The 57,671-nt window shown below is 59.9% G+C and carries 44 protein-coding genes (2 of these 44 cut by a window edge); 22 read left to right on the top strand and 22 right to left on the bottom strand.

The annotated features are described in order from the left end of the window. Positions 1-1,004, bottom strand: the 5' portion of a protein-coding gene (pmbA, locus tag BWR59_RS11040; protein WP_081565673.1) for a metalloprotease PmbA. It extends 343 nt beyond the left edge of the window; the window shows 1,004 of its 1,347 coding nt (coding positions 1-1,004); its start codon is at positions 1,002-1,004; its stop codon lies beyond the left edge, outside the window. 107 nt (positions 1,005-1,111) lie between these two features. Here pmbA and yjgA point away from each other — a divergent pair, with 107 nt between their 5' ends. Further along, positions 1,112-1,633 (top strand): ribosome biogenesis factor YjgA, encoded by a 522-nt coding sequence (gene yjgA / locus BWR59_RS11035; RefSeq protein ID WP_074755982.1) that lies wholly within the window; start codon positions 1,112-1,114, stop codon positions 1,631-1,633. A 44-nt stretch (positions 1,634-1,677) separates the two neighbouring features. Here yjgA and tldD read toward each other — a convergent pair whose 3' ends face one another. The 8 genes from tldD to mreB form a co-directional block, all read right to left on the bottom strand. Then, the gene (tldD, locus tag BWR59_RS11030) at positions 1,678-3,117 is read right to left on the bottom strand and encodes a metalloprotease TldD (protein WP_081565672.1); all 1,440 of its coding nucleotides are present in this window, start codon (positions 3,115-3,117) and stop codon (positions 1,678-1,680) included. A gap of 2 nt (positions 3,118-3,119) precedes the next feature. After that, positions 3,120-3,971, bottom strand: coding sequence for a carbon-nitrogen hydrolase family protein (locus BWR59_RS11025; protein WP_081565671.1), 852 nt, complete (start codon positions 3,969-3,971; stop codon positions 3,120-3,122). Positions 3,972-4,113: 142 nt separating this feature from the next. Further along, on the bottom strand, positions 4,114-7,929 hold the full coding sequence (locus tag BWR59_RS11020; protein ID WP_081565670.1) for a YhdP family protein: 3,816 nt from the start codon (positions 7,927-7,929) through the stop codon (positions 4,114-4,116). A gap of 194 nt (positions 7,930-8,123) precedes the next feature. Next, the gene (gene rng / locus BWR59_RS11015; protein WP_081565669.1) at positions 8,124-9,581 is read right to left on the bottom strand and encodes a ribonuclease G; all 1,458 of its coding nucleotides are present in this window, start codon (positions 9,579-9,581) and stop codon (positions 8,124-8,126) included. Then, positions 9,578-10,189: a nucleoside triphosphate pyrophosphatase gene (locus tag BWR59_RS11010; RefSeq protein WP_081565668.1), complete on the bottom strand. Its 612-nt coding sequence runs from the start codon at positions 10,187-10,189 to the stop codon at positions 9,578-9,580. The genes rng and BWR59_RS11010 overlap by 4 nt, the downstream gene beginning before the upstream one ends. 126 nt (positions 10,190-10,315) lie before the next feature. Next, positions 10,316-10,807 (bottom strand): rod shape-determining protein MreD, encoded by a 492-nt coding sequence (gene mreD / locus BWR59_RS11005; RefSeq protein ID WP_037012599.1) that lies wholly within the window; start codon positions 10,805-10,807, stop codon positions 10,316-10,318. Next, positions 10,807-11,973: a rod shape-determining protein MreC gene (mreC, locus tag BWR59_RS11000; protein WP_081565667.1), complete on the bottom strand. Its 1,167-nt coding sequence runs from the start codon at positions 11,971-11,973 to the stop codon at positions 10,807-10,809. The genes mreD and mreC overlap by 1 nt, the downstream gene beginning before the upstream one ends. A gap of 189 nt (positions 11,974-12,162) precedes the next feature. After that, complete coding sequence (gene mreB / locus BWR59_RS10995; protein WP_020292894.1) at positions 12,163-13,200, bottom strand: rod shape-determining protein MreB; 1,038 nt, start codon at positions 13,198-13,200, stop codon at positions 12,163-12,165. Between the two features lie 207 nt (positions 13,201-13,407). Here mreB and gatC point away from each other — a divergent pair, with 207 nt between their 5' ends. From gatC to BWR59_RS10970, 5 genes are all read left to right on the top strand, one after another. After that, positions 13,408-13,695, top strand: a complete 288-nt coding sequence (gene gatC / locus BWR59_RS10990) for an Asp-tRNA(Asn)/Glu-tRNA(Gln) amidotransferase subunit GatC (protein ID WP_081565666.1) — start codon at positions 13,408-13,410, stop codon at positions 13,693-13,695. Between the two features lie 15 nt (positions 13,696-13,710). Continuing rightward, complete coding sequence (gatA, locus tag BWR59_RS10985; RefSeq protein ID WP_081565665.1) at positions 13,711-15,162, top strand: Asp-tRNA(Asn)/Glu-tRNA(Gln) amidotransferase subunit GatA; 1,452 nt, start codon at positions 13,711-13,713, stop codon at positions 15,160-15,162. A gap of 11 nt (positions 15,163-15,173) precedes the next feature. Next, the gene (gene gatB / locus BWR59_RS10980; protein ID WP_081565664.1) at positions 15,174-16,619 is read left to right on the top strand and encodes an Asp-tRNA(Asn)/Glu-tRNA(Gln) amidotransferase subunit GatB; all 1,446 of its coding nucleotides are present in this window, start codon (positions 15,174-15,176) and stop codon (positions 16,617-16,619) included. Between the two features lie 162 nt (positions 16,620-16,781). Then, complete coding sequence (locus BWR59_RS10975) at positions 16,782-17,156, top strand: septal ring lytic transglycosylase RlpA family protein (protein WP_081565663.1); 375 nt, start codon at positions 16,782-16,784, stop codon at positions 17,154-17,156. Between the two features lie 53 nt (positions 17,157-17,209). Next, on the top strand, positions 17,210-18,262 hold the full coding sequence (locus tag BWR59_RS10970) for a calcium/sodium antiporter (protein WP_081565662.1): 1,053 nt from the start codon (positions 17,210-17,212) through the stop codon (positions 18,260-18,262). 77 nt (positions 18,263-18,339) lie between these two features. Here the strand turns inward: BWR59_RS10970 and BWR59_RS10965 are convergent, their stop codons facing one another. From BWR59_RS10965 to ptsP, 5 genes are all read right to left on the bottom strand, one after another. After that, a complete protein-coding gene (locus BWR59_RS10965; protein WP_081565661.1) occupies positions 18,340-19,281 on the bottom strand; it encodes an AEC family transporter in 942 nt (313 codons plus the stop codon). Positions 19,282-19,485: 204 nt separating this feature from the next. Continuing rightward, entirely contained in the window at positions 19,486-21,048 is a 1,563-nt protein-coding gene (locus tag BWR59_RS10960) for an alkaline phosphatase D family protein (protein ID WP_081565660.1), read from the bottom strand. 85 nt (positions 21,049-21,133) lie between these two features. After that, a complete protein-coding gene (locus tag BWR59_RS10955) occupies positions 21,134-22,870 on the bottom strand; it encodes a PTS fructose-like transporter subunit IIB (protein ID WP_081565659.1) in 1,737 nt (578 codons plus the stop codon). 32 nt (positions 22,871-22,902) lie between these two features. Next, the gene (pfkB, locus tag BWR59_RS10950; protein ID WP_081565658.1) at positions 22,903-23,841 is read right to left on the bottom strand and encodes a 1-phosphofructokinase; all 939 of its coding nucleotides are present in this window, start codon (positions 23,839-23,841) and stop codon (positions 22,903-22,905) included. Next, positions 23,841-26,702 carry a phosphoenolpyruvate--protein phosphotransferase gene (gene ptsP / locus BWR59_RS10945; protein ID WP_081565657.1) on the bottom strand — a complete coding sequence of 954 codons (2,862 nt, stop codon included), beginning with the start codon at positions 26,700-26,702 and terminating at the stop codon, positions 23,841-23,843. Before ptsP ends, pfkB begins: the two co-directional genes overlap by 1 nt. A 332-nt stretch (positions 26,703-27,034) precedes the next feature. On the opposite strand from ptsP, the gene cra reads away from it, so the two are divergent. From cra to BWR59_RS10915, 6 genes are all read left to right on the top strand, one after another. Continuing rightward, complete coding sequence (gene cra, locus BWR59_RS10940) at positions 27,035-28,030, top strand: catabolite repressor/activator (RefSeq protein WP_081565656.1); 996 nt, start codon at positions 27,035-27,037, stop codon at positions 28,028-28,030. Beyond that, entirely contained in the window at positions 28,027-28,812 is a 786-nt protein-coding gene (locus BWR59_RS10935) for a TatD family hydrolase (protein WP_081565655.1), read from the top strand. Before cra ends, BWR59_RS10935 begins: the two co-directional genes overlap by 4 nt. A gap of 95 nt (positions 28,813-28,907) precedes the next feature. Next, a complete protein-coding gene (locus tag BWR59_RS10930) occupies positions 28,908-29,336 on the top strand; it encodes a low affinity iron permease family protein (protein ID WP_081565654.1) in 429 nt (142 codons plus the stop codon). Between the two features lie 103 nt (positions 29,337-29,439). Continuing rightward, on the top strand, positions 29,440-29,823 hold the full coding sequence (locus BWR59_RS10925) for a Rho termination factor N-terminal domain-containing protein (RefSeq protein ID WP_081565653.1): 384 nt from the start codon (positions 29,440-29,442) through the stop codon (positions 29,821-29,823). A gap of 139 nt (positions 29,824-29,962) precedes the next feature. Beyond that, complete coding sequence (locus BWR59_RS10920) at positions 29,963-31,084, top strand: DUF3182 family protein (RefSeq protein WP_081565652.1); 1,122 nt, start codon at positions 29,963-29,965, stop codon at positions 31,082-31,084. Next, positions 31,068-31,838, top strand: coding sequence for an alpha/beta fold hydrolase (locus BWR59_RS10915; protein ID WP_081565651.1), 771 nt, complete (start codon positions 31,068-31,070; stop codon positions 31,836-31,838). The genes BWR59_RS10920 and BWR59_RS10915 overlap by 17 nt, the downstream gene beginning before the upstream one ends. Before the next feature lie 1,882 nt (positions 31,839-33,720). Here the strand turns inward: BWR59_RS10915 and BWR59_RS10910 are convergent. Next, a complete protein-coding gene (locus BWR59_RS10910) occupies positions 33,721-34,941 on the bottom strand; it encodes a zinc-dependent alcohol dehydrogenase (RefSeq protein WP_081565650.1) in 1,221 nt (406 codons plus the stop codon). Positions 34,942-35,240: 299 nt separating this feature from the next. On the opposite strand from BWR59_RS10910, the gene BWR59_RS10905 reads away from it, so the two are divergent. Continuing rightward, positions 35,241-36,245, top strand: a complete 1,005-nt coding sequence (locus BWR59_RS10905; RefSeq protein WP_178111224.1) for a 2-dehydropantoate 2-reductase — start codon at positions 35,241-35,243, stop codon at positions 36,243-36,245. Positions 36,246-36,312: 67 nt separating this feature from the next. On the opposite strand, the gene garD is transcribed toward BWR59_RS10905, so the two are convergent. From garD to kdgD, 3 genes are all read right to left on the bottom strand, one after another. Continuing rightward, entirely contained in the window at positions 36,313-37,866 is a 1,554-nt protein-coding gene (gene garD / locus BWR59_RS10900) for a galactarate dehydratase (RefSeq protein WP_081565649.1), read from the bottom strand. An 11-nt stretch (positions 37,867-37,877) separates the two neighbouring features. Continuing rightward, the gene (locus BWR59_RS10895; protein WP_081565648.1) at positions 37,878-39,251 is read right to left on the bottom strand and encodes an MFS transporter; all 1,374 of its coding nucleotides are present in this window, start codon (positions 39,249-39,251) and stop codon (positions 37,878-37,880) included. A gap of 248 nt (positions 39,252-39,499) precedes the next feature. Then, complete coding sequence (kdgD, locus tag BWR59_RS10890; RefSeq protein WP_081565647.1) at positions 39,500-40,411, bottom strand: 5-dehydro-4-deoxyglucarate dehydratase; 912 nt, start codon at positions 40,409-40,411, stop codon at positions 39,500-39,502. A 444-nt stretch (positions 40,412-40,855) separates the two neighbouring features. Between kdgD and BWR59_RS10885 the strand changes: the two genes are divergently transcribed. The 3 genes from BWR59_RS10885 to BWR59_RS10875 all read left to right on the top strand — a co-directional run bounded on the left by BWR59_RS10885 (position 40,856) and on the right by BWR59_RS10875 (position 42,897). After that, complete coding sequence (locus BWR59_RS10885; RefSeq protein ID WP_081565646.1) at positions 40,856-41,356, top strand: type VI secretion system tube protein Hcp; 501 nt, start codon at positions 40,856-40,858, stop codon at positions 41,354-41,356. Positions 41,357-41,382: 26 nt separating this feature from the next. Then, positions 41,383-41,919 (top strand): DUF2778 domain-containing protein, encoded by a 537-nt coding sequence (locus BWR59_RS10880; RefSeq protein WP_081565645.1) that lies wholly within the window; start codon positions 41,383-41,385, stop codon positions 41,917-41,919. A gap of 663 nt (positions 41,920-42,582) precedes the next feature. Next, positions 42,583-42,897 carry a hypothetical protein gene (locus tag BWR59_RS10875; RefSeq protein ID WP_081565644.1) on the top strand — a complete coding sequence of 105 codons (315 nt, stop codon included), beginning with the start codon at positions 42,583-42,585 and terminating at the stop codon, positions 42,895-42,897. Positions 42,898-42,933: 36 nt separating this feature from the next. Here the strand turns inward: BWR59_RS10875 and BWR59_RS10870 are convergent, their stop codons facing one another. The 4 genes from BWR59_RS10870 to BWR59_RS10855 form a co-directional block, all read right to left on the bottom strand. Next, positions 42,934-43,683, bottom strand: coding sequence for a FadR/GntR family transcriptional regulator (locus tag BWR59_RS10870; RefSeq protein WP_081566020.1), 750 nt, complete (start codon positions 43,681-43,683; stop codon positions 42,934-42,936). Between the two features lie 129 nt (positions 43,684-43,812). Beyond that, a complete protein-coding gene (locus BWR59_RS10865; protein WP_081565643.1) occupies positions 43,813-45,549 on the bottom strand; it encodes an ABC transporter ATP-binding protein/permease in 1,737 nt (578 codons plus the stop codon). A 99-nt stretch (positions 45,550-45,648) separates the two neighbouring features. Then, complete coding sequence (locus BWR59_RS10860; protein ID WP_074756039.1) at positions 45,649-46,209, bottom strand: response regulator transcription factor; 561 nt, start codon at positions 46,207-46,209, stop codon at positions 45,649-45,651. Further along, positions 46,206-47,465: an ATP-binding protein gene (locus tag BWR59_RS10855; protein WP_081565642.1), complete on the bottom strand. Its 1,260-nt coding sequence runs from the start codon at positions 47,463-47,465 to the stop codon at positions 46,206-46,208. The genes BWR59_RS10860 and BWR59_RS10855 overlap by 4 nt, the downstream gene beginning before the upstream one ends. A 235-nt stretch (positions 47,466-47,700) precedes the next feature. Between BWR59_RS10855 and BWR59_RS10850 the strand changes: the two genes are divergently transcribed. From BWR59_RS10850 to BWR59_RS10825, 6 genes are all read left to right on the top strand, one after another. After that, the gene (locus BWR59_RS10850; protein WP_081565641.1) at positions 47,701-48,435 is read left to right on the top strand and encodes an SIMPL domain-containing protein; all 735 of its coding nucleotides are present in this window, start codon (positions 47,701-47,703) and stop codon (positions 48,433-48,435) included. 259 nt (positions 48,436-48,694) lie between these two features. After that, the gene (locus tag BWR59_RS10845; RefSeq protein ID WP_168184477.1) at positions 48,695-50,824 is read left to right on the top strand and encodes an HET-C-related protein; all 2,130 of its coding nucleotides are present in this window, start codon (positions 48,695-48,697) and stop codon (positions 50,822-50,824) included. A 129-nt stretch (positions 50,825-50,953) separates the two neighbouring features. Next, complete coding sequence (locus BWR59_RS10840; RefSeq protein ID WP_081565639.1) at positions 50,954-52,561, top strand: ABC transporter substrate-binding protein; 1,608 nt, start codon at positions 50,954-50,956, stop codon at positions 52,559-52,561. Positions 52,562-52,845: 284 nt separating this feature from the next. Then, positions 52,846-54,474, top strand: coding sequence for an ABC transporter substrate-binding protein (locus BWR59_RS10835; RefSeq protein WP_081565638.1), 1,629 nt, complete (start codon positions 52,846-52,848; stop codon positions 54,472-54,474). Between the two features lie 338 nt (positions 54,475-54,812). Further along, positions 54,813-56,414 (top strand): ABC transporter substrate-binding protein, encoded by a 1,602-nt coding sequence (locus BWR59_RS10830; RefSeq protein WP_081565637.1) that lies wholly within the window; start codon positions 54,813-54,815, stop codon positions 56,412-56,414. A 155-nt stretch (positions 56,415-56,569) separates the two neighbouring features. Next, positions 56,570-57,671, top strand: the 5' portion of a protein-coding gene (locus BWR59_RS10825; protein ID WP_081565636.1) for an OprD family porin. The gene runs 281 nt beyond the window's last position; 1,102 of the gene's 1,383 nt are visible here — the first part of the coding sequence; it begins with the start codon at positions 56,570-56,572; the stop codon falls past the right edge of the window.

Raw genomic sequence — 57,671 nt, 5'->3', positions numbered from 1 at the left:
AGCTTGCGGCCCGAGTAGGTGCTGAGGATGTACGAGACCAGATCGCCGTTTTCGACGAACGGCTTGGCGTAGGTCGCCAGGCCGTCACCGTCGAACGCCGAACTGCCCATGGCGCGCATCAGGTGAGGACGCTCGTCGATGGTCATCCATTCCGGGAACAGACGCTGACCGATTGCGCCTTCGAGGAAGGACGACTTGCGGTACAGGTTGCCACCGGAAATCGCGCCCAGGAAGCTGCCGAACAGGCCGCCCGCCAGCTCCGCCGAAAACAGCACAGGGACTTCGCAGGTTGGCACCGGGCGTGCGCCCAAACGGCTCGCGGCACGCTCGGCGGCTTTCTGGCCGATGAGCCTGGCGTCCATCAGCAGGTCGCCCTGACGATTGACGTCGTACCAGTAATCGCGCTGCATCTGGCCGTCTTTCTCGGCAATCATCACGCAGCTCAGGCTATGCCGGGTCGAAGCGTAACCGCCGATGAAACCATGGCTGTTGCCATACACCCGGCAGCCCTGATGCACATTCAGCGTGGTGCCATCGGCGTTCTTGATCAGGCTGTTAGCGTCGAATGCAGCAGCCTCACAGATCAGCGCCTTCTCAATGGCCTGCTCGGGCGTGATGTCCCAAGGGTGGAACAGATCGAAATCCGGTTGTTCCTTCGCCATCAACGCGGCGTCGGCAAGGCCCGAGCTTTCGTCTTCGGAGGTGTGTTTGGCGATGGCCAGCGCGGCAGCGACGGTCTCGCGGATCGCGTCAGGGCCACTGGCCGAGGTGCTGGCCGAACCCTTGCGGTGGCCGACGTACAAAGTGATGCCAAAGCCCTGGTCACGGTTGAATTCGACGGTCTCGACTTCGCGCTGACGAACCGACGTCGATAGCCCCTGCTCCAGCGACACAGCGACTTCACAGGCGGTCGCGCCCTGGCGCCTGGCTTCGGCGACGATCTGCTCGACCTGCTGTTGCAGTGCCGGCAAGGCCTGCGGGCCGACGCTTTCTGATGCACTCATGACTTTCTCCATCAAATTCCGGTTCTGGCACTGACCAAGTGCCCACTGGGCCGGACAATTGGCCCCTGACTGGTTATCATGGCGGCGTTTATTTGCGGACGGCCCCCATGGTTGATTCTTACGACGACTCCTTCGACGGAGAGAAAAGCAAAACCCAGATCAAAAAAGAGCTGCACGCTCTGGTGGATCTGGGCGAACGCTTGACGACATTCAAGCCCGATGTGCTGGCCAAGCTGCCTTTGACCGACGAATTGCGTCGGGCGCTGGCCGATGCTCCAAAGCACACCGCGCACATCGCGCGCAAACGCCACATCTCATTCATTGGCAGGCTGATGCGCGATCAGAACCTGGATGAAATCCTGGTCCTGCTCGATCAGCTCGATGCCTCCACGCGCCAATACAACGAGCGCTTTCACAATCTGGAACGCTGGCGCGACCGCCTGGTGACCGGTACTGACGACGTGCTCGAACAGTTCGTCAACGAATACCCGGAAGCCGACCGTCAGCAACTGCGTTCGCTGATCCGTCAGGCTCAGCACGAGGCCAAGCAGAACAAGGCCCCGACCGCGACCCGCAAAATCTTCAAATACATCCGCGAACTGGACGAAACCAAGCGCGGACTGCGTTAAACCTTGCGCCGAGTGAGCGACTCACTCGGCGCAGCCTCCTCTCTTCAGCCGCCTGTGCCGCCTACGGTGATCGCATCGATCTTCAGCGTTGGCTGGCCGACGCCCACCGGTACCGATTGCCCATCCTTGCCGCACGTACCCACGCCGCTGTCCAGCGACAGATCGTTGCCGACCATCGACACCCGGCTCATGCACTCAGGACCGTTGCCGATCAAGGTTGCGCCTTTGACCGGGGCAGTGATTTTGCCGTCTTCGATCAAATAGGCTTCGCTGGTGGAGAACACGAACTTGCCGCTGGTGATGTCGACCTGACCGCCGCCGAGGTTGGCGCAGTAGATACCCTTCTTCACCGACTTGATGATTTCTTCCGGATCGCTCTCGCCGCCCAACATGTAAGTGTTGGTCATGCGTGGCATCGGCAGGTGCGCGTAAGATTCGCGACGACCGTTACCGGTGCGGGCAACCCCCATCAGACGCGCGTTGAGCTTGTCCTGCATGTAGCCCTTGAGCACACCGTTCTCGATCAGCGTGGTGCATTCCGTCTGGACGCCTTCGTCGTCGACGCTCAACGAGCCACGGCGACCGGCCAGGGTGCCGTCATCAACGATGGTGCAGAGTTTGGAGGCAACCATTTCGCCCATGCGACCACTGTAGGCCGAGCTGCCTTTACGGTTGAAATCGCCTTCCAGACCATGGCCGACCGCTTCGTGCAGCAACACGCCGGACCAGCCGGAACCAAGCACCACCGGTAGCGTGCCAGCCGGAGCCGGAATCGCCTCCAGGTTGACCAGCGCCTGACGCAGCGCTTCGCGGGCATAGCCCATGGCGCGGTCTTCGGCGAGGAAATAACGGTAATCGGTACGTCCGCCGCCACCATGGCCGCCACGCTCGCGACGGCCGTTCTGCTCGACGATGACGCTGACGTTGAAGCGCACCAGGGGGCGTACATCGGCTGCCAGGCCACCATCGGTGGAAGCCACCAGAATGCGTTCCCAGACACCGGCCATGCTCACGGTGACTTGCTGAATACGAGGGTCGAGCGCACGGGTCGCGATGTCGATACGCTTTAGAAGCTCGACTTTTTCGGCGCGGGTCATGACTTCCAGCGGGTTGTCCGGCGCATAAAGCTGGGCGACGTCTTGGGTAGTGAACGCCTGAACACGGCCGTTCTGGCCTGCGCGGGAAATGGAGCGCGCAGCGCGAGCGGCTTGAGCCAGGGCTTCCGGGGTGATGGCATTGCTGTAGGCAAAACCGGTTTTCTCACCCGATTGCGCACGCACGCCGACACCTTGGTCGAGGTTGAAGCTGCCTTCCTTGACGATGCCGTCTTCCAGAGCCCAGGACTCGGAAATCTGGCCCTGAAAGTACAGGTCGGCCGCGTCGATCCCGGGACCGGCAAGCTCCCCCAGCACCGATTGCAGGCTGTCGATGCTCAGGCCGCCTGGCGCCAGTAGGTGTTCGCTGACAGAGGACAAGTCGCTCATATTCACTCCGGGGTGTTGGCAGGCCGCAAGGCGTCCTGCGAAAAAAATCGCCGGTGACTGGATACCGGCATCCGCGCCCGTATGGACGCTTGCTCTTCACTGTCTCGTTCGGCCAGCAGCACGGCTTCACCCTGTGCCTGCTCGGCCAGCACGCGGCCCCATGGATCTATGATCGCCGCGTGTCCAAATGTTTCCCTTGGCCCTGGATGAACCCCGCCCTGCGCGGCTGCCAGCACGTAGCACTGGGTTTCGATGGCGCGCGCGCGCAGCAGGATTTCCCAGTGCGCCGCGCCGGTCACGGCGGTAAAGGCCGACGGCGCGGTAATCAACTCGGCGCCTGCTTCACGCAGGGCTGTGTATAACTCGGGAAAGCGCAGGTCGTAACACACGGTCAGACCCAGCTTTCCCACCGGTGTATCGGCAACCACCACGTTGCCGCCGTGGGCGTAGTCGTCAGACTCACGATAGCGTCCGCGAGCATCGGCGACGTCGACATCGAACAGGTGCAGCTTGTCGTAACGCGCGACCTGTTGGCCCTGATCGTCGACCAACAGCGAGCACGCCGTGACTTTGCCCTCCGGCCGACCCTCAGGCGGCAGCGGCAATGTCCCGGCGACAATCCATAACTTGAGGTCGCGGGCGGCGAGTTTCAACCATGGCAGGATCGGACCTTCGCTCATTGCCTCTGCGCGACCGATGGCGGCGATGTCCCGCCGGCCCATGGCGGCGAAGTTTTCCGGCAGCACAGCAAGCTTTGCACCCGCTGCAGCGGCCTGCTCAAGCAGCTTGCGCGCCTGGGCAAGATTGCCCTCGACGTCGCTCTGGCTGACCATCTGAATCACTGCGAAGGACATGAGTGCTCCTTGATCGATAGAACTGCACTGTACTCCAAGCGCCGCAGCCCGACTTACCGACAATGCTGAAATCTCTGACGCTGCCGCCGGCAAGCCGGACTGCACAGAGGCATCGCCTGCCAGATAATCGGACCCGCGATTCTTATTGCGGCTTCTCGAATGGCTTGTCGAAGGTGATTTTAGGCTCTTTCCAGGGGCCTTCGACCTTGTATTGCACACTGGCGAAACGAGCCACGCGGTCACCCAGGAGTTTGTCGACCAGGAACAACGCGCCGCCGATGGCCGGAGCGCCGACGATCAACGCGGCAATCGGCAGGTTGTTGGTCACGGGCAAGGTCACCAACAGCTTGGCGTCGACACGATCGCGGACCATGTCCAGGGTGCCATTGAGCTCGAGATTGCTCGACGGACCGATCAGGGTGATCGGATCGCGGGTGACGTAAACGCCATCGCTGGCCACCAGCAGTCCCTTGACCTTGTCATAGCTCAGCCCTTTGCCCAGCAGGTCGGAGAAGTCCAGACGCAGACGCCGGCCAATGGAGTTGAAGTTGAGCAGGCCGAACACCCGCAGCGCCTGCGCGCCACCTTCGACTTCGACGAACTGGCCGTTTTTCAGCGTAGCGTCGAGGCTGCCGGAATAGCGCTTGAGGCCAACCCACGCCGGTGAGCCTGGCCAACGACCGTCGACGTTAAGCTCGAACTCCTGACTGGTGACGGTCGGCGCGAACCCCCAGGCCTGCAGCACGTCAGCCAGGTTCTTGCCGGCCACCTGGCCTTTGATCCAGCTGTTGGTCGCACCCGGTGTGCCCTCCCAGCCGCCACTGCCCTGCAGCAACATGCCTTTGAGCCCCATGCTCATGTCCGACATCTGAATCCCGTTCGGCGTCGAGCGCACCTTGAGCGACCAGGCTCCGACCAATTGATCGCCCTGGAACAGCTGGGTGATCTTGATGTTCATCGCCGGAATGTTGCGCGGATCGACGTCCGCCAGCGGGTCCGGCGCGTTTTCGACCACTGCCGCGTTCGGGTCTGGCGCGGGCAGTTTCACGAACAGCAGATTGATGTCGGCGGGCGTGGCCTTGTTGTCCGGCAACGTGGCCGTGCCCTTGATCTTCGAGCTGTCCAGCGCAAGGCCCCAACTGGCATCGCTGCGCTTGAGCTGCACGCTGGCAGACTCCAGCGTCGTGCCCATGGCAGTGAGCTTGCCGATCTGCAGATCGACGCCGCTCAGCAGTTGTTTGGCGCTCCCACCCGGATCATTACCGGCGTAGCGCTCAACCATCGACTGCCAGGGCGCGATGTCCAGCTCGGACAGTGAGCCACGCACACGCAAGCCCTTGGCTTCGGGAACGATAGCGCCGCCTTGGCCAAGGAACAGCTCGCCACGGCCATCCGCGAACTTGCCCGGTGGAGAGGCAAACGCAAAGTTGGCCAGATTGCCGTAGCCGACGGTGATACGACGCTCAGGCCCTTGCAGGTTCATTCGGAAATCCGTGTCGCGTGTCTCGTCGGCGGTCTTGCCAAACGGCGCGGGCAAGTCGACGTTCAAACCTTTGAGGCTGGAATTGATCCGCAGTTGGTTGTCGCCATTGGCGAGCGAAACTTCCAGTTGATACGGCAGATCACCCGACACCGGCAACGGCTGAGTCACGCCCAGCCAGTCGGTGAGGCGCTTGGTCGCAATCTGGCTTGAAGCAGAGATTCGCGTCACCGGAGCACCGGGCTTGCCCTCGGCGAAGATCTCGGCGGTCAACGGTTTGTCGAATGCCACGGCCTTGATGTTCTTGCCACTCAACCCTTTGGCGATGTCGAACCGGAAGTTGCCCTTGAGCTGGGTCAGATCCAACACCGGGTCCGGCAGCCGCAGTCGCGCACCGTCGGTATTGAAGTCCACCGCGACCTTCGGCTCCTGGCCCTTGACCAGCGGAACGTCGAGATTGATATGGCCCTGGAGCGGCCCTTCGGCCTGCCAACCGGTGAAGGTCTGAGCGGTGCCGATGGGCGCCTCCTGCAGAATCTTCATGCCATCCTGCAGACTGCCGTTGAAGTCGCCGTCGACCAGCAGATGGCTGGATTGCCCGGGCGGCGTGTGGGGAACATCGACCGCCACATTGCTGACCTGCGTTCCCAGCAACTGGCCTTTGCTGGCACGAACCCGCACGCCGCTGTTTTCGACGAAAACGTTGCCGTCGACGCCGGTGAGTTGCGGCCAGCCCGGCTGGAATGCCAGATTGGCGTTCTGCACCTTGAAGAACAGCGTGATGACCCGTGCCACATCCGGCGCGTCGTGGTTGATCGAGCCCTGATACTGGAAAAAACCTTCCTTGACGTTGCCGCTCAAAACCGCCGTGCGCAGCCATTGATCGACGCCCGGATTGAGCACCGCCGGCAAGTATTTCGACGTGTATTTGCCATCGCCATCGACCATGCCCACGCGCAGGTCCATGTAGTCTTCCTGATCGTGGTTGAAATGCAGGCGAATGAGAAAATCCGCAGCGATCTTGCCTTCATCGCCAAGTACCTTGATGTACGGCGCTATCAGCGTGAAGCCTTGATCGTCCAGCGCGTAAGTCAGGCGCGCCTCAGCGTGGTTGTAATGCCAGGCATTCTTGAAGATCGGGTCCAGGTGCAGCATGAAGTCGTCGGTGTTCAGACGTAGTTCGCCCTGCCCCAGATCGCCGCTGATGGCGCCGCTGACGTTTCCGGCGGCTGGCGCGCCGTGGTAGGCGTCGAAACCGAGCTTGTCGACGTTGGCCGCGAAGCTCAAACGCTTGGGACCTTCGGCCTGCGGGCGATAGTCGAGCAGCAAATTGCGTACGCCACCGGTGAAGTTCAGGTGATCGAGGACCACCATCAGCTTGTCGGGCAATGGGGCAAGTGAGTCCAGCAATGGGGTGACCGGCGTCAGGTCAATGCGGTCGGCCTGCACATGCCACAGCTCTTCGCTGTCTGACGTGGCCGCCGTCTGTTTCAGCTGGATGCGGCTTTCCCAGCGCTTGCTGGCAATGTCCATGCCCAGTGAGTCAAGGGCCACGGTGAAGCCTGTTTCATCGCGCTGAAACCAGGCGTTGAGTGCCAGGTTGTCGATCTTCGAGGATTTGCGATCGGCGTAGGCGCCCTTGAACTGCGGGGCGTTGAGCCGCGCGACGGCAGTCTGCAGATTGCCCTTGCCCCACGTCAGCCAGAACTCGCCGCCAGCCTTGAGGTTGTTGATCTTCCAGTCGCGGGTCAGGCTCTTCGGCAGCCACTTGGACCAGTCGCTCTGCGGCAGGCTCAGATAGGTCTCGGCCTCACCCTCACGCCAGGCGCTGGCGCGTATTTTCGAGCGCACGTTGAGCGAAAGCGGCTGGCCGTCAGGCAGGGTCACGCGCGCATCCAGACGCTGGTGAACGCTGCCGGTCTTGAGGGTCATGCTGACGTAGGTCAGTGTCAGCGGCGCCTGATCGTAGGGTTGCAAGGTGATCTGGCTGTCGAACAGCGACAACTGCGAGATCATCTGCATTTGCTTGAGGGTCTGTTCGGGGTCGAAAGGCTTGTCGTCCTGCACTGGCAGGCCCTGAAGCGCCCAGTGGCCGTCCTTGTCCTCCTTCAGGCCCAGTTGCAGACCATCGAGTTCAAGCCGGGCTATGCGTACCTGACGGGCCTTGATGCTGGCCCAAAGGTCCGGCACGGCACGCACGTGATCGAGGCGGACAGAATTGGCACCCTGCCCGACCATTACGTCCCGCGCGACGAAGATCGGTGAAAAACCGCTCCAGCTGCCTTCGAGCCGTCCCACACTGACAGGCATCCCGACAGCGGCCTCGGCCTTGGCTTCGACGTCGGCGCGATACTCGGCCACCATCGGCACCAGCTCCCGGCCCACGCTGACGTACAAGGCCACCAGCACCACAATCAGCGCGCACAAGCTCAAGCCCCAGCGTGTCAGGGCCGCGAAGAAACGCGTCAGACGCTCCATGTCACGCAGCCTCCATTCCGAGAGTCTATAAATGGCGACCGGCTCAAGCGTGCAGCTGGGGTCAGATCCGGGAAGTGCTCATTCGCCACGCATAGTTCTCTTTGAAGGGCATCCTTGCCGTCGGCCCGCTGCCGGGCTTGATCTGCCGGGCTCAACAGCCAGGCGATGCTCTGCACCGCGGCCCTTGAGCACACTCAGAGCAGCACAACGTCGTATTGTTCCTGGGAGTACATGGTTTCGACCTGAAAACGAATGGTCCGACCGATGAACACCTCAAGCTCCGCCACGTTACCCGACTCTTCATCGAGCAGGCGATCAACCACTTTCTGGTTCGCCAGCACCCTGTACCCCAAGGCCTGATAGGCGCGAGCTTCGCGCAAAATCTCGCGAAAGATCTCATAGCATATGGTTTCAGGGGTTTTCAGCTTGCCGCGGCCCTGACAACTGCTGCACGGCTCGCACAGCACCTGCTCAAGGCTTTCACGGGTGCGCTTGCGGGTCATCTGCACCAGACCCAGCTCGGTGATGCCGATGATGTTGGTCTTGGCGTGGTCGCGCTCCAGCTGCTTCTCCAACGTGCGCAGCACCTGACGCTGATGCTCGCCATCCTCCATGTCGATGAAATCGATGATGATGATCCCGCCGATGTTGCGCAGGCGCAGCTGGCGGGCGATGGCGGTCGCGGCTTCAAGGTTGGTCTTGAAGATGGTTTCTTCGAGGTTGCGATGGCCGACGAACGCCCCGGTGTTGACGTCGATGGTGGTCATCGCTTCCGCCGGATCGATCACCAGGTAGCCACCGGATTTCAACGGCACCTTGCGATCCAGTGCTCTCTGGATTTCGTCTTCGACGCCGTACAGGTCGAAAATCGGCCGTTCGCCTGGGTAGTGCTCCAGGCGGTCGGCGATTTCCGGCATCAACTCGGCCACGAACTGAGTAGTCTTCTGGAAGGTTTCCCGCGAATCGATGCGAATCTTCTCAATGCGCGGGCTGACCAGATCGCGCAGGGTGCGCAGCGCCAGGCCAAGGTCTTCGTAGATCACGCTGGCCGGGCTGATGGTCTTGATCTGCTCGCCAATCTGGTCCCACAAGCGCCGCAGGTAGCGGATGTCCATCATGATTTCATCGGCCCCGGCGCCCTCGGCAGCCGTGCGCAGGATGAAACCGCCCTTCTCCTTGATCCCCTCCTTGGCAACACAATCGCTGACCACCTGCTTGAGGCGCTCGCGCTCGGCTTCGTCTTCGATTTTCAGGGAAATACCGACATGCGCCGTGCGCGGCATGTACACCAGATAGCGCGACGGAATGGACAGTTGAGTGGTGAGGCGCGCGCCTTTGCTGCCGATCGGGTCCTTGGTGACCTGCACGACGAGGCTCTGGCCTTCATGCACCAGCGAGCTGATGGTTTCAACTGCCGGGCCCTCACGCATCGAGATTTCCGAAGCATGAATGAATGCCGCGCGATCCAGACCAATGTCGATGAACGCTGCCTGCATGCCAGGCAGCACGCGCACCACTTTGCCCTTGTAGATGTTGCCGACGATCCCGCGACGCTGGGTGCGTTCGACGTGAACCTCCTGCAAAACCCCGTTCTCGACGACGGCCACGCGCGACTCCATCGGCGTGATGTTGATCAGAATCTCTTCACTCATGGCTTCTCACCTTCCAGGCATTGCCAACAGGGTATGCCGAAACGCTGAAGTATTTCTGCGGTTTCGCATAACGGCAGCCCCACCACCGCGGAATAGCTGCCCGCAAGGTTTTCCACGAAGACGGCGCCAAGACCCTGAATCCCGTAGCTGCCCGCTTTATCGCACGGCTCGCCACTGGCCCAGTAGGCACGGGCTTCTTCGGTTGTAATCGCACGGAAACGCACCTGGCTGCTCACCACCCGGGTTTCGCAGTGCTTTTCGTCGACCACGGCGATGGCTGTCAGGACTTCATGTTCGCGATTCGACAAGGCGGCGAGCATCGCCAGCGCGTCGGCTTCATCGACAGGCTTGCCGAGAATGCGCCCCTCGAGAACCACGGCGGTATCGGCGCCAAGTACGCAGGCGGTGGAGTAAGCGGGATCATTGGCGAGCTGCAGCAGGCCGGCGTCTGCCTTGCCCCGAGCCAGACGCTCGACGTACGCGGCTGGGGTTTCGTCTTTGAAAGGGGTTTCGTCGATATCGGCGCTGAGCGTGGTGAACGGCACGCCGATCTGTGCGAGCAATTCACGACGGCGCGGGGAGCCGGAGGCGAGTAGAAGTTGTGGCATGGGACGTCTCCGTGTCATTGATCACAAGCTTAGGCGAACCTCAAAGCCGTGGGGCTTGGTCCTGTAGCAGTCCGGCTTGCCGGCGGTGGCGCCCTTGAAAGCGCCAACCGTTCGAAGCCCTTCGGCTCAGTTGATCTTCAAACGCAGGCGCAGTCCGCGCAGGCCGTAACTGACCCACGGCCAGAGCAAGGCACTGACCAGCGCCGGCAATACGAGGGCAAGGGTCGGCTGGCGGTTGCCGGTTAGTGCGCTGAGCCACAGCTGGACCAACTGCGCGAGACCGAAGATCACCAGAATCACCAGGCATTGCTGCCACATCGGGAACATCCGCAGACGCTGCTGCAGCGACAACACCAGAAAGGTGATCAGCGTCAGGATCAACGCGTTCTGCCCCAACAGCGTGCCATACAGCACATCCTCGGCCAGCCCCAGCATCCAGGCTGTGACCATGCCGATCTTGTGTGGCAAGGCCAACGCCCAGAACGCCAGGAGCAGCGCGAGCCACAGCGGGCGAAAAATTTCCATGAATTGCGGGAGCGGCGAAACACTGAGCAGCAGACCGATGACGAAGGTCAACCAGACTACCCAGCCGTTTCGCGCGGGAGCGTGACGAGCCATTATTCTTCCCTCTCGCGTGTCGCCGCAGGGGCGGCAGCCGGCGTCGCCGATTTAGGCGTTGCAGGTTTGGCAACGGGCTTGGCGGGCGGTTTGCTTGCAGTGGGCTTGGCGGGTGTTGCCGCCGGTGCTGCAGCGGGAGCAGCCGTTGACGCCGCCGGGGTTGCGGGCGTGCTGTGGCCGGCGGCAGCAGGTTTGGGCACGGTCGCCGGAACGACAGGCTTGTTCGGCGTGGCAGCCGGTGCGGCACCCGGAACAGTCGCCGAAGGCACTGCGGAAGGATCAGCCGCCTGGCGGTCCAGCGATTCCTGCTGTTGCGCCGCATCGGCAGCGCGCTCTTCAGGGGAGCGCCCGTCGGAGAACACCAGCAGCAGATAACGGCTGCGGTTCAGTGCGGCAGTCGGGACGGCGCGAACGATGGCAAAGGGCTGACCGGAGTCATGAATGACTTCCTTGACCGTCGCCACCGGATACCCGGCGGGGAAGCGCTGCCCCAGACCGGAACTCACCAGCAGGTCGCCTTCCTTGATGTCAGCGGTGTCGGCCACGTGACGCAGTTCCAGGCGCTCCGGGTTGCCGGTACCACTGGCGATGGCGCGCAAGCCGTTGCGATTCACCTGCACGGGGATGCTGTGGGTGGTGTCGGTGAGCAGCAGGACACGGGAGGTGTACGGCATCAATTCGACCACCTGCCCCATCAGTCCACGCGCATCGAGTACTGGCTGCCCCAATACCACGCCGTCCCGCTCACCCTTGTTGATGATGATGCGATGGGTGAAGGGGTTGGGGTCCATGCCGATCAGCTCGGCGACTTCGACTTTCTCGTTGACCAGCGCAGAAGAATTGAGCAACTCACGCAGACGCACATTTTGCTCGGTCAAGGCGGCGAGCTTTTGCAGGCGGCCTTGCAGCAGCAGGTTCTCGGTCTTGAGTTTTTCGTTTTCGGCGGCAAGCTCGGTACGGCTGCCAAACTGGCTGGCGACGCCCTGATACAGGCGTTCGGGCAGGTCGGCGATCCAGTAGGACTGCATCAAGACCAGGGACATCTGGCTGCGCACGGGTTTGAGCAGGGTGAAACGCGCGTCCACGACCATGACGGCCACAGACAGGACGACCAGCACCAACAGACGAACGCCCAGCGACGGGCCCTTTGAGAAAAGCGGTTTAATGGGCCGCTCCTTCCAGGGATGCTTGAGTTTGGCTGTGATTATTCATGCGACATGAAACCGGCCTGGTGCGGATTGACGGAAAGAAGGTGTGCAAGACTTGCAACATCAAGAGGAGACGTCAACAGGTCAGGCACAAACGGGCAGCGCCATAAGCGCCACCCGTTCGACATCATGGAGCAATCCGGCGACTTATTCGCTGGAGAGCAGGTCCATGGTGTGCTTGTCCATCATTTCCAGCGCACGACCACCGCCACGAGCAACGCAGGTCAGCGGGTCTTCGGCGACGATTACCGGCAGGCCGGTTTCCTGAGCCAGCAGCTTGTCCAGGTCACGCAGCAACGCACCACCACCGGTCAGCACCAGACCGCGCTCGGCGATGTCCGATGCCAGCTCTGGCGGAGACTGCTCCAAGGCGCTTTTGACGGCCTGAACGATGGTCGCCAGAGACTCCTGCAACGCTTCCAGCACTTCGTTGGAATTCAGAGTGAAGGCACGTGGCACGCCTTCGGCCAGGTTACGGCCGCGGACGTCGACTTCACGCACTTCGCCGCCCGGGTAGGCAGTGCCGATTTCCTGCTTGATGCGCTCTGCGGTGGATTCACCGATCAGGCTGCCGTAGTTGCGACGCACATAGGTGATGATCGCTTCGTCGAAACGGTCGCCACCGACGCGAACGGATTCGGCATACACCACACCGTTCAGGGAGATCAGGGCGATTTCAGTGGTACCACCACCGATGTCGACAACCATCGAACCGCGAGCTTCTTCAACCGGCAGGCCGGCACCGATGGCAGCGGCCATTGGCTCTTCGATCAGGAATACTTCACGTGCACCGGCACCCAGGGCCGATTCGCGAATCGCGCGACGCTCAACCTGGGTGGATTTGCACGGAACGCAGATGAGCACGCGAGGGCTTGGCTGCAGGAAACTGTTTTCGTGAACTTTGTTGATGAAATACTGGAGCATTTTTTCGCACACGCTGAAATCGGCGATAACGCCGTCTTTCATCGGACGAATGGCAGCGATGTTGCCCGGGGTACGGCCCAGCATACGCTTGGCTTCCATCCCGACAGCAACGACGCTCTTCTGATTTCCGTGGGTCCGAATGGCCACAACCGATGGCTCGTTCAGGACAATACCGCGCTCACGCACGTAAATAAGGGTGTTGGCAGTGCCCAGGTCGATGGAAAGATCGCTGGAAAACATGCCACGCAGTTTCTTGAACATGGGAAAGGGACCCTAGGGAACGCGTGGGTAAAAAAGTGCGGCAAACTCTAACAACGACAGGGATTTTGGGCAAGGAGCCAATATGTTAAATTGGCTGTTTTTCCGAGCACTACCCTCGACGTTCGCGGCCTTATGACCGTTTAAACAGCGTAGTGTTCCGCAATCTGACGTACGGTTGATTCCGTGCGCATTCCACTGGAGAACCCCATGGCGCTTGATCGCTCCGACGTGGAAAAAATCGCTCATCTGGCCCGACTGGGTCTCAATGACGCCGATATCCCGCGTACTACTGAAGCACTGAACAGCATTCTCGGGCTGATCGACCAGATGCAGGCGGTCGACACTACCGGTATCGAACCCCTTGCGCACCCGCTTGAAGCATCGCAACGCCTGCGTGAAGACGTGGTCAGCGAAGCCAATCATCGCGATTCCTATCAAGCCATCGCACCAGCGGTCGAAGACGGCCTTTATCTGGTTCCGAAAGTCATCGACTAAGGGAATGAGCCTGCAATGCATCAAATGACTCTGGCAGAGATCGCTCGCGGACTCGCCGATAAAAAGTTTTCTTCCGAAGAATTGACCCGCAACCTGCTGGCGCGTATCGCCCAGCTGGACCCGCAGCTCAATAGCTTCATTTCCGTCACCGAAGACCTGGCCATCACTCAAGCCCAGGCCGCTGACGCCCGTCGTGCCGCTGGTGAGACTGGCGCGCTGCTGGGCGCCCCGCTGGCGCACAAGGACCTGTTCTGCACCAAGGGCATCCGCACCAGCTGTGCCTCGAAGATGCTCGACAACTTCAAGGCGCCGTACGATGCCACCATAGTGGCCAAGCTGGCTGCGGCTGGCACTGTGACCCTGGGCAAGACCAACATGGACGAATTCGCCATGGGTTCGGCCAACGAGTCCAGCCACTACGGCGCGGTGAAGAACCCGTGGAACCTTGAGCACGTACCGGGCGGCTCGTCCGGCGGTTCGGCCGCCGCGGTTGCCGCTCGTCTGTTACCTGCCGCCACCGGCACCGACACCGGCGGTTCGATTCGTCAACCGGCTGCTCTGACCAACCTCACCGGCCTGAAACCGACCTACGGTCGCGTGTCGCGCTGGGGCATGATCGCCTACGCGTCGAGCCTGGATCAGGCCGGTCCGATGGCGCGCACCGCCGAAGACTGCGCCCTGCTGTTGCAAGGCATGGCCGGTTTCGACATCAATGACTCCACCAGCATCGACGAACCCGTGCCCGATTACAGCGCCAGCCTCAACGGCTCGCTGCAAGGCCTGCGCATCGGCGTGCCGAAGGAATACTTCAGTGCAGGGCTCGACCCCCGCATCGCCGACCTGGTGATGGCCAGCGTCGAAGAGCTGAAGAAGCTTGGCGCCGTGGTCAAGGAAGTCAGCCTGCCGAACCTGCAACACGCGATCCCTGCCTATTACGTGATCGCTCCGGCAGAGGCTTCTTCCAACCTGTCGCGTTTCGACGGCGTGCGCTTCGGCTATCGCTGCGAAGACCCCAAAGACCTGACCGATCTGTACAAACGCTCCCGTGGCGAAGGCTTCGGGCCGGAAGTGCAGCGCCGGATCATGGTCGGCGCCTACGCCCTGTCCGCCGGTTACTACGACGCGTATTACCTGCAGGCGCAGAAGATACGTCGCCTGATCAAGAACGACTTCATGAACGCCTTCGCCGAAGTCGATGTGATCCTGGGCCCTACCACGCCGAACCCGGCCTGGAAGATCGGCGCCAAGAACGCCGACCCGATTGCCGAGTACCTGGAAGACTTCTACACCATCACCGCGAACCTCGCGGGCCTGCCGGGTCTGTCGATGCCTGCCGGTTTCGCCGACGGCCTGCCGGTTGGCGTGCAATTGCTGGCGCCGTACTTCCAGGAAGGCCGCTTGCTCAACGTCGCTCACCAGTATCAATTGGTTACCGACTGGCACACTCGCTCGCCTGAAGGCTTCTAAGGAGAAAACGCATGCAATGGGAAGTCGTCATCGGGCTGGAGATTCACACCCAGCTCACCACCCAATCGAAGATTTTCTCCGGTAGCGCCACCACGTTCGGCTCCGAGCCTAATACCCAGGCCAGCCTCGTCGACCTGGGCATGCCCGGCACGCTGCCCGTGCTGAACAAGGAAGCCGTGCAGATGGCGGTCAAGTTCGGCCTGGCCATCGACGCCGAGATCGGTCAGCACAACGTGTTCGCCCGCAAGAACTACTTCTACCCGGATCTGCCGAAGGGTTATCAGATCAGCCAGATGGAACTGCCGATCGTCGGCAAGGGCCACCTGGACATCACCCTGGAAGACGGCACCATCAAGCGCATCGGCGTGACTCGCGCCCACCTTGAAGAAGACGCCGGCAAGAGCCTGCACGAAGACTACAGCGGCATGACCGGTATCGACCTGAACCGCGCCGGTACGCCGCTGCTTGAAATCGTCTCCGAGCCGGACATGCGTTCGGCCAAGGAAGCGGTCGCCTACGTCAAGGCCATGCACGCGCTGGTCCGCTACCTGGGCATCTGCGACGGCAACATGGCCGAAGGCTCGCTGCGTTGCGACTGCAACGTTTCGATTCGCCCGAAAGGCCAGGTCGAATTCGGCACCCGCTGCGAGATCAAGAACGTCAACTCGTTCCGCTTCATCGAGAAGGCGATCAACAGCGAAATCCAGCGCCAGATCGACCTGATCGAAGACGGTGGCAAAGTCATTCAACAGACTCGCCTGTACGACCCGAACACCAACGAAACCCGCGCCATGCGCAGCAAGGAAGAAGCCAACGACTACCGTTACTTCCCCGATCCTGATCTGCTGCCGGTGATCATCGAGGACTCGTTCCTTGAGAAGACCCGCGCCAGCCTGCCGGAACTGCCGCCGCAGAAACGCGAGCGTTTCCAGTCGCAGTTCGGCCTTTCGCTGTATGACGCCAGCGTGCTGGCTTCCAGCCGCGAACAGGCGGATTACTTCGAGAAGGTGGTGAGCATTGCCGGCGACGCGAAACTTGCCGCGAACTGGGTCATGGTCGAACTGGGTTCGCTGCTGAACAAGCAAGGCGTCGAGATCGATGAATCGCCGGTCAGCGCCGAGCAACTGGGCGGCATGCTGCAGCGCATCACCGACAACACCATCTCCGGCAAGATCGCCAAGATGGTTTTCGAGGCCATGGCCAATGGTGAAGGCAGCGCCGATGAGATCATCGATAAGCGCGGCCTGAAGCAAGTGACCGACAGCGGCGCCATCGAGTCGATTCTGGATGACATGCTGGCGGCCAACGCCGAGCAGGTCGAACAGTACCGTGCGGCCGATGAAGCCAAACGCGGCAAGATGTTCGGCTTCTTCGTCGGCCAGGCGATGAAGGCGTCCAAAGGCAAGGCCAACCCGGCTCAGGTCAACGAACTGTTGAAGCGCAAGCTGGAAGGTTGATCAATCTGCGTCGCTGAGCCTCTGTAGCAGTCCGGCCGGGCGGTGTTCCGTTTGCCGGCGGTGGTGACCTCATGATCGCTACCGCCGGCAAGCCGGGCTGCTATAGGGGCCTCAGCAACCGGAATTCCCTGCTGGCCAACCCACGATAAAAGGACTGCATTCATGTGGCGGCTCCTCGGCGCTTGCGCCCTGCTCTCCCTGCTGGCCGGTTGTGCCAGCGAAGGCATCATCGATCCACACGGTTATAACGCCACCGGCGGCGCCTCGTATTACGGGTCTCGCCACCAAGGCAAACGCACCGCCAGCGGCGAGCGTTTCGACCAAAATTCCCTGACTGCCGCGCACCGCCAATTGCCATTCGGTACGCGCGTGCAAGTCACCAATCTGGACAATGATCGCAAGGTCATCGTCCGCATCAACGATCGCGGCCCGCATACGCGAGGCCGGTTGATCGACGTATCCCGCGCAGCCGCCGCGCAATTGGGTATGCTGCGCAGCGGAACCGCCCAAGTGCGGGTGCAAGCCCTCGACGACTGACCTATCCAAAGGTGCCCTGAATTCTCGCCTTCTCTACCCTGCCTCTGCCCACTCTGATCGAACTGATCGGTGGGCTGCTGCTGATGATCATCGGTGCTGAACTGTCGGTGCGTGCTGCCGTGGTTCTGGCTGCCCTGCTGAAAACCCGCCCGCTGTTCCTCGGCCTGACCGTCATTGCCCTGGGCAGCAGCGCGCCGCAAATGGCTGTCGGCCTTCAGGCGGCGCTCACCGACAGCACCGACATTGCCGTGGGCAGCGTGATTGGCAGCAATATCTTCAACATTCTGGTGACCCTTGGCTTGTCGGCGCTGATCATTCCGTTGCGTGTCGCGCGGCAACTGGTGCGGGTCGATCTGCCATTGATGATCGGCGCCACGGCATTGGTTGCGGTGCTGGCGTGGAACGGCGTGCTGAGTGGTCTTGATGGCGTGATTCTGCTGATTGCCATGGCCGGTTATCTGGCGGTGGTGATCCGCCAGTTCGCTCACGGTGCTCGGCATTCTGCGACGCCAGACGCGCCAACCAGACGCAAGACCTGGCCCATTCTCGGCCGTCTGGCGCTGATGTCCTGCGGCCTGGCGTCATTGATTCTGGGCAGTCATCTGCTGGTCGGAGCGGCGGTCGTCGTCGCTCAGGATCTGGGGCTATCGGAACGGGTGATCGGCCTGACAGTGATTGCCGTTGCCACCTCGCTGCCCGCGCTGATGACTTCGCTGATTGCGGCCCTTCGCGGAGAACGGGACATCGCAGTGGGCAACATCATTGGCAGCAACCTGTTCAACCTGCTGGGCGTCCTGGGCATCACATCACTGATCGCCTCGGCGCCATTGTCGATCTCCCCCAACGCGCTGGATTTCGACCTGCCGGTGATGCTGGGTGTCGCCGTGTTATGCCTACCCCTGTTCTACTCCGGGTATCGCATCACGCGGCTCGAAGGCTTGCTGTTACTGGGGCTGTACGCGGTGTACGGCCTGCACATCATCTCGTTCACCACCGGCATGCCGCTCGCGGACAGGCTGGAGCGGCTGATGATTCACTATGCCCTGCCGGTGTTGGGGGTGTGCGTTCTGGTTGGCACCGTCAGGGCGTGGCGACGGCAGCACTAGAACTCGGAAGATGCAGCTCCCTCCCACAGGATTGGGGCCACGCCCGAAGCGGCGCATCAAGCCTCGATACGTGCGGCTTAAATCCATCCACCCCACTGCAGAATGAAAACTCCGATATTGGTGGTCACCGCCGCCGCCAGGGTGGTCATGACGATGATCGACGCAGCCAGTTCGTGATTGCCTTCCGCCGCGCGGGCCATGACGAAACTGGCGGACGCCGTCGGTGCGCCGAAGTACAGAAACAGAATCCCCAACTCCGCATGGCGAAAGCCCAACAGCCAGGCGCCGATGGTGCAGATCAGCGGCAGCCAGACCATTTTCATCATGCTCGCGCTGACCGCCAAGGTGCCGCTTTCGCGCAATGATTTCAGCGACAGTGTGCCGCCGATGCACATCAACGCCAGCGGCAGCGTCATCTGCGCCAGGTAGCTGCCGGAAGTGTCGAGCCACTTGGGCAACCCGATCCCGAAATAAGCAAAAGGCGTAGCCGCGACGATGCTGATGATCAGCGGGTTGGCGAGCACGCTCTTGCAGATGCTCCAGGGGTCGGACTTGATCACCGGGCTGTACACGGCCAGCACCACGGTAGAGAGCGTGTTGTAGAACAGGATGACCAACGCGGCGAGGATCGCGCCGAGGGAGATGCCGTAGTCGCCGTACATGCTCGCTGCCAGCGCGAGGCCGATGACGCCGTTATTGCCACGAAACGCCCCTTGCACGTAAATCCCGCGCTCGACGAAGGGTACGCGATAGATCGCCCAGCCCCAGACCAGCGCAAAACCCAGCAGGGTGGCGACAATGAAGTAGATCAGCACGCCGGGTTGCAAGGCCGCATGCAGGTCAGCGTGGATAATGCCGAGGAACAGCAACGCAGGCATTGTGCAGTTGAAGACCAGCGAAGATGCAGTGTGAATGAAGCTGTCGTTGATCCAGCCGACACGCTTGAGCACCACGCCGAGAAACAGCATGGCGAATACCGGTGCGGTGATGTTCAGGGTCTCCCAAAAGATTGCCAGCATGCACGCCAAACCCTGAGCCGTCGTTAGGTGGCTAATGATAGGCCAGCAGGCGGCTAAGTGTTACCGGGAATTGCTTAGTGATCGTACAACTATTGATTTTGATGGCGCCTGATGAGCACCGTCCTGTAGCAGTCCCGCGTGCCGGCGGTGGGGTTGGCACAATCGCTACCGCCGGCAAGCCGGACAGCTACAGTGAGGGTGGCTTCAGACGGGAATAGCAGGCGCGAGCTTTTTCTCGAACACCGACACGCCATCCAGATCGCGCAGGGTCACAGTCATTTCGCCGCTCTGCCCATCGATGTTCACCTCGCCGAAAAACTGAAACCCGGCAAAGGGCGAGGTGTTCTGAGCCGGCGGGGCTTTCTGGAACACAAGCTCCGGGCCGAAGGTCTTGTCCAGCGTGTTCGGCCCATAACTGCCCGCATTCAAAGGCCCGGCGACGAACTCCCAGAACGGATCGAAATCCTGGAACACGGCCTGTTCCGGATGATAGTGGTGCGCTGCGCAGTAATGCACGTCAGCAGTCAGCCACACGGTGTCGCGAATCTTCTGCTGGCGCAGGAACCCGAGCAGTTCGGCAACTTCCAGCTCACGGCCTTTGGGCGCGCCATTGTCGGTGTTGGCAATCGCTTCCCAACGCATGACACCAGGGCTGACTTCACCGTCCGGTACGCCCAGGCCGATGGGCATGTCAGCGGCAATGACCTTCCACTGCGCGCTGGACGCCTGCAATTCGCGCTTGAGCCAGTCCAGTTGCTCACGCCCGAGAAAGGCCGTGGTCGGCCCCGGTTTGTCGGCGAGGTTGGCGTCGTTGCCATCGCGGTAACTGCGCATGTCGAGCACGAACACATCGAGCATCGGCCCGTAGCTGAGCTTGCGGTAAACGCGCCCGCCGTTATCGGCACTCTGCAAACGCATCGGTGCGTACTCGAGAAACGCCTGACGCCCGCGAGATGCCAGCAACTGGATGTCCTTGACCTTGTAGCGCTCGTCCAGTTGCTTGCTCGGCGACCAGTTGTTGCTCACTTCGTGGTCGTCCCACTGCCAGATCTGCGGGACCTCGGCGTTGAAGCGGCGCAGGTTTTCATCCATCAGGTTGTAGCGGTAGGCGCCGCGATATTCGTCGAGGGTTTCGGCAACCTTGCTCTTCTCTTCGGTGGTGATGTTGCGCCAGATGCGCCCGTTCTCCGTGACCACTTCGGCAGGCACCGGGCCGTCGGCATAAATGGTGTCGCCGCTGTGGATGAAAAAGTCTGGCAGACGCAGGCGCATGGCCTCGTAGATGCGCATGCCGCCGATCTCCGGGTTGATGCCGAAGCCTTGGCCCACGGTGTCTCCGCTCCAGACGAAACGAATGTCGCGACGGGCTTGTGGGACGCTGCGCAGGTGGCCGAACCAGGGTTCGCTGACGACGCCGGTCTGGGCATCTTCAAAGAACACCCGATAGAAAATCGCCTGATCGGTCGGCAAACCGGTGAGTTCGACGCGGGCGGTGAAGTCGGTGCGCTGATCGGCCAGCAGCGAGACCGAGCGACGCGGGTTGCTGAACATGCTGCGGGTGTCCCACTCGACCACCATCCGCGACGGGCGATCACTGCGGCTCCAGACCATGGCGCGATCGCCTTGCAGGTCACCGGACTGCACGCCATCGGTCATCTTCGGACGGTCCTTGACCGATGCAATGACCGCAGGCGCCAGGCCCGGCAAGAGCAATCCGGCGCCAGCGGCTTGAATGATGCGACGGCGTGTCAGGTCGAACCGGGTCATTTCTATCCTCCTCAGGCGAATACCAAAGAGAGGAACCTAACAATGGATTGTTGGGAGAATGTGACAGCGAGCAGGTTGCCGGCGCTCAAGCGCCGGCAGGCACTGCATCCAGCTCCACGACTTCCGGGCGCTTCAACACCGCGTACAACACGCCCGTCACCACGCTGCCGACGACGATTGCCAGCAGGTACAGCAACGCATGGTTGATCGCATTCGGGATCAGCATCACGAACAGCCCGCCATGGGGCGCCATGAGCTTGCAGCCGAAGAACATCGACAATGCTCCAGTCAGCGCGCCGCCGACGACGCTTGCCGGAATCACCCGTAACGGGTCTTTCGCGGCAAACGGAATCGCGCCTTCAGAGATGAAACACAGCCCCAGCACGAACGCCGCCTTGCCAGCCTCACGCTCGCTCTGGGCGAACTTGTTGCGGGCGATGACACTGGCGATGCCCATGCCGATGGGAGGGACCATGCCGGCCGCCATCGCAGCGGCCATCGGCGCATAACTCTGCGACGCCAACAGGCCTACCGAAAACGCATACGAAGCCTTGTTGATCGGCCCGCCAAGATCGACGCACATCATCGCGCCGAGCAGCACGCCCAGCAGGATCGCGTTGGTGGTGCCCATGCTGTCGAGGAAGTGGGTCAGGCCTTCAAGCATGCCGGCGACCGGTTTGCCGACCACGTAGATCATCACAAGGCCAGTAAACAGACTCGCCAGAAGCGGGATGATCAGGATCGGCTTGAGGGCTTCGACACTCGCCGGCAATTTCGCGTAGCGATTGATCGCCGCAGCGCTGTAGCCTGCCAGGAAACCAGCGATGATGCCGCCGATGAAGCCAGCCCCCAGGGTACTGGCGAGCAGGCCGCCGATCATGCCCGGCGCAAGGCCCGGTCGATCAGCGATGGAGTAAGCGATGTAACCCGCCAACAGCGGCACCATCAGCTTGAAGGCTGCGTCGCCGCCGATCTGCATCAGCGCAGCCGCGAGGGTGCCCTGTTCCTTGAACGCGGTGATGCCGAACACGAACGACAGCGCGATCAGCAAACCGCCCGCCACCACCATCGGCAGCATGAACGACACGCCGGTCAGCAGGTGTTTGTAGACGCCAGTCTTGTCCTTCTTCGCCGGGCCTTTCGCTGCTGCTAGCGCAGATTCGACTTCGCCCTCGGCTAGCGCCTTTTTCAGAGTCGCTTCAGATTGTTTCAGCGCGATGCCGGTGCCACAGCGATAGATGCGCTTACCGGCAAAACGCTCGGTCGCAACTTCGATGTCCGCAGCGAGCAGCACCACGTCGGCGTCGGCAATGGCCTGGGCGCTGAGCGGATTGCGCGCGCCTACAGAGCCCTGGGTTTCCACTTGCAGGTCGTAACCGAGTTTTATGGCGGCCTGCTGGATCGCCTCGGCCGCCATGAACGTGTGGGCTACGCCAGTTGGACATGCGGTCACGGCCACCAGGCGAGGCGTTGCGTTAGCGGCAGGCGCTGGTTGTGCAACGTCGCTGGCGACATAGAGCGATGCCAGTTCGCTCGCCGAACGCAGGAAACCATCGATATCCTGCAACGCCTGGGCCGGGGTCGATTGATGCAGGCGCTTGCCGGAGAAACGCGTGAGATCCAGCGGCCCGGTGTTGACCACCAGCACCCAGTCGGCGGCTTCGATGTCGGCGGCGGACAGCTGTTTTTCCGGATGACGCGGGTCGTGCACTTCGACACAGGTGCTCCAGCCCTGACGCTGCGCCGCCGCATCGAGCAAGCGAGCGCTGAGGACACTGCTGATTTTGCCGTTCGGACAGGCCGTAACAATGGCTAACTTCATTACACTTCCTCTCTTCTTGTTCTCTACAGGCGTCATTCGGTCAGTGCGCGCACGCTGACGCCGCCTTCCAGCCGCTTGAGTTGCACAGTGTCGTTGATGCCGAAACCGATCTGGGTCACTGCCATCGCCGCAATTGCCGTGGCCGTGCGCAAGGTCTGCTCGGGCTTGCTGCCAAGCAGCAGGCCATGAACCATGCCCGCCAACAGCGAATCCCCCGCGCCCACGGTGCTGGCGACCGTGACCTTCGGCGGCAGCGCCTGCAAGGCAACGCTTGAGCTGAACCAGTGCACGCCCTCTGCGCCCTGAGAAATCACCACATGCTCGATGCCGCGCTGACGCAATGCGGCGGCGGCCGCAGCCTGCGCCGCGATAGAGATGATCGGCGCGTCCAGCGCATCGGCCAGCTCTTCGGTGTTGGGCTTGATCAGCCACGGCGAGGCTTCGAGGCCTGCGCGCAAGGCTTCGCCGCTGGTGTCCAGCGCCACTTTCAAGCCCATGTCGTTGAGGCGCAGCAACAGCGTTTTCAGCCACTGGGCATCGACACCACGGGGCAGACTTCCCGCCACGACGACGGCATCGAAATCGCCGGCAATCTGCTCGACACGAGTGGCCAGCGCCTGTTGCGCCTGAACGCTGACCTCGGGCCCAGGGCCATTCAGATCGGTGATCCGGCCACCGCTTTCGGCCAGCTTGATATTGCTGCGAGTCTCGCCCGGCACCCGCACGAACTCATCGACAAAACCGCGCTTGGCAAACAGCGATTCGAACGGCTGCTGATTATCGACGCCGAGAAATCCGGCCACTGTCAGTTCATGCCCGAGATCAGCCAGCACCTGGGCGACGTTGATGCCTTTGCCCGCCGCGTGACAGAGCATCGCTTCGCTGCGGTTGACCTGGCCGACGTGCAACGGGCCCAACTGTACGGTCAGGTCCAGCGCTGGGTTCATGGTCAATGTCAGAATTTTCGCCATTACAGCCCCTCCACGAGGGCACGCACTTCAGCGGCGCTGCCGACCGCCAGCGCGGCTTGCGCCAGCTGTCGGGCCCCGATCACATTCAAATCGCGCACGCAGGCCTTGACCTCGCCAACACTGCGCGCCGCGACACTCAATTCATCCACACCCAGGCCGACCAGCACCGGCACCGCCAACGGGTCCGCCGCCAGTTCGCCACACACCCCGACCCATTTGCCGTGGGCATGGGCCGCGCGCACCGTGATGTCGATCAGTTGCAGCACCGCCGGATGCAGGCCGTCAGCCTGAGCCGACAAGGTTGGGTGGCCGCGGTCAATGGCCAGGGTGTACTGCGTCAGGTCATTGGTGCCGACGCTGAAGAAGTCCACTTCCTTGGCCAGCACTGGCGCCAGCAACGCGGCAGACGGCACTTCGATCATGATCCCCAGTTGCAGATCCGCCACCGGGATTTCCAGGCGCAGACGCTCGGTCATGTCCCGCGCCTGACGCCATTCCTCAACGGTACCGACCATGGGAAACATGATGCGCAACGGGCGGTTGTCGGCAGCGCGCAACAGGGCACGCAACTGGCTTTCCATCACGTCCGGGCGCTGCAATGTCAGGCGAATGCCGCGCACGCCGAGGAAAGGGTTTTCTTCCTTGTCGATGGGCCAGTACGGCAAGGGTTTGTCGCCGCCGACGTCGAGGGTGCGAACCACCAGCGGCCGGCCTTTGAGATCGTCGAGCACGCGGCGGTATTCGGTTTCTTGCGTCGCTTCGTCAGGCGCGCAACTGTGGGCCATGAACAGCAATTCGGTTCGTAGCAGGCCAATGCCTTCGGCGCCCTGCTCCACCGCCGCTGGCGTACCGGCGCTGTCGCCGATGTTGGCGAACACTTCGACCGGGTGGCCATCTTTGGTGATCGCTGGTTCCATGCGCAGCGCAGCAGCGGCTTTCAGGCGTTGCTCGCGGGTGTCGCGGTCGCGCAGTGCGCGTTGCAGCGTCTGGTCATCCGGCGCGACGTCGAGACGGCCGCGCTGGCCGTCGATCAACAACGGGGTGCCGGACTTGATCAGCAGCACCGCATCGCCAGCGCCGACCAGCGCCGGAATGCCCAACGCCCGCGCGACGATTGCACTGTGTGCGGTGGCGCCGCCGCGAGCAGTGAGAATCCCAGCCACTCGCGCCGGGTCCAGTCGCGCCACATCGGAGGGGCCTACTTCGTCCATCACCAGAATGTAGGGTTCCTGCGGCTCGACCAGATCGTCGACCCCACAGATCTGCGCCAGCACTCGGCGACCGACATCGCGCAGGTCGGCGGCGCGCTCGGCAAGCAGTGCGTCCTTGAGTTGTTCCTGTTGTTGCGCTGCCGCCTCGATCACGTTAATCCACGCGGCTGCCGCGCTTTCACCCTGCTTCAAACGCAAGGCGACTTCGTCCACCAGTTCGGGGTCGTCGAGCATTTCCTGGTGGGTGACGAAAATCTCGCGGATGGCCTTGGCGGTGCTGCGCTGGATCAGGCCTTCGATATCTTCGCGTACTTGCGCCAGTGCCGAGTGCAGATGTCGGTGCTCAGTGCTGAAGGACTCCCCCCTCAGTGGGTAATCGAACACCGGCAGAACATGCACATGGGCCGGGCCAGTCGCGATACCTGGCGCTGCGGGCACGGCCTGTATCTGCGAGCCGGCAGCCGGGACTGACAGGGATTTTTCAACGATGGCGGCGATGGGCGTCGGCGCGGATTCGGTGGGCAGCGGTTCGATCTCCTCACCCAGGCCGTCAAGTACTGCGGCAATCAGCGCAGGCAAGGCATCGTCTGCAACGGCGGGCTCGGCAATGAACTCCAGCGCCTGACCCCTACGCACACCAAGGCTCAGCAATTTGCTCAGGCTTTTGGCAGACACCGGGTTTTCCGTCGAATCGATGATCCGCACTCGCACATCGCCTTCGAAACTCTTGGCCAACTGCGCGAGGATCTTCGCCGGGCGTGCATGAAGACCATGAGCATTGGCGAGCACTACGCGCTCGCTCGGCCAGTCTGGTGGCACGTCACCGCCCAGCGCTTGCAGGACCGCGCGACTACTCGTCGCCTGGCCCAGTTCATGGCCGCGACCTTCGATCAGCAACGCGCAAAGGCGCTCGAGCAATGCCTGATGGGACTCGCCAAGGCTGGCCAGGCAGAACAGCCCGGTCAGTGCTTGCCCCAGATGACGCATCGGCTTGTCCGGGGTGACGAACGCCAGTCCCGGTTTGTTGACCATCTGCTCGCTGTGCAGCCACCAGAGGCCATCCCCGAGCGGCAGTGGCTCGACCTGTTGCAATACAGCGGCGAAACCGTTGTTCACGCATTCGGCGCGGCGCAGCAAACGCGCACCGCGCCAGACCAGTTCTTCGAAGTCATCGACCGACGCGCCGAGGCTGATCATCTGCGCGTCCAGCGCCAGCTCCTGCGGTGCGCCTTGCAGCAGTTTGAGCAGCGCCTCGGGACTCTTCGCCTGACGCAGCGCTTCGCCCAGATCGGTTTCGCCGAGAGCACGGGTCAGCAGTTGCAGCAGGCGCAGGTGCTCGTCGGACTTGGCGGCAATGCCGATGGCCAGATAGACCATCTGCCCATCGCCCCAGTCCACCCCCTGCGGAAACTGCATCAGTCGCACGCCGGTGGCGTATACCTGATCACGGGTTTGCGGCGTGCCGTGAGGAATGGCGATGCCCTGCCCGAGAAAGGTCGAGCCCTGCTGTTCGCGGGCCTGCAAACCTTGCAGGTAGCCGGGCGCAACAAGCCCATCAGTGACTAGCAGATCAGCGAGCAACTGCAGCGCTGCGGACTTATCCACAGCAGTCTGGTCCATGGAAATTTGCTCAACGGTCAGCTCGAGCATGCCTTTCTCCTGTGCAGCGCACGGTCGCGCCTGATTTTTGTTGTAGGACCGCTCGTACACGGTCAGTTACCGCAAAAACGCTGGATATCAGACCGGCGTTCTCACTCGACTTCAGCCGTAAAAAGGCTTGCTGAATCGTTTAATCTAGATGGGCGGGCACGTTACTCGATAATCTCTGCGGATTGAAGCTCATCCGGTCGATTGGTGTAGGAACCGTCCTAAAAAACCCGGGACCTTCACTCATCGCGAAGGTCTGCTGTAATGATGGCCGCGAATCGGTGAAAATCCCTGGCACTTTCACGACATCTGCGAAAAACAAAAGGAATGTTCGTTTGAAACTCAGTGATATTGCGCGTCTGGCCGGTGTGTCCGTCACCACCGCCAGCTACGTGATCAACGGCAAGGCCGAACAGCAGCGCATCAGCAATGCGACGGTCGAGCGCGTGCGTGCGGTGGTCGAAGCCCATGGTTTCCGCCCAAATCCGCAAGCCGCCGGCCTGCGCAGTCGGCACACCCGCACATTGGGCTTCATCCTGCCGGACCTGGAAAACCCCAGCTATGCCCGCATTGCCAAGCAACTGGAGCAAGGCGCTCGAGCGCGAGGTTATCAGTTGCTGATCGCAAGCTCCGACGACGATCCCATCAGCGAGTTGCAACTGTTGCAGCTGTTCCGCGCCCGGCGCTGCGATGCACTGTTCGTCGCCAGCTGCCTGCCCGCCAGCGATGACAGCTATCGCGAACTGCAAAAACAGGGCATTCCGGTGATTGCCATCGACCGCGAAATGGACCCGGCACATTTCTGCTCGGTGGTCAGCGACGACCACGATGCCAGCCAGCAGTTGACCCGTAGCCTCCTGGAAATCCGGCCCAAACACATTGCGCTGATCGGAGCACGCCCTGAACTGAGCGTCAGTAAGGCCCGTGCCAGCGGTTTCGAGGACGCACTGGACGGTTTCAAGGGATCGGTGATCATCGAGCATGGCGAGTCGTTCAGCCGCGACTGTGGTTTGCAGATCGCGGGCCAGATGCTGGATGGCCTTGGGTATTTCCCCGATGCGCTGGTCACCACCTCCTACGTTCTGCTGCAGGGAGTGTTCGATCTGCTGCAACAGCGCCGCCTGAACCCCGATCAACTGCATCTGGGCACTTTCGGTGACACGCAGTTGCTGGACTTCCTGCCGCTGCCGGTCAACGCCATGGCTCAGCAACATCAGCTGATCGCCGAAAAAGCGCTGGCATTGGCACTCTCCGCCGTTGAGCAAGATCAGTACGAACCTGGCGTACATGCCATCGTGCGCACGTTCAAACAGCGAATTCACGAGGCCTGATCGTGACGCTGATCGACACCCACACTCATCTGGATTTCGACGATTTCGATGCAGATCGCCAGGCAGTGCTCAATCACTGCAAGCATCTGGGTGTGGAGCGGATGGTGGTACTGGGGGTCTATCAGCGCAATCTGCAACGGGTGTGGGATCTGGCACTGAGTGAGCCTCAGGTGTACGCCGCACTGGGGCTGCACCCGATCTACCTCGATGAGCACCGCCCGGAACATCTGCAAGAACTGCGTGACCGACTGGCAGCCCTGGCGGGCCATCCCAAGCTCTGCGCCGTTGGCGAAATAGGGCTGGATTATTACGTCGAATCGCTGGACCGGGAGCAACAGCAAAAGACCTTCGACAGTCAGTTGCAAATGGCCGCCGATTTCAACCTTCCTGCCCTGCTCCACGTTCGCCGCAGCCATGCTGACACTATCGCCACCCTGAAGCGCTTCAAGCTCAGGCGCAGCGGCATCGTTCATGCGTTTGCCGGGAGCCGTGAGGAAGCAAAGGAATACATCAAGCTCGGTTTCAAACTCGGGCTGGGTGGCGCGGCGACCTGGCCTCAGGCGTTGCGCATGCACCGGGTCATCGCCGAACTGCCGCTCGACAGCGTGGTGCTGGAAACCGATTCGCCAGACATGGCACCTGCCATGTATCCAGGCATACGCAACACCCCGGAGCACCTGCCGGCTATCTGCACAGCATTGGCCGAGCTCATGAACATCCCTGCCGAACGCCTGGCCGAGGCGAGCACCGCCAGTGCGAATGAAGTGTTCGGCTGGAACTGACCCGCCGCCTGCCCGAATTTAATTTGTAAAAAGAAATTTCAAACCACCGCTGAGGTCCTTTGCTTATCTCTTCTCGATAGCTAAGGATACCGGCAATGAAATTCTCGAAGTTCGCACAGGCCTTGTCGAAATGGACCGGCAGCCCCCGGACCTTTCTTGTTGCTGTGCTGCTGATCTGCATCTGGGCTGCGACGGGCCCGCTGTTTCACTACAACGACACCTGGCAACTGATCATCAATACGTCGACCACCATCATCACCTTCCTCATGGTGTTCCTGATCCAGAACACCCAGAACCGCGATACCGATGAGTTGCACATCAAGATCGATGAACTGCTTCGCGTGACCAAGGATGCGCAGAATGCGGTACTGAGCCTGGATAACCTGGATCAAAAGGAGCTGCGCGAGCTGCGCAAGAAATACAAGGCAATGGGGGAAGATCACGACATGGATCACACCAAACCTTTCCCAAAATGTGATGCGGATGACGCAGGAAAAGATTCGGGCCAGATCGCCAACCATTGATCAGACGCCAGGAACTACAAGGTCCTATGGCCTTCATAACCCATGAAGGCCGCAAATCCTGCATGGCGGATGGCGGTAAGAAAATGATCCGGGAGAATGAAAAATGCCCACTCAAAACAAAGCCAAGTACACCACCGAACAGAAACACAAAGCTGCCCACATAGAGGACAGCTACGAGTCCAAAGGCGTGAGCAAGGGTGAAGCCGAAGCCCGCGCGTGGGCTACCGTGAACAAACAGTCTGGCGGCGGCGAGAAGAAAGGTGGCTCAGGGACCCAAAAGTCCGCCACTGCTAAATCCCATGATCGCAAAGACTCGGCTAAACGAGCCGTCGCGGCTAAGCATGGTTCCCCGCGCAACAGCAGCGGCCAGTCTTTGGACTCACAGACCAAGGTCGATCTGATGCAGCGGGCGCGGGGTCTGAATATTTCGGGTCGCTCGACCATGACCAAGCAAGAATTGATCAGCGCTATTCGCAAGGCAGCGTGATGTTGCCGATGGCTGTTCCTATGTAGCGGTCGGGCTTGCCGACGGCGGCACATTCGCGATCGCCACCGCCGACAAGCCGGACCGCTCCGGGATTTCAGCAGGCGTCACCTACAAACAAGCGCCAACAGGGAGTTCGCCCATGAGCGGATCACGCAGCACTGCAAAGTCTGAAGTCGTTCTGCTGGCCACCCACAAAAAACTCGCGACTCACGAAACCGTGGTTCAGCAAGCTTTGGGCGAGCGCATCGCCAGGCTGCTGGGCGCCAGATTCGTCGGAGCCTACGACCCAGCGCTACACAAGGGTCAGGCCCCCTACTACATCCCCTCCGACACCTTGATCGGCAAAAAAGAAGGCGATGCGCTTAACATTCGCAGCGTCGATGACTTCTTCGGTGGTTTGATCGACTACCCGTTCATGGCGACCAAAGCCATCTCTCATCCCCTGCTCAAGGACGCCACGGCCCAGCCGCCGGGGTGGTCCGAGCGCTTTTTTGAAGAAGCGGCCGACGCGGTTCTGACAGGGTTCAGCGTGTTCAATGAGGCCGATGCCAGACGCGCGGGCCGCCATTTGCTCAAAGATGGGCCGGTGCGGGTCAAACCCGTGTTGGCCACAGCGGGTCGCGGTCAGGTCGTGGTCAATTCCGAAGCCGATCTGGACAAGGCCATCGCCGACCAGGACATGGCCGAGGTCGAGGAATGGGGGCTGGTGCTGGAAGAGGATCTGAGCGATGTGATCACCTACAGCGTCGGCCAGGTGCAGGTCGCGGGCATCATGGTCAGTTATCACGGCACCCAGAGCCTGACACAAGACAACAATGGCGAGACGGTCTACGGTGGCTCACAGCTATGGCTAGTGCGAGGCGACTACGACGAACTGCTCAAGCTCGATCTGGATGACGACGTACGCCGTTCGGTTACCCAAGCCATGAGCTACGAAAAAGCGGCGCTGGATTGCTTTCCCGACTTCCTCGCCTCACGCCGCAACTACGACATCGCCCACGGCACCAACTCCCGCGGCGAGGTGTGTTCAGGGGTGCTGGAACAGTCGTGGCGCATTGGTGGTGCCAGCCCGGCCGAGGTGGAGGCGTTGGTGGCGTTCGCTGCCGACCCTGCCTTACAGCGCATTCGCGCCTCCAGCCACGAGATCTACGGGCAGACCACATTGCCTGCCGATGCCCACGTTCTCTACGAAGGCGACGACCCAGAGGTCGGCCTTATCAGCAAATTCACACAGGTCCAGCCTTATGACCGTACGCAGTGAAACCATCGACATCAGCGTCAGCGACGACCACATCTCCGGCACCATCCTCACCCCCGGCGCGAAAATGCCAGGCATCCTTTTTGTCCATGGTTGGGGCGGCAGCCAGCAGCGCGATCTGGCGCGAGCGAAGAACATCACCGGTCTGGGTTGCGTGTGCCTGACCTTCGATTTGCGCGGCCATGAACGCACCCACGAAATGCGCGCCTCGGTCTCTCGCGAGCACAGCATGGAAGACCTGTTGGCCGCCTACGACCGACTCGCCAGCCATCCCGCTGTGGACAACAACGCGATCGCGGTGATCGGCAGCAGTTACGGTGGGTATCTGGCAACCATCCTCAGTGGCATGCGGCCTGTGCGCTGGCTGGCGTTGAGAGTGCCGGCGCTGTACTGGGACGCCGACTGGGACATGCCCAAACAGGCGCTGGACCGGGACAAACTCGCGCACTATCGCCGCTCGGCCGTGACCGCCGCAGATAACCGTGCTCTGGCGGCGTGCAAGGATTTCCAGGGTGATGTGCTGCTGGTGGAATCGGAACAGGACGACTACGTACCCCACGCGACGCTGATGAGTTACCGCACCGCATTCGATATGGCCCATTCGCTGACCTATCGCCTGCTTGATGGCGCCGATCATGGGCTGAGCAGCGACACCAGTCAGCATGCCTACACGACGCTGTTGACTGACTGGATCAGCGAGATGGTCATCGGCTCGCGGCTTGTGGATTACCCGCATCATTCGGCGGCGTATTCCTGAGTCAGGATAACCCCTGCAGGTTTCGTGTCGGTCGCGAGATTTCGTCACGCTACAAAACCTGTGGGAGACGCCGGAGGTCACGACGGCAGCGATAGCGGTACATCCGGCCACTCGATAGWGACTGACCCACCGCTATCGCGGCTGTCGCACAGCTCCAGCAGCTCCCACAGGCCTTGTGCCGGTCACAGGATTTTCGCCACGCTGCTAAACCTGTGGAACACGCCGCTCCAGCAGCTCCCACAGGCCTTGTGCCGGTCACAGGATTTTCGCCACGCTGCTAAACCTGTGGAACACGCCGGAGGTCACGACGGCAGCGATAGCGGCACACCCGGCCACTCGACGGTGACTGACCCAACGCTTTCGCGGCTATCGCACAGCTCCAGCAGCTCCCACAGGGCTCGTGCCAGTCGCGAGATTTCGTCACGCTGCCAAACCTGTGGGAGACGCCGGAGGTTACGACGGCAGCGAAGCGGTACATCTGGTTACTCCACTGCGCCTGACCCACCGCTTTCGCGGCTGTCGCACAGCTCCAGTAGCTCCCATAGGTCTCGTGCCAGTCGCGAGATTTCGCCGCGCTACACAACCTGTGGGAGACGCCGGAGGTCACGACGGCAGCGAAGCGGTACATCTGGTTACTCCACTGCGCCTGACCCACCGCTTACGCGGCTGTCGCACAGCTCCAGCAGCTCCCACAGGCCTTGTGCCGGTCACAGGATTTTCGCCACGCTGCTAAACCTGTGGAACACGCCGGAGGTCACGACGGCAGCGATAGCGGTACATCCGGCCACTCGACAGTGACTGACCCACCGCTATCGCGGCTGTCGCACAGCTCCAGCAGCTCCCACAGGTCTCGTGCCAGTCGCGAGATGTCGCCGCGCTACACAACCTGTGGGAGACGCCGGAGGTCACGACGGCAGCAATAGCGGTATATCAGGCCACTCCACTGTGCCTGACCGACCGCTATCGCGGATGTCGCACAGCTCCAGCAGCTCCCACAGGTCTCGTGCCAGTCGCGAGATGTCGCCACCCTGCTAAACCTGGGGAGACGCCGGAGGTCACGACGGCAGCGATAGCGGCACACCCGGCCACTCGACGGTGACTGCCCACCGCTTTCGCGGCTGTCGCACAGCTCCAGTAGCTCCCACAGGTCTCGTGCCAGTCGCGAGATTTCGCCGCGCTACACAACCTGTGGGAGACGCCGGAGGTCACGACGGCAGCGATAGCGGTACATCCGGCGACTCAACGGTGACTGACCCAACGCTTTCGCGGCTGTCGCACAGCTCCAGTAGCTCCCACAGGTCTCGTATCAGTCGCGAGATTTCGCCGCGCTACACAACCTGTGGGAGACGCCGGAGGTCACGACGGCAGCGATAGCGGTATATCAGGCCACTCCACTGTGCCTGACCGACCGCTATCGCGGATGTCGCACAGCTCCAGCAGCTCCCACGAGTCTCGTGCCAGTCGCGAGATGTCGCCACCCTGCTAAACCTGGGGAGACGCCGGAGGTCACGACGGCAGCGATAGCGGTACATCCGGCCACTCCACTGTGCCTGACCCACCGCTTTCGCGGCTGTCGCACAGCTCCAGCAGCTCCCACAGGCTTTATCCCGGTCAAAGGATTTTCGTCACGCTGCAAAACCTGTGGGAGACGCCGGAGGTCACGACGGCAGCGATAGCGGTATATCAGGCGACTCCACTGTGACTGACCCACCGCTTTCGCGGCTGTCGCACAGCTCCAGCAGCTCCCCCAGGCTTTGTGCCTGTCACAGGATTTTCGTCACGCTGCAAAACCTGTGACCTCAGGCGTCTCCTACAGAGACTGTACCGGTCTTGAACGCTGAGATCGGCGCAGCTTTGTATGAGCCACCCTTCGCTCTACAGATCAGATCACAGACAGATCGCCATCATTCGCCGATGCATCCACCCGGCTGTCGAACCCAGGCGTGAGAATGATCTTGCGGCAGTCTTCTTCGCGCTTGTCGAAAATCGCATACCCCTCTGCCGCTTCTTCCAAAGACAGGCGGTGGGTGATGATCGCCTCGGGCGCCAGGGCTCCTTCCTCGATCAGCTTGAGCAACTCCGGCAGATAGCGATGCACATGGGTCTGGCCCATCTTGAAGGTCAGGCCCTTGTCGAACGCATCGCCGAACATGAAACCGTGAATGAAGCCCGCGTAGACGCCGGGCACGCTGACCGTACCGCCACGTCTCACCGCAGCGATGCATTGGCGCAACGCCTTGCCGCTGCTGCCTTCGAGCTTGAGGGTAGCCAGAATGGTTTCGGTGGTGCTGCCCTTGGCTTCAAAGCCCACGGCATCGATCACGGCGTCGACCCCGCGCATACCTGCGGTCTGGCGAATGAGGGTGTCGGCCGGATCATCGTCTTCATCGAAGTTGATCGGAATCGCGCCGTAGGTGAACTGCGCATAGGCCAGACGATAGGCATGGTGATCGACCATGAAGATCTTCTCGGCGCCGAGCATTTTCGCGCAGGCGGCGCTGAGCAGTCCCACAGGCCCCGCGCCATAAATCGCCACGCTCGAACCTTTGCTGACTCCCGCATTAAGCACTGCCTGCCAGGCGGTGGGCAGGATGTCGGAAAGGAAAAGTACCTTCTCATCGGCAAGCGTACCGGGGACTTTGAACGGCCCAACATTGCCTTTTGGCACTCGCACATACTCGGCCTGCCCGCCTGGCACACCGCCGTACAAATGGCTGTAGCCGAACAGCGCCGCGCCGGGAGCGATGGACTTTTTGTTGAAAATCGCGCCACGGCCGGTATTGGTGGTTTCGCACGCCGCGAATGCATCCATCTGACAGAAGAAGCAACTGCCGCAGGCGATCACAAACGGAATCACCACACGATCACCCGGCTTGACCGCCGTGACCTGCGGCCCGACCTCTTCGACGATTCCCATGAACTCATGGCCGAAGATATCGCCCTGTTCGGTAGCCGGAATTTTCCCGCGATACAGATGCAGGTCCGACCCGCAGATGGCGGTCGCAGTGACCTTGAGCAGCACATCATCGGCTTCCTGGATGATCGGATCGGCAACGGTTTCGACACGCACGTCGTGGGCGCCGTGATAAGTCAGTGCACGCATAAAGATCTCCTTGTCTTGCCGGCAAAACGGCCGAGGCAAACGGCTTCTGAGAAAGCATGAAATAAGGATAGGCGCGGACACGGTGAAGTTCAGGGAGGCGGATATGAGGTGACCAGCGGGGAGAGTTTTGCTTGCGCCCCCCCCCTGCAGCAGTCCGGCTTGCCGGCCGTAGCGCACTCAGAATCGCCGCCGGCAAGCCGGACTGCTACGGGTAACTGCATTGAAAGGAAGACGTGCGCTCCCGATGGAATTCAGGCGATATTGAGCATCGAATACAGTCTCGCTCATCGGGAGTCATCATGAGTTCATCCCCCATGCGCATCTGCATCGCGGGCGCTGGCGCCATCGGTTGCACACTGGCGGCCCGCATCGCGCTCAGCGGACGCCCGGTCAATGTGTTCGCTCGCGGTCGCACCCTGACGGCTCTGCAGCGCAACGGCGTTCATCTGCAGGATCTGACAGGTCGTCATCACGTCAAGGTCAATGCCAGCGACAGCGCCGAAGCACTCGGCGAGCAGGATCTGCTGTTTCTCTGCACCAAAGCGCCTTCACTGAGCGACCTGCTGCCCAACATCAGCCCGCTGATCGGCCCGAATACCATCGTGGTACCGGTGATCAACGGCGTGCCCTGGTGGTATTTCCATCGCGAAGGTGGCCGCTTCGATGGCAATCGCGTGGAGACTGTCGATCCCGATGGCCGCATCACCGACACCCTGGATCTGCACAAGGTCATCGGTTGTGTCGTCTTCATCACCGCCCAGAGTTCGGCCCCGGCCGTGGTGAAAACCCACAACCCGTATCGCATCATCTTCGGCGAACTGAACAACCAGCTGACCCCTCGACTGGAGAGCCTGCGTACGTTGATCGAAAGCGCCGGAATCGAAGCGCAGGGCACCGACCGTATTCGCGATCAGCTGTGGACAAAAATCATCGCCAACCTCACGTCCAACCCGGTGTCCGTGGTCACCGGCGCGACGCTGGAGCAGATCTACGGCCTGCCGGACATGCGCGAACTGGCGCTGGCGACCTTCAATGAAGCGCTGCAAGTGGCGGCTGCGTATGACGCCAAGCTGAGCATGGAACCCACGACCTTCATGCAATTCGGTGCGAGCATGGGGCCGGTGCGCACCTCGATGCTGCAGGATTTCGACAAGGGACTGCCGCTGGAGCTGGCGGCTATTGGCGATGCGGTGCTGGAGTTGGCGCAGAAGGTGAACATTCCGATGCCGATCACGAAGAGCGTGCTGACATTGGCGAGGTTTTGCGGGGAGCATGCGCACCATAAGGAGCATGGGCGGCATTGATGAACAGAGGCGAAGCGTCCAGAGCGGCATTCCCACGCGGAGCGTGGGAATGATCAAGGATTACCGATCAGGTAATCGGCGCCGGGTTGAACAAGGTGATGTCGTTGTGCAAACGGTAGTGTTCGGTCCAGGTCTTCTTCTTGCCGCTGGCGACATCGAGGTAGAAATGGAACAGCTCCCAACCCAGGTCTTCGATACTGGCGCGACCTGTTGCAATGCGCCCGGCATCAATGTCGATCAGATCCGGCCAACGCTGCGCCAGCTCAGTACGGGTCGAGACCTTCACCACCGGTGACATCGCCAGGCCATACGGCGTGCCGCGACCGGTGGTGAACACGTGCAGGTTCATACCGGCAGCCAACTGCAACGTGCCGCAAACGAAATCGCTGGCCGGTGTGGCGCAGAAGATCAGGCCTTTACGGTTAACGCGCTCGCCAGGGCCAAGCACCCCGTTGATCGCGCTGTTGCCGGATTTGACGATCGAGCCCAGGGACTTCTCGACAATGTTTGACAACCCGCCCTTCTTGTTGCCCGGCGTGGTGTTGGCACTGCGGTCGGCTTCGCCCTTGGCCAGATAACGGTCGTACCAGTCCATCTCGCGCACCAGCTCTTCGGCCACTTGCGTGGTTTCGGCGCGGGAGGTCAGCAGGTAGATCGCATCGCGGACTTCGGTCACTTCGGAGAACATCACCGTCGCACCGGCGCGCAACAGCAGATCCGATGCGTAGCCCAGCGCAGGGTTGGCGGTGATGCCGGAAAACGCATCGCTGCCGCCGCACTGCATGCCCAGAATCAACTCGGACGCCGGCACGGTTTCGCGACGACGCTGATCGAGTTTCTTCAGACGCACTTCAGCCAATTCCATGATCTGCTCGATCATTTCATTGAAGCCGTGTTTCGAATCCTGCAGGCGATACATCCACGATTCGCTGAGATCGACCGACGGGTCGTTCTCGTGCATGACCTGATCGGCCTGCAACTTCTCGCAGCCCAGACCGATCACCAACGCCTCGCCACCCAGGTTCGGATTGCGCGCCAGGTTGCGCACGGTACGGATCGGGATGTACGCGTCCTTGGCCGTGATCGCCACGCCGCACCCGTAGGTGTGGGTAATCGCGACCACGTCATCGACATTCGGGTATTTGGGCAGCAACTCTTCGCGGATACGCTTGACCGCAAAATCCAGCACGCCGGTAACGCACTGCACGGTGGTGGTGATACCCAGAATGTTGCGCGTGCCCACGGTGCCGTCGGCGTTGCGATAACCCTCGAAGGTAAAGCCTTCCAGCGGCTCACCCTTGCCCGGCACCTCGGTGGACAGCGGGAGGCTGTCCAGTGGCGGCGCGCTTGGCATGCGCAACTGATCTTCCTTGACCCAACTGCCCCGGGGAATCGGTTTCAGGGCATAACCGATGGTCTGCCCGTAGCGAATCACCGCCCCACCCTCGGGGATATCCACAGTGTTGACCTTGTGGCTCTGTGGCACGTTATCGATGGTCACCAGACCATTGTCGAATTCTGTCCCCGCCGGTACGCCCTGGTCATTGACCACGACGACAACGTTATCGCGCTCATGCAAGCGGATGTAACGTGGCGAGTCGGCATGCTGGATCAAGTTCATCACGGTTTTCCTCAGATTTTCGCTTCAGAAAGCTTGCCTGCTTCGCTGGCTGGCAATTCACCCTGCTTTGGGGTGTCTTTCAATTCCACACGTTTGATCTCGCCCACGATAAACACGTAGCTGATCACTGCCACCAGTGCGTTCGCACCGACGAACACCAGCGCCCATTTGAACGAGCCAGTGGAGCTGATGATGTAACCGATGACGATCGGCGTGGTGATCGAAGCGATGTTACCGAACATGTTGAACAGACCGCCGCTCAAACCGGCGATTTGTTTCGGCGAAGCATCGGACATGACTGCCCAGCCCAGCGCGCCCACGCCCTTGCCGAAGAAGGCCAGTGCCATGAAGCCCACCACGACCCATTCGATGTCGACATAGTTGCAGGTGACGATCGAGGTCGACAACAGGAGACCGCCGATGATCGGCGCCTTGCGGGCAAAAGTCAGCGACTTGCCGCGACGCAGCAACCAGTCGGAGATGATCCCGCCGAGCACGCCACCGATGAACCCGCAGATCGCAGGCAACGAGGCAATGAAACCCGCCTTGAGAATGGTCATGCCGCGTTCCTGAACCAGGTACACCGGGAACCACGTCAGGAAGAAGTAGGTGATGCCGTTGATGCAGTACTGCGCCAAGTAAATCCCCAGCATCATGCGGTTGGTCAGCAACTGCTTCACGTAGTCCCATTTCGGACCGCCGCTCTTGCCTTTGCCCTGGTCGTTGTCCATGTCGACCATGCCGCCGTTGTTGGCGATGTGATCGAGTTCTTCTTTGTTGATCATCGGGTGATTGCGCGGGCTGTGAATGACTTTCAGCCAGATCAGCGAGAACACGATACCGATACCGCCCATCACCACGAACACATGCTGCCAGCCGAAGGTGTAAACGATCCAGCCCATGATCGGGGCGAACAGAACGGTGGCGAAGTATTGCGCCGAGTTGAAGATCGCCGAGGCAGTGCCGCGCTCGGAAGTCGGGAACCAGGCGGCAACGATACGTGCGTTACCCGGGAAGGAAGGCGCTTCGGCCAGGCCTACCAGGAAGCGCAGCATGAACAGCGCGACGATGGCGGTGGAGAGGCCGAATTCACCGACATAGCCTTGCAGCACGGTGAATAGCGACCAGGTGAAAATGCTCAGTGCGTAGATCTTCTTCGAACCGAAGCGGTCTAGCAGCCAGCCGCCAGGGATCTGACCGGCCACGTAGGCCCAGCCAAAGGCGGAGAAGATATAACCGAGGGTGACGGCGTCGATGCCGAGGCTTTTTTGCAGACTTGAGCCAGCGATGGCGATGGTTGCACGGTCGGCATAGTTGATCGTGGTCACCAGAAACAGCATGAGCAGGATCAAATAGCGGACGTGAGTCGGCTTGGTTTTTTGCATGTTCGAAAACTCCCACTAATTATTTTTTTGCGCGGGTTAAACGATCTTTTATGTGTGTGCTGCTCGCCTCTGCCCCTAAATCCAGATGCGATTGAAGCAAGTGTCACGGTCACGCCTAGGGCAAAACTCACGCGAAGGCGACCTTGCCTGCGCGAACTGCCTGAAACGGGAAATTCAGGTGCCTGAAAAACCAGGCTCGGAGGGCAAAAAACCGCTGATCGCTCAGCGGTTTTGCGTCAAGTCAGCGATTACTGCTGGCCTTGCTTGTCCATCAGAGCTGCGAGCATCTCGAACTCTTCTTTGGTCAGGTCGGTCAGCGGAGCGCGGACTGGACCTGCGTCGTAACCGGCGATTTTCGCGCCAGCCTTGACGATGCTCACCGCGTAGCCGGATTTGCGGTTACGGATGTCCAGGTATGGCAGGAAGAAATCGTCGATCAGCTTGCCAACGGTTTCGTGATCGTCTTTGGCGATCGCGTGGTAGAAGTCCATCGCCAGCTTCGGTACGAAGTTGAACACGGCCGAGGAGTAAACCGGCACGCCCAGCGCCTTGTAGGCTGCTGCGTAGACTTCGGCGGTCGGCAGACCACCCAGGTAGGAGAAGCGGTCACCCAAGCGACGGCGGATCGAAACCATCAACTCGATGTCGCCCAGGCCGTCTTTGTAGCCGATCAGGTTCGGGCAGCGCTCGGCCAGTTGTTCCAGCAGGGCTGGCGTCAGGCGGCAGACGTTACGGTTGTAGACGACAACGCCGATCTTGACCGACTTGCAGACTGCTTCAACGTGGGCGGCAACACCGTCCTGGCTGGCTTCGGTCAGGTAGTGAGGCAGCAGCAGCAGGCCTTTGGCGCCCAGACGCTCAGCTTCTTGAGCCATGGCGATGGCTTGACGGGTAGGACCACCTACGCCGGCCAGGATAGGCACGGTTTTTTCGCAGGTGTCGACGGCAGTCTTGATGATTTCGGAGTATTCGTCGCCGGTCAGGGAGAAGAACTCACCTGTACCGCCTGCGGCGAACAGTGCGGAAGCGCCGTAAGGGGCCAGCCACTCCAGACGTTTGATGTAACCAGCGCGGTGGAAATCGCCCTGGGCATTGAAATCGGTAACCGGGAAGGACAGCAGACCGTGGGAAAGGATGGACTTCAGTTCTTGTGGATTCATTATTCGAACACCCTGGGAAGCTAATTGTATGAATGGATCACCAGACCTGCGCTGATGTCGTAAGTCATCGTACAACTAGGAATGAGATCACTCAATAGGGGTGTGGAATTATTTATCTGTCGAGGGGATGAGCGGTGGTCCGGCGGGATTTCCCTGGCCCTGCGGCAGTCCTGTTTGCAGGCAGCGACGCCCATTCAAGCTGCCGCCGCCGGCAAGCCGGACGGCTACAACGGCCTGGCATCGATGCGGTAATCAGGTCGTACGACCCCAAGCGCGCGGCGACTCGACCCTCTCGCAGGACTGTTCCGTAGTCCACCCTCTCACCCGCTTGTAGGCCATCTCTGAAGTTGATCCGACACCCCCCTCTCCGCGCTTTGATGCGATTCCCCCAATCGTTACAGTTCCTTCGCAGCATCAACGGACCACTCACAGCAGGGACATGGCATGGCAATTGACGCATTTCTGAAGATCGACGGCATCCCGGGCGAATCACTCGACGCACAGTTCAGCAACTGGATCGAAATGGAGGACTTCGATGTCGGCGCCAGCCAGTCTGCCTCCGCCACGACCACCAGCTCGGGAGGCGCATCCAGCGGCCGGGCGCGAATGAGCGACCTGTTCTTTCGTAAAGCCGTCGACAAGGCAACACCCAAACTTCACGAAGCCTGCTGCAGCGGCAAGCATTTCAAAGAAGTGAAGATCGCGCTCAATCGCGCCGGGACCGAGAAGGTCAAGTATATGGAGATCACCCTTGAAGAAGTGATCATTTCCTCCGTATCACTGGCCGGAAATGGCAGCGTCGAGGGCGGATTTCCAAGTGAAATCGTCCGTTTCAACTACGCAAGGATAAAGATCGCTTACATACAGCAGCAACGCTCCGATGGATCGGGCGGCGGGCAGGTTGTCGGGGGTTGGGACGGCGTGGCTAACAAGGTTTATGCCTGATAACGATATGCTGGAGGGATCCATACATGGCTAAAACCAACGAATCCAATCCGAATCTGGTTTATTGCACTTATGTGCTGAACGATGAGCCCATGAGTCGACTGGTGTGTGACGGGGTGTCTTACGATGCGTTTTCTGGCGACACTGCGGAAAATTACGTTAATAAGGTGCGCTATCAGGATGTTCCAAAATTGGGCCCACTGCCATTGGGGAAATATTACATCCTCGACAGAGAGTCGGGCGGAAGAATGGGGTGGCTTATACAACCCATTAAAGATTTATCTGCAGGTACCGACCGAAGCCAGTGGTTTAGCCTATACCGGGACGACGGAGTAATTGACGACCTTACCAGTATAAACAACATCCAGCGCGGAGCTTTTCGGATACACCCTGCAGGTCCAAAGCGAATCAGCCAAGGTTGCGTGACACTAGACTCTCAAATCGCATTTCACGAACTCAGGCAGTCGATAAAAAACAAATCCGGCGAAACCTTACCCGGCAGAGGAATTAAATATTACGGAATATTGGAGGTCATCGAGGAAAGATCGATCACTTTCCAATGATCAGGCACCCAAAAACACCTCATGGAGACAGAGTCTTGTTGATAGCTAATGGATAACTGCGCATCCGGCATAGCGAAGCTAATTTTGGTAATGCTAGCGAAAACTTTCTTTACATTCACGCTTTCGGTATTACTTGGGTACGTCGTGCTCAATTTAGGTCCAGTCCACTGGGTGCTCGACAGCGAAATTGGCTTCAAATATCACATTTCCCTTCTTACAAAACTCGGATGGGATGGGATAGAGGACGCTTTAGATTCACTCATCATAATGTCGTATAGCGCCATGCTGCCACCATCAACCTGGATATGTAGCTTGCTTACTCGACATCTCAGCGTCAGAAAATCAAGAAGCAATCGAACATGACAGCTTATAGATCATTAATGAAACTCACAGCGATACTCTTAGAAATCTCATTCACTCTCACCCTGTCTGGGTTACTGGCCTACGCCTTGATGAATCTAGGTCCCGTTGAATGGATACTTCACACACGCATAGACTCAGATGCTCATGGGTGGCTGCTCAGCGCTATGGGTGTGGAAGGCATCGAATACACGTTGGACTCAGTCATCATAATGTCATTCAGCGCCATGCTGCCGCCATCAATCTGGCTATGTCGATCACTTACACGTTATTTACGGTCGGTAAAACTCAGGGCGATCAATCATGCGAGTTAAGAAGTTGATCAAAAAAATCCCGGTATTTCTCGCACAACTTGCTTTTACGCTTTCACTCACGGTGGGCCTGGGTTATTCCGTGCTGAACCTGGCGCCCGTCAGATGGGTGCTCAACAGCGGAGCGGGATCGGGTATCCATCAGTGGTTGCTGAACTCAATGGGCAGCAAAGACCTGAGCGATATGCTGGATACCTTCACCCTCATGTGGCTGAGCATGACGCCGTCGCTGGCCATCTGGATCTGTGTTTTGCTGACCCGATACCTGCGCAGAAGGCTGAGCGTGCATGCTCCTGCTCAGCCCTAGGACATAGCATCGCAAGGTGAGGTCGTATAACAGACCTCAAGCCCGCTGTGACTCTGCCTCTTCATGGGCATGACGCAGGCGCTCACGGCTGTTGGTCAGGTGCAGGCGCATCGCGGCGCGCGCGGCGTCGGAGTCCTGACGGGCGATGGCGTCGTAGATTTCTTCGTGTTCGCGGCTCAGACGGTTCATGTAGTGCTGCTGGTCGTCGTGGGCCAGGCGTGCGGAATTCAATCGAGTACGCGGGATGATGCTGGTACCCAGGTGATTCATGATGTCGGTGAAGTAGCGATTGCCCGTGGACAGTGCGATTGCCATGTGAAACTGGAAGTCCGCACCGACCGCGTCGCTGGCGTGGGCAGCGCTTTCATTGAGGGCATCGAGTGCGGCGCGCATGTCGGCCAGTTGCTCGACGGAGCGACGTTGGGCGGCAAGGCCCGCGGATTCGACTTCAAGGCTGATGCGCAACTCGAGAATCGCCAGAACATCGCGCAAGGTGACGATGGTCGCCGGATCGATGCGAAAGCCACTCGGGCTCGGCGTGTCGAGAACGAAGGTGCCGATGCCATGGCGGGTTTCCACCAGACCGGACGCCTGAAGGCGCGAGATGGCTTCGCGAACGACGGTACGGCTGACGCCCTGCTCTTCCATGATGGCGGATTCAGTGGGCAACTTATCGCCGCGCTTGAGCTGACCGCTGCGAATCCGCTCGGAGAGTTCGGTTACCAATTCCTGCGCAAGGCTGCGGTGCTTTCTACGTGCGCGAGGCGGAGCACTCTGATTTTCCATATCCAACATGCATCTCTAAATACGCTGAAGGGCTGATAATAGCTCACCGGGTTGTACGATCACATAACAAACCCGGCGAGTTCGTAGGTTTTTGCGGCACTTTGGCACTGCAACAGCCCGATGGCGCCCTTAAACCACCGCTTCGGGATGCGGTTGCTCCTGAAGCTGACCACCTTCGATACGCAGATGCCGACGATGGAAGCGCTTGAGACTGCTGCGATGACCGATGCTGAGCAGGGTCACACCAGGCAGCTCGTCGAGCAGGGCCTGATACAGCGCCGCTTCGTCCTCTTCATCCATGGCCGAGGTCGCTTCGTCGAGATACAGCCAGTCAGGCGCGAACAACAACGCACGGGCAAATGCCACGCGTTGCTGCTCGCCGGGCGACAGCATGCGCTGCCAATGATTGGTTTCGTCCAGACGCGGCACCAGATGGTTCAGGCGGCAGGTTTCCAGCACCTCAGCGAAGCGCTCAGCCGGATAGACCTCGGGCGCTTGTGGATAACTCAGTGCTTCACGCAAGGTACCGATGGGCAGATACGGCTTCTGCGGCAGGAAGAAGGCGCGCCTGGCCGGGAGTTTAACCGCGCCATGCCCCTCGTTCCACAACCCACCCATCGCCCGCAGCAGGGTGCTTTTACCGCTGCCGGAGCGGCCGCTGAGCATGACTTTCTCGCCAGCGGCAATGTCGATGTTGGCGTTGTTCAGCAACTGGCGCCCACCTGCCAGCGACAGGTCCAGACCTTGCAGGTGCAGGGCATTGCTCTCGTGGCTGACCTTGATGGTCGGCACGCGGGCTTCGTTTTCGTCCATTGCCTGACGGAAGCTGAGCAGACGATCACAGGTCGCACGCCATGATGCGAGGCTGGCGTATGCGTCGATGAACCAGCTGAAGTTCTCCTGCACATTGCCGAAGGCCGAGTTGATCTGCATCAGTCCGCCCAGTTCGATCTTGCCGGCGAAGTAACGCGGTGCTGCAACGACGAAGGCAAAGATGATCGCGATCTGAGAATAGCCCGCGGTGAAAAACGTCAGGCGCTTTTGCACCTTCATGATGGTCCAGAAGTTGCTCCAGACCATCCCGAAGCGCGCGCTAAGACGCTGGTTTTCGTTGACCTCGCCATCGGACAGGGCAATGCTTTCGGCGTTTTCGCGGACCCGCACCAGCGAGAAACGCATGTCCGCTTCGTAACGCTGTTGCTGGTTGCTGAGCACGATCAGTTTTCGACCGATCAGGTGCGTCAGCCAGCTGCCGACCGCAGCGTAAATCAGCGCGGCCCAGAACATGTAGCCGGGAATGGTGATGCCGAACAGCTCGATGCTGCCAGACACGCCCCACAGGATCACCGAGAACGACACCAGACTGACTACCGTGCGCAGCAGGCCGAGGCTCAGGCTCAGGGTGTCGGAGGTGAAGTTGTTGAGGTCTTCGGACAGACGTTGGTCAGGGTTATCGGTGTAACCACCCTGCTCCAGCCGGTAGTAATTCTTGTGGGCAAGCCACTTGGCAAAGTGCTTTTCGGTGAGCCAGCGACGCCAGCGAATGGTCAGCATCTGCGTGAGATAAAGCCGGTACACAGCGCCGAGGATGGCGATGGCGGCGATGCCGCAGAAGTACAGAATCAGATGGGTGAATGCACCGAGATCCTTGTTCTGCAAGGCGTTGTAAAAGTCCCGGTACCAACTGTTGACCAGCACGGAAATAAACACGCTGAACAGCGACAGCACGATCACGGCAATGAGCAGCACCCAGGCCATGCCTTTTTCTTCACTGCGCCAATACGGCGTGACCAGGTTCCAGACCCGGGAAAAGAAACTCCCCGGCACAGAGTCATTGACCCTGGATTCATCGATATCAAAATTCATGGTATTGGCTCGACGGCAGGCATTTAGTGGCGTTGGCACCAATGTGCCAGACGCCACACACGGTCTTCCATGAATAAATCTTTATGTAGCCATCCCTGTTTAGCGGCGGACCGGCCGCTTCTGCAACTTGCGCTGCAAAGTGCGTCGATGCATCCCCAAAGCCCGTGCGGTCGCCGAGATATTGCCCTCGTGCTCGGTCAGAACGCGCTGAATGTGTTCCCACTGCAGACGGTCCACCGACATCGGGTTTTCCGGCACCAGGGTGTCCAGATCGGCGTGTTCGGACAGCAGCGCTGCCAGTACATCGTCGGCGTCTGCCGGCTTGCACAGGTAGTTGCAGGCGCCGCGCTTGATCGCTTCGACAGCGGTGGCGATGCTCGAATAACCGGTCAGTATCAGGACACGCATTTCCGGGTCCAGTTCCAGCAGCTTGGGCAACAGCACCAGCCCCGAGTCGCCTTCCATTTTCAGGTCGACCGTGGCGTAGTCGGGGATGTCCTGCTGGGCGAGGGTCAAGCCTTCTTCGGCAGAACTCGCGGTGCTGACCCGGAAGCCACGGCGGGCCATGGCACGCGCCATCACGCGGGTAAAGGTGGCGTCGTCGTCCACCAGCAACAGGTGCGGCAGCTCTTCGCCTTCGACCTGGATTTCGTCAGTCATGCTTCATCTCCTGTTGCGTTCCGGGGCAGGCGCAGCTCGGTGAGCGTGCCGCCTTCCTCGTGAGGATAGAGTTTCACCGAGCCGCCCGCGCGGGTCACGCTGGCCTTGCTCAGAAACAGGCCCAGACCGAAGCCTTTGCCCTTGGTTGTGAAAAACGGTTTGCCGATCTGTTCGGCGACGGCCAGCGGTACGCCTGCTCCGTGGTCGCGGATGCTGATGCTGATTTCCACGGCGCTCCAGTCCAGGTTCACTTCCAGACCTTCCGGGCACGCGTCGGCAGCGTTGTTGAGCAAGTTCAGCAGGGCCTGAGTCAGATCGGGAGGCGGCGCGACCATCGGTACATCGCCCTGCCCCAGACGCTGGAAGCGGTAAGTGGCTTCCGGGCGCATCAGATGCCAGCGATTGAGCGCCTGATCGAGCCAGTGGGTGACGGTCTGTTCCTGCACCGCCAGCCGGCGATTGGCCTCGGCGGCACGAACCAGTTGCTGGAGGGTCTCCTTGCACAGCTTGACCTGATCCTGCAGCACCGACAGATCTTCCTGCAACGCAGGGTCCTTGTGGTCCTGCTGCATCTCTTTAAGCAGCACGCTCATGGTCGCCAGCGGGGTGCCCAGTTCGTGGGCGGCGCCGGCGGCTTCGGTGGCCACAGCCAGCAATTGCTGATCGCGCGCGCCCTCTTCCCGGCGCAACGCGCGCATCTGTTCCTGACGGCGCAGCTCTTCGGCCATGCGCGCGGCGAAGAAAGTAATCACGCCCGCCGCCAGGGCGAAGCTAAGCCACATCCCGTAGATCTGCATCTTCTCGCGGGCGATGGCGAATGCCTGGACTGGATAGAAGTTGGCGAGCATCAAGGTGTACAGCGCCAGGGCGATGCCGGAGAGGATCAGCGAATAGCGCCACGGCAGGGTCACGGCGGCGATGGTCAATGGCACCAGATAGTAGGAAACGAACGGGTTGGTCGAGCCACCGGAAAAATACAGCAGCGCGCTGTGGATAAACAGGTCGAACGCCAGTTGCACGGCGTATTCGAGTTCGGTCACCGGCCAGGAAGTACGCAGGCGGATGGCTGTCAGTAGGCAGACAATGGCGGAAAAGCCCAAGGTGATATCCAGTTGCAGCCAGGGCAAGGACAGCAGATTGAACAGGTAGGCGATGCCCACCGAGCCGGCTTGGGCGCCCAGCACCAGGATGCGGACGAACGTCAGTCGCCAGAGGTTCTGGCGGGTGGCAGAGAGTAGTTGTACGGGGGCGAGCATGAGCTCTCCTGATGAGCGCTCCAGGCGAATCGCAACGAGTATAACCAATGCGACAGCGCTTTCCTGCCAAGTGCGTCAAAGCGCCACAGTTTTGTGCATCAATAAGGTCGCTGTTATCCCTCGCCATTGACCTCTAACAGGCCGGAACAAGATCCCGGTATTACAGTCTGATGGGCATCCGTGCGACGGGCGCATTGAAGTGCGCCGCGTACGGTTCGTCAAACAAGGAGTTTTTATGCTCAGCCTTCGTCCCACCGCCAGTTTTTTCACCCTCGGCGCAGCCGTGCTGACCAGCACCGCCGCTCTCGCCAGTTCCCCCGCCAAGGCCGACGACGTTCATTACAACCAGATTTCGGTCCGGGCCGAGGTCAATCAAGAGGTCCAGCGCGACCTGATGACCGTGACCGTTTACACCGAGTCGCAAAATGCCGACCCGGCCAAACTGGCAGCCGGCATCACTGACACGTTGAACAAAGCCCTGGGCGACGCGCGCAAGGTCAAGGAAGTGACCATCCGCCAGGGCAGCCGCAACAGCTATCCGATCTATGACGATAAAGGCCAGAAGATCACCGGCTGGCGCGAGCGTGCCGAACTGCGCCTGGAAAGCCCTGACTTCGCAGCCCTGTCAAAACTTACCGGTGAGTTGCTGGGTGGCGACATGAAGATGGGCGGCATGGACTTCTCTATCTCCGACCCTGCCCGCAAAGCCAGCGAAGACACCCTGCTGAAAAGCGCAGTCACCGCCTTCAAGGCCCGCGCGCAACTGGTCACCGACGCTCTCGGCGGCAGTGGCTACAAGCTCGTCAACCTGAACCTCAACACGTCGGGTTATCCACAGCCCTACCTGCGTGCCCCGGTCATGATGATGAAAGCCGCACGCGCCGACGCAGCGCCAACACCTGAAGTCGAAGCCGGCACCAGCCAGGTCAGCGTCACCGCCGACGGCGTGATCGAAGTCACCCTGCCTTGATGCAACACCGCGGCAGCCAAGGGCTGCCGCAATTTCCTCTGTCAGTCTCCCCGTTTTACCCACCGCTGGATGGCGCCTTCGTCATTGAGCCGGTTGCTCCCTCCTACGCCCGCCAGCGACTCGCCCGATTTGCAGATCCCTCCCGATCCATACAATCACATTCACTCCACTGAACAACGCTCTGCCATGGAACGGCCTGCTCCTTTAACGACAGAACACGGCCTGGCGAAACTCAATCCATTGAAGGATGAATCCAGACATGAACTCGAAAAAATCCGCTCGCTTTACGTCCGGTAGCGAAAACGCTCAACAACCGGTGACCCTGCACAGTAATTTTGCAGTGACACAACTCACTGCCATCGCCCTGGAAAGCCAGCCCGCCCAGTTCACCCTGGCCATGGCCCCCATATTCGGCTACGACCTGCCACCCGATGCCTATAACGCGTTGCGCGATGCATTAATCGCCGGAGCGCTACCAAACCCGACCATCGAGTTGGTGACTGAGGGGACATACGCGGCTGAATATGACAACAAAGACCGAGTCATCCGAATTCACGCAGGCACCTTGAGGCAGGCAATTCAGGCCCCTGAAAGCTCTTGGGAGTTGCTGGCCATTCTGCTTCACGAGTTTGGTCATCACATTGATAACGTGCTGCGCAACGATCTGGCCCCGCGATTTCCTAATGGGATCATCGGTATAGCATCCGACTCGCCAGCGGAGGAAGGCTCACGCTACGCAAATGCCATGGCCGCCTTGCGAGCACCGCGAATTAACAATGTCGTAATCGCAAGTTATTCGCTCGCCGATGGCCAGACATTTTTCATTGAAACGTCATACGGTGCGGCGATGGAGCACATCGTTCAGACCCAGATTGACAGTGAGGGACTGACAACGGACTCAGGCAGATTCGAGAAATTCGAGGCAGGCGTGGGCAGTAATGGGCATTTCACCCACAACCGTATAAGAGCGAGTCTCGTATTACTGGGGTTTTCGGAAGAAGAACTGCAGAAGATCGAGTTTGGCAGTTGGCTACGCGATCACTCGCAATTGATTGACCCCAAGCTCGTTCGACCGGAGGGAAAACCCGTAAACTTCCCAGCCGTATTGGGCCGCGACGCACTGACGCGGATGGTCGATATCCTTGCCGCCCGTGAATTCAGCGCGTTGCGCGCAGGCTCACCCGATGAATACACGGTCACCCAGGAAAACCTGGGGGTGTACCGGGCAAGCCAGCACATCGACAATCCGCGTGTGGAAAATCCCTTACCGGACGACCCAACCGCCGTAGATCCTGATTTCGAACCATGGCCGCGCCCCGGCGATCGACGGCTGCAGATCGATCCCGAACGTTCGATGAAGATTTATCTCCAAGACTCGATCGCACAGATGTACTGGGACTTGGAAGCCGCAGTGGCCGGCGGACTCCCTCATGCCCTCACCGACATTGATGCCAAGTGCACGAACGAGGGGCTACGCCGGTTTGGCGCCGGATTGCACATCCTTGAAGACTTTTTTGCTCATTCCAACTTTGTCGAACTGAGCTTGATAAAGGCCGGTTACAAGGTTTTGCCATGGACTGCTCCCTCTGACTGCAAATGGGGACTGCCTGTGGTCACGGGGATGTTCGGCTCGACCGATGTCATAGCCAGTCTTGCCACGCCTATCGCAAAACTATTGATGCCCGATGGCCTTTTCGACTTCACACCGAGTGAACCCGGCCATCGCTCGGACACCGAAAAAATGATGCTCATTCTGCTCAAGGAGCAGGGGAAGCTCACTGAGCTCGCGGCACTGATAGGCTGGCTCCACCTGCGGGACCGTTGGGCCGCACTCCCTGGCAGCACCGCCTTTGAATTTGGTGTGTGGCTCGCCAGCACCCCGAGGCGCGGGTTGGGAAATCTCGTTAAAACGGCATTTGCAGGCTCTATTATTTTGATCGGTAACAGCATCGACGATCTTCAAACCGCACAAGGCGATCCTAACGAGGATAACTCGATCGACCCGACCCACTCTCAGCTGTCCAAGGATCACGCTGAGCACCCGCTCCATGCACTGGCTGCTGGCCTGGCATTGAGCGCTATACGCCAGGTCGCAGCGGCCATGCTACAAAGCTGGGAAAGGGAGCCGGATGCAGCCGATCCAGCCGAGATCGCTGCGTCCTTCTTTAGCCATCCTCAAGACAGCACCTGGCAGGACGAACTGGTTGAGGAGTGGGCGTTAGAAAACCCGGACAAGATTCGTAAAGCAGCCTCGAAATCTGACCTTGAAGAACTTAACTACCAACTCAAGACAGCGAAAAGAAAGGCTTTTCAAGAGTTCGCAAAAAATGGCCTTGCCAGTCATGAATATGTAGAAAAGCATTTTGAGGACTTATTCGGTAAAGAGTAACGAACTCCTGCCTCAACTCCGAAGAACCTGGAGCCTTGTAGAAAATCCAGGCAGTGCGGCATTCTTCGCTGTCTATCTGTTCGCTTGCCGATCACCAGACAGCGCGTTGCCGCGCTTTTCGAGGCTCTCATGGAAAGAACGTTTCGCCCTCTCATGCTGACAGCCGCCTTGTTGGCCTGTGCGCCTCTCGCCCAGGCAGCCAGCGATTCTCGTACGCTCGTCTATTGCTCCGAAGCCAGCCCTGCGGGCTTCGACCCCAGTCAGTACACCAGCGGCACCGAATTCGACGCATCAGCGGAAACCGTCTTCAACCGGCTGACCCAGTTCAAGCGGGGCGGCACCGAAGTGGAGCCGGGCCTGGCGACAAAGTGGGAAGTGTCCGACGACGGTCTGACCTACACCTTTCACCTGCGTCCGAGTGTGAAATTCCACACCACCGATTACTTTAGGCCGACGCGCGATTTCAACGCCGACGACGTTCTGTTCACCTTCAACCGGCTGCTCAACGCTGACGACCCGTTTCGCAAGGCCTACCCCTCCGAGTCGCCCTACTTCACCGACATGGGCATGAACACCACCATCAAGCAGGTCGAGAAGGTGGACGACCAAACGGTTCGCTTTCACCTGAACAACATCGATGCGGCATTCATCCAGAACCTGGCGATGAGCTTCGCATCGATCCAGTCTGCCGAATATGCAGCTCAATTGCTCAAGGAAGGCAAGGCAGGCGACATCAATCAGAAGCCCATCGGCACCGGGCCTTTCGTGTTCAAGCGTTATCAGAAGGACGCGCAGATCCGTTACGTCGGCAACAAAGACTACTGGAAACCGGAGGACGTGAAGCTCGACAACCTGATCTTCTCGATCAACACCGACTCTGCCACTCGCCTGCAGAAGCTCAAGACAGGTGAATGTCAGGTCAGCGGCTATCCACGCCCGCAGGACATCGAAGAAGCGCAGAAGGACCCGAATCTGAAGGTGCTGAGCCAGGCCGGTTTCAACCTGGGCTTCCTGGCCTACAACGTCACCCATCCGCCGCTGGACCAGCTCAAGGTGCGTCAGGCGCTGGACATGGCCATCGACAAACCGGCCATCATCAAGGCGGTGTACCAGGGCGCTGGCCAGCTGGCGCAGAACGCCCTGCCTCCTGCGCAGTGGAGTTATGACCCGAACATCAAGGACGCACCTCATGACCCGGAGAAAGCGAAACAGCTGCTCAAAGAAGCCGGCGTAAAGGAAGGTACCCAGATCAATCTGTGGGCCATGACCGTGCAGCGCGCTTCCAACCCGAATGCGCGAATGTCGGCGCAGATGATTCAGTCCGATTGGGCGAAGATCGGCATCAAGGCCAATATCGTCAGTTATGAATGGGGCGAGTACATCAAGCGCGCCAAAGCGGGCGAGCACGATGTGATGATCTATGGCTGGACAGGCGACAACGGCGACCCGGACAACTGGCTCGGCGTGCTCTACAGCTGTGCTGCGGTCAATGGCAGCAACTACGCCAAATGGTGCAATACCGGCTACGACAAACTGGTGACCCATGCAAAGCTGACGGCTGATCGTGACGAACGCATCAAGTTGTATCAGCAAGCTCAGAACATCCTGAAAAACGACGTGCCGATCACGCCGATTGCCAACTCCAAGGTATTCCAACCCATGCGCAAGGAGGTACAGGACTTCAAACTCAGCCCGTTTGGCCTGACACCCTTTTATGGCGTGAGCCTCGCCAGGTAGCCCCACAAAAAAACAACAGTCAAGTAACACTTGTGGCTCAGTCGGGTGCATTCGCAACGTCGCGACGCACCAGATTGGTGCCACAAAGATACCGTTATGCGACACGCAAACGTTCAACCGCGTCAAAAATTATAGTTTTGCGACATTCGTGTACGTTCGTGCCACTCTTTGACACTTGATTGGCGCCAGCATCTTGCTTTGGGTATGGCGCCTGCATAAGTATCCGCGGGACCGACCCACAAGGTCGTACCCTCAATTAAAAAATGACAACAACTGAGGCCACCATGCTCAAAAAAGCGGTCATTCCGTTTCTTCTCGGCGCAGGTTTGATCGCCAGCGCTCCCTTCGCTCAAGCAGCATCGAACCTGGTGTTCTGCTCCGAAGGCAGCCCCGCTGGTTTCGACCCAGGTCAATACACCACCGGCACCGACTTCGACGCTTCGGCCGAGACTGTTTTCAACCGTCTGAGCCAGTTCGAACGTGGCGGCACCGCCGTAATTCCAGGCTTGGCCACCAGCTGGGACGTCTCCCCGGACGGCCTGACCTACACCTTCCACCTGCGTGAAGGTGTCAAGTTCCACACCACGCCGTACTTCAAACCGACGCGGACCTTCAATGCCGATGACGTGCTGTTCACGTTCAACCGCATGATCAACAAGGACGACCCGTTCCGTAAGGCGTACCCGACCGAATTCCCGTACTTCACCGACATGGCGATGGACACCAACATCACCAAGATCGAGAAGGTTGACGATCACACCGTCAAAATGACCCTCGGCACCGTCGACGCTGCGTTCATCCAGAACCTGGCAATGAGTTTCGCGTCCATTCAGTCCGCTGAATACGCAGCTCAACTGCTCAAGGAAGGTAAAGCCGAAGACATCAACCAGAAGCCGATCGGCACTGGTCCGTTCGTGTTCAAGAGCTACCAGAAAGACTCCAATATCCGTTTCACCGGAAACAAGGATTACTGGAAGCCTGAAGACGTCAAAGTCGATAACCTGATTTTCGCCATCACCACTGACGCTTCGGTTCGTGCTCAGAAGCTGAAGAAAGGCGAGTGCCAGATCACTGCCTACCCACGTCCTGCAGACCTCGCACCACTGAAGGCCGACCCTGCGCTGAAGATGCCTGATCAGGCCGGCTTCAACCTGGGTTACATCGCCTACAACGTGATGCCGACCATCAAGGGCGACAGCAAGCCTAACCCGCTGGCCAAACTGGAAGTTCGTCAGGCGCTGGACATGGCTGTCGACAAGAAAGCCATCATCGACGCGGTGTATCAGGGCGCAGGCCAACTGGCCGTCAACGCCATGCCGCCGACCCAATGGTCCTACGACACCACCATCAAGGATGCGCCGTACGACGTCGCCAAGGCCAAGGAACTGCTGAAAAAGGCAGGCGTGGCCGAGGGCACTGAAATCACCCTGTGGGCGATGCCGGTTCAGCGTCCGTACAACCCGAACGCCAAGCTGATGGCCGAGATGCTCCAGAACGACTGGAAGAAGATTGGCATCAACGCCAAGATCGTTTCCTACGAGTGGGGCGAGTACATCAAGCGTGCCAAGGCAGGTGAAAACGGCGCGATGCTGATTGGCTGGAGCGGCGACAACGGTGACCCGGACAACTGGCTGGGCACGCTGTTTGGCTGCGACGCGGTCAACGGCAACAACTTCGCCAAGTGGTGCGACAAGCCGTTCGACACCCTGATCCATCAGGCCAAGGAAACCACCGACCAGGCCAAGCGCACCGAGCTGTACAAACAGGCTCAGCACTTGCTCAAAGACGCGGTTCCAATGACTCCAATCGCCCACTCGACTGTCTACCAGCCGATGCGCAAGGAAGTTCAGGACTTCAAGATCAGCCCATTCGGTCTGAACTCGTTCTACGGTGTGAGCGTCAGCGGTAAGTAATACCTCTAAATGACTGCACGGTCGCGTTATCTTCGGATAGCGCGACCGTGTTGTTGTGTGCGTGATTCATGAACGAAAATGAATATCGTTAGACGCGTAATTTCAAACGCTAAGAATTTGCCTACTAACGATATATATTTTTCCTACAACTATTTAAGAAGCCTGAAGTATTTACTGTGCGGCGCGACCGGCATACCGTCTCGGATGCCCGCAATTGATACTTGCTATCTATCTGTCGGCCGGGTGTTTCCTCGCCGCTGAAAAGCCATTTGCGCAAACGATTGCGGTGGTTTTCCGGCTATTGCAGGTCATTCGCTTCTAAGACGATAAGGATTGTCATGCGTAAAAATATTGTTGTGCCATCACTGTTGACCGCAGGGTTGTTGGCTGTTCTGCCTGTCGCAAATGCGGCTAGCAAAAGTCTGGTGTTCTGCTCTGAGGGCAGCCCTGCTGGTTTCGATATCGGCCAGTACACCTCAGGCACCGACAACGATGCCGCAGAGCCGATCTACAACCGACTCGCCGAGTTCGAGCGCGGCCAGACCAGCGTCGTACCTGCGTTGGCGACGAGTTGGGATGTTTCGGAAGACGGGCTGACCTATACCTTTCATCTGCGCGAAGGGGTGAAGTTTCACAGCAACAAGATGTTCACTCCGAGCCGCGACTTCAATGCCGATGATGTGCTGTTCACCTTCAATCGCATGTTGCACAAAGACCATCCGTTCCGCGTCGCTTATCCCACCGAGTTCCCGTACTTCACCAGCATGGGCCTGGACAAGAATCTGAAGTCGGTTGAAAAGACCGGACCTATGACAGTTGTGTTTTCACTGAATAAAGTGGACGCGGCATTCATTCAGAATATAGCGATGAACTTCGCGTCCATTCTGTCTGCAGAATATGCTGACAAACTGATGGCATCGGGTGATGTTCGCGATATAAACCAATCGCCGATTGGTACCGGACCTTTTGTATTTCAGCGCTACCAGAAAGACTCGCAGATTCGTTATATCGCCAACAAGCAGTTCTGGGATCCGGGCCGGGTAAAGATCGATCTACTGATTTTTGCGATCAACACCGACGCATCGGTGCGCGTGCAGAAACTCAAGAAGAACGAGTGTCAGGTCACCTTCAATCCGCGTCCTGCGGATGTGGAAGCGCTGAAGGCCGACAAACAGCTCAAGGTCATCGAGAAGCCGGGGTTCAACCTCGGTTACATCTCTTACAACGTGCGTCATGCGCCGCTCGACAACCTGCAGGTTCGTCAGGCGCTGGACATGGCAGTGAACAAGCCGGAGATCATCAAGGCCGTGTATCAGGGCGCGGGCCAACTGGCGCAGAACGCCATGCCCCCGACTCAATGGGGCTACGACGAATCGGTGAAGGACGCACCTTACAACCCTGAAAAGGCCAAGGAGCTGCTGCGCGCGGCGGGCGTGAAAGAAGGCACCGAACTGACACTCTGGGCCATGCCGGTGCAACGCCCCTACAACCCCAACGCCAAGCTGATGGCGCAGATGCTTCAGGCTGACTGGGCCAAGGTCGGCATCAAGACGCGAATCGTCAGCTATGAATGGGGCGAGTACCTCAAGCGCAGCAAGAACGGCGAGCACGACATTTCGCTGATCGGCTGGACCGGTGACAACGGGGACCCGGACAACTGGCTCGGCACGCTCTACAGCTGCGCGTCCATTGGCGGCAACAACTACTCGATGTGGTGCGACGAGAGATACGACGCGCTGGTCAAGGCCGCCGTCGCCACCGCTGACAAGAATCAACGCATCGATCTGTACCAGAAAGCTCAGCACTACTTGAAGGAACAAGTGCCGATCACACCGATCGCTCACTCCACGGTCAGTCAGCCGCTGCGGGCTGAGGTCGAGGGTTTCCAGGTGAGCCCTTTCGGCCGCAACAACTTCTCAGGCGTGACCATCGCCGAATAACCGTACCACCGTGCCGCAGGCGATTTTCGTCTTTGGCACCGCTTTATCCGCAATCCGCGCAATCGAGCAAAAAAGGCCCACAAGGCCGCACCACCAAAGCCGGCTAATTCATAAAAGCCGGCCTCTATAAAAGCAGTAATCGGGAGCTTCAAAACGTGAAAAAAGCCAGCACCGCTGTATTCGCCTTGTCCCTGCTCGCAGTGAGCGTGGCGGCCCAGGCAGAGCCAACCAGTCAGGACTTCGTGCCGACTGAACTGGCGTCAACCAAAGCCCAGAGCGAAGCCAAAGGCTTTCTGGAGGATTCGAAACTGACCGGTTCGACCAGGAACTGGTATGCCAATGAACTGTTGCGTCGTGGCGGCACCTTCAGCCGCAGCGAAAACGGTGTGGTCGTTGACCGTGACCCGCGCCGTATCAACTGGGTACAGGGCACCATCGTCGACTACAGCTCGGGTTTCACCCAGGGCACCGTCGGTTTCGCCACCCAGATGGCGGTCTACAACGCCGTCGCGCTGGACCGTGACAAAGACGACCTGATGGGCGGCGCCAACCGCACGCTGACCAAGAACAACGGCGACGCGGTTGGCCAATGGAGCAAGATGGGCCTGGCGAACGTCAAGGCACGCATCTCCAACACCACCCTGACCGCTGGCCGTCAGTCGCTGAATACGCCGGTACTGGCTTACATCGGCAACCGTGCTCTGCCATCGAGCTTCGAGGGTGTGAGCATCCTCAGCGAAGAATTCAACAACCTGTCGTTCACCGCTGGCACCTTCGACCGTGTTTCGCCGCGCTCAGAGCAGAGCCTGACCAAGTTCCGCTCCGAGTACACCGCCAACGCCAACATCGAGTCCGATCATGTCGACATGGCCGGTGTGGACTACAAGCCGTTCAAGAGCCTGACCACCAGCTTTTATGCGTCCAACGTCCAGGACTTCTGGCACCAGTATTACTTCTCTTTCCTGCACGAGATGGGCGACACCGACGTGCTGGGCCTGAGCACCAACCTGAACTACTACAAGACCAAGGATTCCGGTCAGAAGAAGATGGGCCCGATCGACAACGACACCTATTCCCTGTCGTTGACCGCCACCCACAAGGCCCACAGCTTCAGCATTGCCTATCAGGAAGTCGAGGGTGACACCTACTTCGACTACGTGCACGACAGCAACGCCATCTTCCTGGCCAACTCCCTGCTCTCGGACTTCAACGGACCGAACGAAAAATCGGTACAGCTGAGCTACCTGCTGAACATGG

Source organism: Pseudomonas sp. Bc-h, assembly GCF_002080045.1.
Classification (GTDB): Bacteria; Pseudomonadota; Gammaproteobacteria; order Pseudomonadales; family Pseudomonadaceae; genus Aquipseudomonas.
Note: the sequence above shows the minus strand (reverse complement) of the source record. Positions and strands in the feature narration are given on the sequence as shown.

Excerpts from the sequence above, each read along its gene's own strand:
- yjgA (WP_074755982.1), top strand. The coding sequence starts at position 1,112 with ATGGTTGATTCTTACGACGACTCCTTCGACGGAGAGAAAAGCAAAACC.
- tldD (WP_081565672.1), bottom strand. The coding sequence starts at position 3,117 with ATGAGCGACTTGTCCTCTGTCAGCGAACACCTACTGGCGCCAGGCGGC.
- BWR59_RS11025 (WP_081565671.1), bottom strand. The coding sequence starts at position 3,971 with ATGTCCTTCGCAGTGATTCAGATGGTCAGCCAGAGCGACGTCGAGGGC.
- BWR59_RS11020 (WP_081565670.1), bottom strand. The coding sequence starts at position 7,929 with ATGGAGCGTCTGACGCGTTTCTTCGCGGCCCTGACACGCTGGGGCTTG.
- rng (WP_081565669.1), bottom strand. The coding sequence starts at position 9,581 with ATGAGTGAAGAGATTCTGATCAACATCACGCCGATGGAGTCGCGCGTG.
- BWR59_RS11010 (WP_081565668.1), bottom strand. The coding sequence starts at position 10,189 with ATGCCACAACTTCTACTCGCCTCCGGCTCCCCGCGCCGTCGTGAATTG.
- mreD (WP_037012599.1), bottom strand. The coding sequence starts at position 10,807 with ATGGCTCGTCACGCTCCCGCGCGAAACGGCTGGGTAGTCTGGTTGACC.
- mreB (WP_020292894.1), bottom strand. The coding sequence starts at position 13,200 with ATGTTCAAGAAACTGCGTGGCATGTTTTCCAGCGATCTTTCCATCGAC.
- gatC (WP_081565666.1), top strand. The coding sequence starts at position 13,408 with ATGGCGCTTGATCGCTCCGACGTGGAAAAAATCGCTCATCTGGCCCGA.
- gatA (WP_081565665.1), top strand. The coding sequence starts at position 13,711 with ATGCATCAAATGACTCTGGCAGAGATCGCTCGCGGACTCGCCGATAAA.
- gatB (WP_081565664.1), top strand. The coding sequence starts at position 15,174 with ATGCAATGGGAAGTCGTCATCGGGCTGGAGATTCACACCCAGCTCACC.
- BWR59_RS10975 (WP_081565663.1), top strand. The coding sequence starts at position 16,782 with ATGTGGCGGCTCCTCGGCGCTTGCGCCCTGCTCTCCCTGCTGGCCGGT.
- BWR59_RS10965 (WP_081565661.1), bottom strand. The coding sequence starts at position 19,281 with ATGCTGGCAATCTTTTGGGAGACCCTGAACATCACCGCACCGGTATTC.
- BWR59_RS10960 (WP_081565660.1), bottom strand. The coding sequence starts at position 21,048 with ATGACCCGGTTCGACCTGACACGCCGTCGCATCATTCAAGCCGCTGGC.
- BWR59_RS10955 (WP_081565659.1), bottom strand. The coding sequence starts at position 22,870 with ATGAAGTTAGCCATTGTTACGGCCTGTCCGAACGGCAAAATCAGCAGT.
- pfkB (WP_081565658.1), bottom strand. The coding sequence starts at position 23,841 with ATGGCGAAAATTCTGACATTGACCATGAACCCAGCGCTGGACCTGACC.
- ptsP (WP_081565657.1), bottom strand. The coding sequence starts at position 26,702 with ATGCTCGAGCTGACCGTTGAGCAAATTTCCATGGACCAGACTGCTGTG.
- BWR59_RS10930 (WP_081565654.1), top strand. The coding sequence starts at position 28,908 with ATGAAATTCTCGAAGTTCGCACAGGCCTTGTCGAAATGGACCGGCAGC.
- BWR59_RS10925 (WP_081565653.1), top strand. The coding sequence starts at position 29,440 with ATGCCCACTCAAAACAAAGCCAAGTACACCACCGAACAGAAACACAAA.
- BWR59_RS10920 (WP_081565652.1), top strand. The coding sequence starts at position 29,963 with ATGAGCGGATCACGCAGCACTGCAAAGTCTGAAGTCGTTCTGCTGGCC.
- BWR59_RS10915 (WP_081565651.1), top strand. The coding sequence starts at position 31,068 with ATGACCGTACGCAGTGAAACCATCGACATCAGCGTCAGCGACGACCAC.
- BWR59_RS10910 (WP_081565650.1), bottom strand. The coding sequence starts at position 34,941 with ATGCGTGCACTGACTTATCACGGCGCCCACGACGTGCGTGTCGAAACC.
- BWR59_RS10905 (WP_178111224.1), top strand. The coding sequence starts at position 35,241 with ATGAGTTCATCCCCCATGCGCATCTGCATCGCGGGCGCTGGCGCCATC.
- garD (WP_081565649.1), bottom strand. The coding sequence starts at position 37,866 with ATGAACTTGATCCAGCATGCCGACTCGCCACGTTACATCCGCTTGCAT.
- BWR59_RS10895 (WP_081565648.1), bottom strand. The coding sequence starts at position 39,251 with ATGCAAAAAACCAAGCCGACTCACGTCCGCTATTTGATCCTGCTCATG.
- kdgD (WP_081565647.1), bottom strand. The coding sequence starts at position 40,411 with ATGAATCCACAAGAACTGAAGTCCATCCTTTCCCACGGTCTGCTGTCC.
- BWR59_RS10885 (WP_081565646.1), top strand. The coding sequence starts at position 40,856 with ATGGCAATTGACGCATTTCTGAAGATCGACGGCATCCCGGGCGAATCA.
- BWR59_RS10880 (WP_081565645.1), top strand. The coding sequence starts at position 41,383 with ATGGCTAAAACCAACGAATCCAATCCGAATCTGGTTTATTGCACTTAT.
- BWR59_RS10875 (WP_081565644.1), top strand. The coding sequence starts at position 42,583 with ATGCGAGTTAAGAAGTTGATCAAAAAAATCCCGGTATTTCTCGCACAA.
- BWR59_RS10870 (WP_081566020.1), bottom strand. The coding sequence starts at position 43,683 with ATGGAAAATCAGAGTGCTCCGCCTCGCGCACGTAGAAAGCACCGCAGC.
- BWR59_RS10865 (WP_081565643.1), bottom strand. The coding sequence starts at position 45,549 with ATGAATTTTGATATCGATGAATCCAGGGTCAATGACTCTGTGCCGGGG.
- BWR59_RS10860 (WP_074756039.1), bottom strand. The coding sequence starts at position 46,209 with ATGACTGACGAAATCCAGGTCGAAGGCGAAGAGCTGCCGCACCTGTTG.
- BWR59_RS10855 (WP_081565642.1), bottom strand. The coding sequence starts at position 47,465 with ATGCTCGCCCCCGTACAACTACTCTCTGCCACCCGCCAGAACCTCTGG.
- BWR59_RS10850 (WP_081565641.1), top strand. The coding sequence starts at position 47,701 with ATGCTCAGCCTTCGTCCCACCGCCAGTTTTTTCACCCTCGGCGCAGCC.
- BWR59_RS10845 (WP_168184477.1), top strand. The coding sequence starts at position 48,695 with ATGAACTCGAAAAAATCCGCTCGCTTTACGTCCGGTAGCGAAAACGCT.
- BWR59_RS10840 (WP_081565639.1), top strand. The coding sequence starts at position 50,954 with ATGGAAAGAACGTTTCGCCCTCTCATGCTGACAGCCGCCTTGTTGGCC.
- BWR59_RS10835 (WP_081565638.1), top strand. The coding sequence starts at position 52,846 with ATGCTCAAAAAAGCGGTCATTCCGTTTCTTCTCGGCGCAGGTTTGATC.
- BWR59_RS10830 (WP_081565637.1), top strand. The coding sequence starts at position 54,813 with ATGCGTAAAAATATTGTTGTGCCATCACTGTTGACCGCAGGGTTGTTG.